Consider the following 55,098-nt stretch of genomic DNA (forward strand, 5'->3'; position numbering starts at 1 on the left):
ACATCATTGCTGAATGACACACCGCTTTCGCGAGCAAGCCCGCTCCCACAGGGTTCTGTGTACACCTGAAAAATGAAAAAGCCCGATGCCATCGCTGACATCGGGCTTTCGTACATCCGGCAAACGCTTACTCGCCGAGAATCTGACCCACAGTCGGATCCTTGAACAGACGCGTCAGCGCATCGCTCAACACATCGCTGACCAGCTTGGTGTTGGTCTCCTGGTTCGGCGCCATGCCGAAACGCTGGTCCAGGGAGGCGCCGTAACGGCCGCTGTAGCGGCGGTTGGCGTTCTGCACGTCGGAGCGGAAGGTCGCGCCGATGGTTGCCTCAGTCACGTACATGCCCTCTTTAGGCGACTGATACTTCAGCTCGGCCAAGGTCACGGTCAGTTGCGGAGCGTTCATCGCATTCGCGGTCGGGGTGAAGCCCAGCAGGCGGACGGCGGCTTCGGCCTGAGCCTGCAATTTCGGCAGAATCTGCTGGCCCTGCACGGTGATCGCGCTGGTTTCCGGGTACAGGCCGCCACGGGTGCCCAGGGTTGGCGACGGACGACCGTCGACCACACGCACCACCACCGGCTGACCATGACCTACCGGGGCAAGTTGCGCCGTCAGCTTCGGTTCCGGATTCAGTTGTTGCGGACTGTGGGCGCAGCCGACCAGCGTCAAGCTGGTCACAGTGATCAAACCGAACAACAGGCGTTGCAACATGCTCTTCTCTCCATAATCAGGCACAAACAGGTCGGCAGTATAGCGGTGGGCCGCCACGACGAACCAGTGCAACAATCAAGGATAACTCCTACATACCTTTCGGATTTATCACCTGTCACAGAGCTGTCACCGCCCATACACTCGCACGTCATGCCGCTCTGACAACCTTTGTCGCATATACCTCGAAAGGTTCCCCGCCATGCGTTTTCTTATCTCATTATTCGCCCCACGCCCACTTCATCGCTGCTTCGCCCTGCTCGATCGCAATGGTCATTGCCAGGCATTCAAGCAATGCAGCCTGCAGCCCATGGGTGACGGATGGGTGGAAATCGAGGAAATTCGCCTCAACTGGCTGCATCAGCCGCTACCCGCCAGCGCCCGAGTCGTCCAGCAACAGGCACGCCCACGGGTACGACAACTGTTGACCACCTGACCGGATGCCTAATAAAAGTCATTCAACACGCCCATTTCCCTGCGTTTCTTAGATACAATCTCCCCCCGATTATAAGGACGTCTCCTGATCGGGCCTCGCAACACCGTCAATGCTCCGGCATTGGCACTCCGCACCGCCCACAGAGAGCCGCCCACACAGATCGAGTGAAGCTGGCGCGCTTGCTGTTCCTCTGGCAAAACCTCCACTTTTCGCGAATCTGCAGAGCTGTCATTACGCTCGGTCACTGAGCTGTTTGCCCGATTTGCCCGTCATGCATTCCCTGGCGGCCAACCCTGCGGGCACGGTGCCAGGCTGGGACAGCCCTTTTTTGAGGTTCACGTCTTCAAAAGAGCGTGAAAAAAACGGGTTTTCACAACTTCACAAGAGTGTGGCGAGCAAATGAATAGTTTTGCGTCTGGATATGCACCATTAGCGTCTACATCAGCCCGACGACACAGGACCGAGTACCTCACTAATACCGGAGCCTGAAGCCTGTCCGCTACGGATTTGGTTGCACGAACGGATGTATCGACCATAAGTCGAATTGTCAGTCGCCCGTCGAAATGAGTTCATGTGAACTCTGATTAGACCCGGCAGGCAGCGTCCGTCGAAGTTGCAAAAAATTGCGAAGATTCGGACATGGCGATCCTGCCATGGGTACCTGGGGCAAACAGACACGCCCCGTCACTCCTGGCAGCCATGCCGTCAATTTGGTGCTGCAGATTTTGGAGACGCGTTAAATGGCGCATAACGAAGCAGTCGACGTAGTACTGGTAGGGGCCGGCATCATGAGTGCCACCCTCGCAGTACTGCTCAAAGAGCTCGACCCCGCGATCAAGCTGGAAGTCGTCGAGCTGATGGATTCCGGTGCCGCGGAGAGTTCCAACCCGTGGAACAACGCCGGTACCGGTCACGCCGGCCTGTGCGAGCTGAACTACACGCCGCAGTCTGCCGACGGCAAAGTCGACATCAAGAAAGCCGTGCACATCAACACCCAGTTCGAGGTGTCGAAGCAGTTCTGGTCGTACCTGACCAAAAAAGGCACCTTCGGTTCGTGCAAATCCTTCATCAGTCCGGTGCCGCACCTGAGCTTCGTTCAGGGTGACAAAGGCGTGTCGTTCCTCAAGGAACGCTTCAACGTGCTGAGCAAGCACCACGCCTTCAACGACATGGAATACACCGAAGACAAGGCCATCATGGCCGAATGGATGCCGCTGATGATGCCTGGACGCGACAAGGACGAAGTCCTCGCCGCCACTCGCGTGATCAATGGTACCGACGTCAACTTCGGCGCCCTGACCAACCAGTTGCTCAAGCACCTGACTGCCGCACCCGATGCCCAGGTCAAGTACTGCAAGCGCGTGACCGGCCTGAAACGCAACAAGGCCGGCGGCTGGACCGTCAGCATCAAGGACGTCAACAGCGGCAACAGCCGTGAAGTCGATGCCAAATTCGTATTCCTCGGTGCTGGCGGCGCGGCATTGCCGCTGCTGCAGGCTTCGGGCATCGAAGAGAGCAAAGGCTTCGGCGGCTTCCCGATCAGCGGCCAATGGCTGCGTTGCGACAACCCGGAAGTGGTCAAGCACCACCAGGCCAAGGTCTACAGCCAGGCTGCGGTGGGTTCGCCACCGATGTCCGTTCCGCACCTGGACACCCGCGTCGTCGACGGCAAGAAATCCCTGCTGTTCGGACCGTACGCCGGTTTCACCACCAAGTTCCTCAAGCACGGTTCCTTCATGGACCTGCCGATGTCGGTTCGCGCCGGCAACATCGGCCCGATGCTGGCGGTGGCGAAAAACAACATGGATCTGACCAAGTACCTGGTCAGCGAAGTGATGCAATCGATGGAACAGCGCCTGGATTCCCTGCGCCGTTTCTACCCGGAGGCGAAAGCCGAAGACTGGCGCCTGGAAGTGGCCGGCCAACGGGTGCAGATCATCAAGAAAGACCCGAAAAAAGGCGGCATCCTGCAATTCGGTACAGAACTGGTCGCGGCCAAGGACGGTTCCCTGGCGGCACTGCTCGGCGCTTCGCCAGGCGCCTCGGTGACCGTTTCGATCATGCTGGAACTGATCGAAAAATGCTTCCCGGGCAAAGCCTCCGGCGAATGGGCTGCCAAACTGGCGGAAATCTTCCCGGCTCGCGAAAAAGTCCTGGAAACCGACGCTGCGCTGTATCGCAAGATCAACACGCAGAACAACGTCGCCCTGGAACTGGTTGAAGCCAGCAGCGAGACCGAAAGCTACGCTTGATTCGGCGCCATGAAAAAACGCCCCGTCCTCATTGAGAACGGGGCGTTTTTTTGTGTCTGTTTTTTGTAGGAGCCGAGCTTGCTCGCGATGGCGATCTCAAGGACGCCTTCGCCGGCAAGCCGTGTTCCTACGGAAACGGGATCAGCCGCGAGCTTTCTGGATCAGCTCGATGTATTCAGGCGCATTGCGCTGATCCTGGATCAGGGCAACGAAGTCATTCCCTTGCTCGTCCTTGCCATCGAGATCAAAGCCGGCTTCGATGAAGAAGGTCAGGAAACGTTCGAAATCGTCGATGCGCAGGCCACGGTAGGCCTTGATCAGTTTGTGCAACGAAGGCGAAGTGGCGTCGACCGGTTCGAAATCGAGGAACAACTTGATCTGCTCATCGCCGATCTCGTCACCAATCACTTGTTTCTTATCTTTACGCATTGCCGACTCCAGCTCGCAGACATTTCACGGGGCGGGCAGTTTACCCCTGCGCGGGCCCGGCACTCAACGCGGACGAACGCTGCCAGTGTGCAGATCGGCCCAGATATGCCCGTTGGCGTAGCTGAGGAACTGGCAATAAACGGTGTCGTTGCGCAACAAATCCATGATCACCCGGTATTGAGCCAGCGGGTAATACAGCGTCAGGGTCTTGCTCTGCTCGTCGTAGACCGGCTTTTTCAGGCTTTTGCTCTCGCCATCGAAATTGACCAGCACCTGATTGATCGTCGCGCCCTTGTTCAGGGATTTGCCTTTGAGGCGGATCATCAATGGCGAAGTGACCGGGATCGGCTGCTGGTTGGACTGACGCTGATTGCCGACCACCACCGAATACTCGGTGACTTGCAGCAATTGTTGCTGCTCGGGCTCGGCGTCACGCAGAGTCAGGTCATCCGGAGGCAAAAATTGCCCATGCATCGGCGCCGGAGCGGCGGCCAGGGGCAGGCTGAAGGTGAGCAATAGAGCGGCGCAACAGCGAATCAAAGGGCTCATGACGGGCTCCGGGGGCGGGGCCGGGCACTTTAGCATGCGCTAGCACACACATCTCACCTGTAGGAGCGAGCTTGCTCGCGATGGTCGTCAACGATGACGCTGGCTGCCTGACACCCCGCGGTGTCTGAACCACCATCGCGAGCAAGCTCGCTCCTACAGTGAAGGAATAACCATCAGTCGAACTGCGCGCGCATCCAGGCGTGATACTCCGCGACACCCGGTTCGCCCTCGCGAGGCGCCCAATGAGCCAGTTCGCCCTCGCCCACCGGACGATAAGGGCCGGCCTTGCACTCGAACATCAGGCTATCGGCCTCCAGCACCACCAGACCATGGAACACGCCTGTCGGCAAATCCACGCCGACACAGTCGCCGCCCGCCTGCAAAACCTGCTTTTTAACCACCGCACCGGTCTCGTCGAAAATCAGCAGACCCAAGCGCCCCTTGAGGACCAGCAGGGTTTCGGCCTTGTTTTCACCCAAGTGACGATGAGGCGGGATATAGGTAGCAGGTTGCAAACCGACCGCCATGCGATGGCAGGCCTCTTCCATCTGGTGGAAGTTGTGGTGCTGACGCCCACGAGGATTGGCCCCGGCTTTCTCGGCCAATTCGGTGAACAGCGTTTGATCAAGAAAGCTCGGTGCGGTCATTGCTTACATTCCTTTAACGGCAAAAATCCCGTTGGCGTTGCGCCAGTAGCCTTTGTAGTCCATGCCGTAGCCGAAGATGTAGCGGTCGATGCAGGGCAATCCGACGAAATCGGCTTTCAGGTCCGGGCGAGCCTTGCGGTCGTGGTCCTTGTCGATCAGCACGGCGGTGTGCACTTTACGGGCACCGGCGTGGCGGCAGAAGTCGATGATCGCGCCCAGAGTGTGACCTTCATCAAGGATGTCATCGATAATCAGCACGTCACGGTCGATGAAGGACACTTCCGGCTTGGCTTTCCAGAACAATTCGCCGCCGCTGGTTTCGTTGCGATAGCGAGTGGCGTGCAGGTAGGACGCCTCCAGGGGAAAGTTCAGATGGGTCAGCAGTTTGCCGGAGAAGATCAGGCCGCCGTTCATCACGCAGAACACCACCGGGTTGCTGTCCGCCAGTTGGTCGTTGATTTGTGCACCGACACGGGCGATGGCCGCCTCGACTTCAGCTTCGGTGTACAGGCAGTCAGCCTCTCGCATGATTTGACGGATATGCTCGAGATCAGCGGACATGGCGCTCTCCAGGGGAATAAGGGGGTACGGATTTGGAAAAGCGGGCAAAGGTACGCATCCCGCACGGCCAGATCAAGCCTTTGTGGACTAACGTACTCTAATGTCTATAGGACAACACCCTCGGATAGATTAATCTAGGCCGGTTTTTTTGCCCGCCGCCGGAGCCTTTCCCCATGCCTATTCTCGAGATCCGCCATCCGCTGATCCGTCACAAACTTGGCCTTATGCGCCGCGCAGACATCAGCACCAAGAATTTCCGTGAGCTCGCTCAGGAAGTCGGAGCCCTGCTCACCTACGAAGCCACCAAAGACCTGCCGCTTGAAACCTACGATATCGAAGGTTGGTGCGGCACCGTGTCGGTTGAGAAAATCGCCGGCAAGAAAATTACCGTGGTGCCGATCCTGCGCGCCGGTATCGGCATGCTCGAAGGCGTGCTCAGCCTGATCCCGGGCGCCAAGGTCAGCGCCGTGGGCGTGGCCCGTAACGAGGAAACCCTCGAAGCCCACACCTATCTGGAAAAACTGGTCCCGGAAATCGACGAACGCCTGGCCATGATCATCGACCCGATGCTCGCCACCGGCGGTTCGATGGTTGCCACCATCGACCTTTTGAAGAAAGCCGGCTGCAAGGACATCCGCGCCATGGTGCTGGTCGCCGCACCCGAAGGCATCGCCGTGGTCGAGAAAGCGCACCCGGACGTAACCATCTACACCGCCTCCATCGACCAGAAGCTCAATGAACACGGTTACATCATCCCGGGCCTGGGCGATGCCGGCGACAAGATCTTCGGCACCAAGCAGAAGGACGCGTAACCATGCAGGATGAGTTCAACGATCCGCTCTGGCGCACGGTGCTGTCCGGCGCACAGATGCTGTTCGTGGCCTTCGGCGCCCTGGTACTGATGCCGCTGATCACCGGTCTTGACCCGAACGTGGCGCTGTTCACCGCAGGCCTGGGCACGATTCTGTTCCAGATCGTCACCGGACGTCAGGTGCCGGTTTTCCTGGCGTCGAGCTTTGCGTTCATCACCCCGATCATCCTCGCCAAGGGCCAGTTCGGCCTCGCCGCGACCATGGGCGGCGTTATGGCCGCCGGTTTCGTCTACACCTTCCTGGGCCTGGCCGTGAAGATCAAGGGCACCGGCTTCATCGATCGCCTGCTGCCGCCGGTGGTGATTGGCCCGGTGATCATCTCCATTGGTCTGGCCATGGCGCCGATTGCCGCCAACATGGCGATGGGCAAGGCGGGTGATGGCTCGGAGCTGATTCATTACCAGACGGCGATGATGATCTCGATGCCCGCGCTGCTGACCACCTTGATCGTGGCGGTGTTCGGCAAAGGCATTTTCCGCCTGGTGCCGATCATTTCCGGCGTGCTGGTGGGTTTCGCCATGTCGTTCTATTTCGGTGTGGTCGATACCGCGAAGATTGCCGCCGCACCGTGGTTCGCCATTCCTCAATTCACCGCTCCGGAATTCAACTGGCAGGCGATCCTGTTCATCGTCCCGGTGGCCCTGGCTCCGGCCATCGAACACATCGGCGGCGTGATTGCGGTAGGCAGCGTGACCGGTCGCGATTACCTGAAGAAACCGGGCCTGCATCGCACCCTGCTCGGTGACGGCATCGCCACCACCGCAGCCGGCCTGTTCGGCGGTCCGCCCAACACCACCTATGCCGAAGTGACTGGCGCGGTGATGCTGACCAAGAACTACAACCCGAAAATCATGACCTGGGCGGCGATCTTCGCCATCAGCCTGGCGTTCATCGGCAAATTCGGCGCGCTGCTGCAGAGCATTCCGGTGCCGGTAATGGGCGGGATTCTCTGCCTGTTGTTCGGTTCGATCGCGGCGGTGGGCATGAACACCCTGATTCGCCACAAGATCGATCTGGGCGAGGCGCGCAATCTGGTGATCGTTTCGGTGACCCTGGTGTTCGGGATCGGCGGCGTGCTCGTCGGTACCGGTACCGGTCCGGACGACTTCGGCCTCAAAGGCATCGCGCTGTGCGCGGTGGTGGCGATTGCGCTGAACCTGATTCTGCCGGGCAATGACAGCTGGAAGCACAAGAAGGCGGAAGAGCCGCTGCTCTAAAAACATTCGCGGGCAAGCCTTGCTCCTACAGGCAAACACAAATCCTGTAGCGGCAAGGCTTGCCCGCGAAGCTTTAAAGCTTTGTTGTGAATGACATAGCTATCGCGAGCAGGCTCGCTCCCACAGGTTGAACACCTTCTCTGTGGGGGGAGCCTGCTCGCGATCTTTCAAAGCGCCAAAGGCGCTCGCTCACACAACGCACTCAACGCATGCGCCCAGCGCGGATCATCGTTGAGGCACGGCACCAGCACCAACTCCTCCCCTCCCGCCTCGCGGAACTGCTCCAGGCCGCGATCGCCGATTTCTTCCAGGGTCTCGATGCAGTCGGCCACGAAGGCCGGGCACATCACCAGAATCTTCTTCACGCCGCTTTTGGCCAGCTCATCCAGGCGTGCCTCGGTATAGGGTTCGATCCACTTGGCGCGACCCAGTCGCGACTGGAACGACACCGACCACTTGCCGTCCGGCAGCCCCATGCGCTTGGCAAATTCCCGGGCGGTGCGCAGGCACTGGCCGCGATAACAGGTCGAGACCACCTCCGGCGGTGCCCCCGCGCAACAATCACCGTGGCCATCTAAGCGGTGACCCGGGTTGAGTTTCGTCAGATGGCGCTCCGGCAAGCCGTGGAAGCTCAGCAGCAGGTGATCGTAATCCTGCTCCAGATACGGTTTCGCCGTGGCGACCAGGGCATCGAGGTATTCCGGTTGATCGTAGAACGGCTGCAGCACCGAGAGCTGTACATCGAGCTTCTTCTCGCGCACAACACGCTTGGCTTCCTCGATCACCGTGGTCGTGGTGCTGTCGGCGAACTGTGGATAAAGCGGCGCCAACGTAATGCGTTTCTGCCCTTGGGCGACCAGGCGCAATAGCGTCGTTTCAATGGACGGCTCGCCATAGCGCATCGCCAACTCGACCGGGCCGTGATGCCATTGCGAAGTCATCGCCTGTTGCAGGCGCCGGCTGAGCACCACCAGCGGCGAGCCCTCCTCCCACCAGATCGAGGCATAGGCGTGGGCTGACTGCTCGGGTCGCTTGATCAGAATCAGCGACACCAGCAAACGCCGCACCGGCCATGGCAGGTCGATCACGTAAGGATCCATCAGAAACTGGTTGAGATAGCTGCGCACGTCCGCCACCGAAGTGGAGGCCGGTGAGCCCAGGTTGACCAGGAGCAACGCGTGATCGGTCATGAAACGTCCTATTTCAGAGGCGGCTGGAGAGATCGTCCAGGGCCGCACGCAAATCAGTGAACTGGAAAATGTAACCCGCCTCGAGCAGGCGAGCCGGCATGGCCCGCTGGCCGCCCAACAGCAGCAACGACAATTCGCCCAACCCGACCTTCAACGCAAGCGCCGGCATCGGCATGAACGCCGGACGGTGCAACACGCTGCCCAAGGTCTTGGCGAACTCGCGATTGCGCACCGGTTTCGGCGCGCAGGCATTATAGGGACCGTTGGCGTCATTGCGATGCAGAAGAAAATCGATCAGGGCGATTTGATCCTTGATGTGGATCCACGGCATCCATTGCCGACCGTTGCCGAGCGGCCCGCCCAACCCGAGTTTGAACGGCAGCAACAGCCGCGACAAAAAGCCGCCCTCGGCCGACAGCACCAGCCCCGTGCGGATGAGAATGACGCGAATCCCCATGGCTTCCGCGCGCTGGGCCGTTTCCTCCCAGGCGATGCACAACTGACTGGCGAAATCATCGATCACCGGCGGCGATTCTTCGGTCAGCTCACGCTCGCCGCCGTCGCCATACCAGCCCACGGCGGAACCGGAAATCAGCACCTGCGGTTTCTGCTCGCGACTTTCGAGCCACGCCAGCAGGGTTTCGGTCAGCGTGATCCGGCTACTCCACAACAACGCTTTGCGTTTGTGTGTCCACGGGCGATCGGCGATCGGAGCACCGGCAAGATTGACGATGGCATCGACGGGCTCCTGCCCCACCTCTTCCAGCCGCGCGATTCCACGCACTTGCGCACCACAGATTTTCGCCACTTTTGCAGGCGTGCGACTCCAGACAGTCAGCCGGTGCCCCTGGCTCGACCAGTGCCGACAGAGCTGACGTCCTATCAAACCAGTACCGCCGGTCAGCAATATGTGCATGACTTCTTCCTCGCGTGGCGTTTTACCCTGATCACTAGTCTATTTTTATAAGCAAGGGATCTTTGATATCGGGCAGTGTCTGTGTTTAACAATAGGCCAAGCTGTCAGAACGAGAACACACCAAGTTGTACCAAAAAACAAAATTGTACAGGTTTTAACCACGGCGTAGTCTGTACAGAAAGGTAAACGAGGCCCCTATGACTGTACCTATCGCAATCATCGGCACCGGCATTGCCGGGCTCTCAGCCGCCCAGGCCCTGACTGACGCAGGGCATGTCGTGCAATTGTTCGATAAAAGCCGCGGCAGTGGCGGACGCATGTCGAGCAAGCGCAGCGATGCGGGCGCTCTGGACATGGGGGCGCAATATTTCACCGCTCGCGACCGCCGCTTCGTCACCGAAGTCCAGCGCTGGCAAGCCAAAGGCTGGGTCGCCGAATGGACGCCGCAGCTGTACACCTACCACGGTGGCCGACTCGATCTGTCGCCGGATGAACAGACGCGCTGGGTCGGCACGCCGCGCATGAGCGCGATCACCCGCGCCCTCCTCGGCGACTTGGAGGTGCATTTCGCCTGTCGCATCACCGAGGTCTATCGCGGTGAAGAGCACTGGCATCTGCAGGACGCCGAAGGCTACACCCACGGGCCGTTCAGCCACGTCGTGGTCGCCACGCCCGCCCCGCAGGCAACCGCGCTGCTGGCCTCCGCGCCGAAGCTCGCCGGTGCCGCCGCCGGAGTGAAAATGGACCCGACCTGGGCCATCGCCCTGGCGTTCGAAACCCCGCTGGATACGCCCATGGAAGGCTGCTTCCTGCAGGACAGCCCACTCGACTGGCTGGCACGCAACCGCAGCAAACCCGGACGCGACAATACCCTGGACACCTGGGTGCTGCATGCCACCAGCGCCTGGAGCCGCCAGCACATCGACCTGCCCAAGGAAGCGGTGATCGAGCAATTGCACGGCGCTTTCGCCGAGTTGCTGCACAGCGCCATGCCCGCACCGAGCTTCAGCCTCGCCCACCGCTGGCTCTACGCCCGCCCGGCGAGCAATCACGAATGGGGCACGCTGGCCGACGCCGACCTGGGGCTGTATGCGTGTGGCGACTGGTGTCTGTCCGGACGCGTGGAAGGTGCCTGGCTCAGTGGCCAGGAAGCTGCTCGAAAGCTGCATGAGCATTTGCAGACGCACTGAATTTCGAATGTAGGAGCTGCCTTCGGCAGCCCCTACAAAGCCCGCTACGCCGCAACAAACCTGTACAAACAATTTGACTTGCACACCTTTGAATCTATGATGAACTTGAGTTGTACAGAAAAACTGATCTGTACAGGTTTTGATTCCGAGGTACTCCCATGCCCCTGCCCGCCGCCAAACCGAAAATCGCTATCAGCGCCTGCCTGATGGGCGCCGAGGTGCGCTACAACGGCGGACACAAGGCATCACGACTCTGCAGCCAGACCCTTACCGATTACTTCGATTTCGTGCCGGTCTGCCCGGAAGTCGCCATCGGCCTGGGTATTCCCCGTGAACCTATCCGGCTGGTGGGCGATGCCGATCAACCCGAGGCGGTTGGCACCGTCAACCCGGAACTCAACGTCACCCGATCATTGGCCGAATACGGCCAACACATGGCGTCGGAACTGGACGACATCTGTGGCTACATCTTCATGCAGAAGTCGCCGTCCTGTGGCCTGGAGCGGGTCAAGGTCTACCACGCCAACGGAGCTCCGCACGGCAGCGGCCAGGGTATCTACGCCCAGGCCTTTTGCGCGCAGCACCCTGACTTGCCGGTGGAAGAAGACGGTCGACTGAACGATCCGGTCTTGCGGGAGAACTTTCTCACCCGGGTTTTCGCCTATCACGCCTGGCAACAACTGCTGCAGGAAGGCCTCAGCCGTCGCGGCCTCACCGATTTTCATGCGCGCTACAAATACCAACTGATGGCGCACAACCCTGAGCAATACAAAGCCCTGGGCAAGCTGCTGGGCAGCATGGGCGACACCGACCCACAAATTTTGGGCCCGCGTTACTTCAGCGAATTGATGACCGCCCTGAAACGCTGCGCCACCCGTGGCACCCACACCAATGTCCTGCAACACATAAGCGGTTATCTCAGAGAGGCGATAAGCGCCGAGGACAAACAGGAAGTGCAGCACGTGATCGGCCAGTATCGCCACGGCATCGTGCCGCTAGTGGTGCCGCTGACCCTCCTCAAGCATCACTTTCGCCAACACCCGGATCCGTACATTGCGCAGCAGGTCTATCTGCAACCGCATCCGGAGAACCTCAGTTTGCGAAACGCCATTTAATGAAAGACCGTCCTGACAGCAGCGCCAGCGAAGATCTCGGCGCCGACTTCAAGAAAGCCCTCGACGAAGGCTGGCTGCCCATTCGAGAAGTGGCCCGCCAGACGGGCGTCAACGCCATCACCCTGCGCGCCTGGGAGCGGCGTTATGGCCTGATCGTGCCGCAGCGCACGCCCAAGGGGCATCGGTTGTTCTCGGCCGAACATGTACAGCGCATCCACAACATCCTCACCTGGCTCAACCGCGGCGTCGCCGTCAGCCAGGTCAAGCAGTTGCTCGATACTCCACAAGCGATCAGCGAACCGGTGGAAAACGATTGGCAACGACTGCGCCAGACCCTGCTGCAAGCGGTGACGCGATTGGCCGAGCGCAGCCTGGACGACACCATCAATCAGGCCATGGCGCTGTACCCGCCGAGGACCTTGTGCGAACAGTTGCTGATGCCCTTGCTGGCGGACCTGGAGCAGCGCTGGCAGGGCCAATTTGGTGCACAAATGGAGCGGGTCTTTTTTTATTCGTGGCTACGCAGCAAATTCGGCGCGCGCATCTACCATAACAACCGCCAGTTACACACTTCGCCCCTGCTGTTGATCAATCACTCCGACCTTCCGCTGGAGCCGCATCTGTGGCTCACCGCGTGGCTGATCAGCAGTGCCGATTGCCCGGTGGAAGTGTTCGACTGGCCGCTGCCCGCCGGTGAACTGGCGCTGGCGGTGGATCATCTGCAGCCCCGGGGCGTACTGCTGTATTCCAGCAAAGCCATGAACCTTTCGCAGCTGACGAAACTTTTGAACGGCGTCAGCTGCCCAAAAATGATCGCCGGACCAACGGTGTGCATTCACCACGCCGAGTTGTCCGAAAGAATTTCCGAAACTTGCGAGCTGTACCTGGCTGAAGACCCGTTATCGGCTCACCAGGCACTGATTCAGCGTGGGCTCATTTAATGCGGGCGTGTACATGCAATTGATCTGGCTGCGCTGCGACTTGCGCGTGAACGACAACACCGCCCTCTCGGCCGCAGCCGCGGCCGGGCCTTGCGTTGCGGTGTATCTGCTGAGTCCCGGGCAATGGAAGGAGCACGACGATGCAGCCTGCAAAGTGGACTTCTGGCTGCGTAACCTGCAACAGCTGAGTTCGGCGCTGGGCAAGCTGAACATTCCGCTGTTGATCCGCACGGCTTCGCACTGGGATCAGGCGCCGAAGGTACTGCTCGAACTGTGCCGGCAACTGAAGATCGAGGCCGTGCATTTCAATGATGAATACGGCGTCCACGAAAGCCGGCGCGATGCGGCGGTGAGCGAAAAGCTGCAAGGCGAAGGCATCGCCGTGCACAGTTATCTCGACCAGTTGCTGTTCCAGCCCGGCAGCGTGCTGACCAAAACCGGCACCTACTTCCAGGTGTTCAGCCAGTTCCGCAAGGTCTGCTACGAACGCCTGCATCAATCGCTGCCGCACCTGGTGAAAGCGCCCAAGGCGCAACAGCCGTTGAAGCTTGCCAGCGACGAGATTCCCGAACACATCAGGGGCTTTGCCCCGCCCAGCGATCAACTGCGCGATTTTTGGCCGGCCGGCGAGGCTGAAGCGAAGCGTCGCCTGGACAGCTTCACCGATGCTCAGATCGAACACTACCTGGACGAACGGGACTTCCCGGCGAAACCCGGCACCAGCCAACTGTCGGCTTATCTCGCCGCCGGGGTGATTTCCCCACGCCAGTGCCTGCATGCCGCGCTGCAATCCAATCAATGGGAATTCGACAGCGGTAAAGCCGGCGTATCGACCTGGATCAATGAATTGCTCTGGCGCGAGTTCTACAAACACATTCTGGTGGGCTACCCCAGGGTCTCCCGCCACCGTGCCTTCCGCCCGGAAACCGAAGCCCTGGTCTGGCGCGACGCGCCGGATGATCTTGCCGCCTGGCAGGAGGCCCGTACCGGCTTGCCGATCATTGATGCGGCCATGCGCCAATTGCTGGAAACCGGCTGGATGCACAATCGACTGCGCATGATCGTGGCCATGTTCCTGACCAAAAACCTGCTGATCGACTGGCGAGAAGGCGAGCGCTTTTTCATGCGTCACCTGATCGATGGCGACCTGGCCGCGAACAACGGCGGCTGGCAGTGGAGTTCATCGACCGGCACCGATTCGGCGCCCTACTTCCGCATTTTCAATCCGCTGAGCCAGTCGGAAAAATTCGATGCCCAAGGCCTGTTCATCAAACACTGGCTGCCGGAACTGGCCGCTCTCAACAAAAAAGAAGTGCATAACCCGGCCGTCAACGGCCTGTTCGGTGTCGCGGACTACCCGTCGCCGATCGTCGACCTGCACGCCTCCCGCGCAAGGGCCCTGGCCGCCTTCAAGAACCTGCCCCCACGGCAAAACGCTGGAGGCGATCATCAATAACCACGACTTTCCTGGCTTTCGGCGTCGCTTGAATGCCGGGCCACTGTTTTTTGATCTGTTATCGATTTGGGATCGGGGAACCCCTCGGTCAAGAAGGAGCACGGGATGAGTATTACGCCTCCACGACGATACTGGCTGACGGGAGCAGGCAACGGCCTGGGTGCCTCGCTGGCCGAGGAGATATTGAAAAGCGGTGCCCACCTGGCCGTCAGTTCACGCTCACTGGCGCCATTGAAAGTCCTCTCGCAACGCTATCCGGGGCAAGTGCTGGTGCTCACTGGCGATATGACCGACAGCCAGACGGTACGCGAGACAGGCGAGCAGATCGCCGAGGTCTGGGGTTCTCTCGACACGCTGATTCTCAATGCCGGCACCTGTGAATACGTGGATGCCAAACAGTTCGATGCCTCGATCGTCGAACACATCGTGCGCACTAACCTGCTTGCCAGCAGCTACTGCGTCGAAGCTGCGCTGCCGTTGCTGCGGGGTGGGACCGCACCGCACCTGATTGGCCTGGCAAGCCCGGTGACCTACTTGCCGCTGCCGCGCACTGAAGCCTATGGCAATGCCAGGGCGGGCTTGCGCTCCCTGTTCGAGTCCATGCGTCTGGATGTTGCAGCGTACGGCGTAGAGGTCACCGTGGTCAGTCCCGGCGCTCTCGACACCCCACCGCTTGCCAAAAAAGACCCGTCGACGCCCTTCCTATGGCCAGCTGCGAAAGCTGCACGCTATCTCTTCGAAAAACTCAAAAGCCGCCCGCTGGAAATTCACTTTCCGGGGCTGACAGTCGCCGACCTCTGGCCAATGGCGAAACTGCAGGGCAAATCCGAATTGACCATCGGCAAAAGCATGGCGCGAAGCAGTCCGCCGATCCTGGATTTGCCGTAATCACCCAAACATGACGGACGCAGTCGGGCGTCCGTCAGGGCTTTCACACAGCAGTGCCGGCCTGCCTTACACTGCGCGCCATGAAAACCATTCCCCACCTGCAAATCGCCGAATCGGCCGTGACGTGTTCGAGCTGTGCCGCCTGCTGCTGCCAGCTGGAAGTGATGCTGATCACCGACACCGGCGTGCCCGAGCGTTACATCGACACCGATGAATGGGGCGGGGAAGTCATGCTGCGTCTGGATGACGGCTGGTGCGCCGCGCTCGATCGCGACACGATGATGTGCACCATCTACGAAAAACGCCCGCTGATCTGCCGGGAGTTCGAGATGGGCGCGCCGGAATGTCTGGATGAGCGTGAGGGGATTGCGACGGCGTATCGCTGAATGCGTCTGCCCCCTGTAGGAGCGAGCATGCTCGCGATGGACTTCAAGACACCGCGGGGCGTCAGGCTCCCAGCGCTATCGTTGACGACCATCGCGAGCATGCTCGCTCCTACAGGTAAAGCGGCTTACAACGGCATTGTGTAATGCAACGCGTAGCTCTCTACCCCATCGTTCGGGCTGCTGATCCCGGCATTGGAATAGTGCGTCGCGCGAATGCCGACTTCATGTCCGCCGGCAAAACGCAGGCCGACACCGAATCGATCTTCGAACTGAAAGGCTCCCCCCAGTTTGTTGTCTTCGAGCTCGGTGTTGGCAAACAACGCAACGCCCACGCCGAGCTCAACATAAGGCTTGACGTTCTGGCCCGCAAATTCGTAAACGAACACAGGCGAGAAGGACAGGCTGTGGTTGCTGGAGGTCTCGTCGCCTTCCCAATAGGTATAGGCGCCGCTCCAGTAACCGGTGAGTCGACCGACGTCGGTCTGCCACCAGCTTTTGTCCCAATCGAATTGCATGCCCAGACGATAAGTCATGGTCGAATCGCTGGTCTGACCGACCCCGAACTCCACCCCCGCCGCCTGTGCCGTAAAACTTTGCCCCAACAACGCAGCCGCAATCGCGGCCAAACAGAACAGTCGCTTCATAGAAACATCCTTTTCCGAACGATTTCGTTTGGTTTTTTTTAGATTTGACGCTCACAGCTATAGAAGTCGACGGTTTATCAGAAGTTCACCCTAATTTCGAATTTCCCCAAACTACCTTTCAAAGCTTTGCACAACACCGCAGTTATGCCACAGGATCGGCAATATTTTTGTGAAATGCGCAGGGTCGGCGCTGCTCCAGAATTGCGCCTGGCGGGCAGGTCCTTCGGCGAGCAATTCGCGCTCGGCCAGCAGGCGCTGGAGTTGTCGCGCGACGGCGGCTCCGGTGTCGATCAGGCTGATGTCATCGGGGATCATCTGCTTGAGCAGCGGCTTGAGAAAGGGGTAATGGGTGCAGCCGAGAATGATGGTGTCGGCGCCAGCGGCGAGCAGCGGCCGAACATAGCTTTCCAGCAATTGGCGCAAGGCCGCGCTATGCAGATCGCCACTTTCGATAAGCTCCACGAGCCCAGGACAAGGCTGGGTGATCACTCGCACATCGCTGGCGAAGCGGTCGAGCAATGCGGCGAACTTGGCGCTCTGCAGAGTGCCTGTGGTCGCCAGCACACCGACTACGCCGCTGCGGGTCGCGGCTGCGGCCGGCTTGACCGCAGGCTCCATACCGACGATGGGCCATTCTGGGTAATCGTGTCGCAGATCCGCGACACCGGCAACGGTGGCGGTATTGCAGGCGAGCACCAGCGCCTTGGCGCCCTGTCCTTGAAAGAAATCGGCAATCACACTGCAACGTTGCTGGATGAATTCCGGCGACTTTTCGCCGTAAGGAATATTGCCGCAATCGGCGACGTACAACAGCGATTCGTTGGGCAGCAAGCGCTGGATCTCGGCCAGCACCGACAGCCCGCCGACACCGGAGTCGAAAACGCCGATCGGCGCTTCACGCATGCGTTGAGCCACAGACACTGCAGCCCGGGTCACGCTTGACCCGCAACTCGCGAAAACGCGAGCCCAGCGCATCGATCAACAACAGGCGCCCCACCAGCGGCTCGCCGAATCCGGCCAGCAACTTCAGCGCTTCGAGTGCTTGCAAGCTGCCCACCATCCCCACCAACGGACCGACCACGCCAGCTTCGCTGCAGGTCAGTTCGGCTTCGCTGCCGTGTCCGTACAGACAGTGGTAGCACGGGCTCTCGGGGCGGCGCGGGTCGAACACCGACAACTGTCCTTCAAGACGGATCGCGGCGCCGCTGACCAGCGGTTTGCCCGCCGCGACGCAAGCGGCATTGACCGCTTCGCGGGTGGAAAAGTTGTCGCTGCAATCGAGGACCAGATCGACCCCGGCTACCACCGCAGCGAGCGAATCGTCATCCAGCACGGCGCGGTGAGCGACCAGCCGGACTTCGGGATTGATCGCCGTCAGGCGTTTGATCGCCGAATCGACCTTGGTCGTGCCGACGCTGTCGGTGTCGTGAATGATCTGGCGCTGCAGGTTGGTCAGGTCGACCGTGTCGAAGTCCGCCAGATGCAGCTCACCGACACCCGCCGCGGCAAGGTACAGCGCCACCGGAGCGCCAAGACCGCCCAGACCGACGATCAGCACCCGACTTTCCTTGAGCTTCAACTGACCGTCGATGTCGATGTGGGCCAACAGGATCTGTCGGCTGTAGCGCAGCAATTCCTGATCATTCAGCACGGCAGGCGTCCCAGACTGATGCGTTGGTGGCCGCCCAGGTCGGTGCGGCTGTGGACTTCTTCGAAGCCGCGGGTCAGCAGCAAATCGCGCACAGCCTCGGCCTGATCATAACCGTGTTCAAGCATCAACCAGCCACCGGTTTCCAGATGATCCGGCGCCTGATCAATGATCAAACGCAGATCGTCGAGCCCGTCGGCACCGGCCACCAATGCACTGGCCGGCTCGAAGCGCACATCACCCTCGACCAGGTGCGGATCGGCGGCGGCAATATAAGGAGGATTGCTGATGATCAACTGAAAACGCTGGCCTTGCAGCGCACTGAACCAGTGACTGCTGAGCACTGTGGCGTTGTTCAAATGCAGGCGTTGGCGATTGCGTTCGGCCAGAGCGACCGCTTCGAGCACGCGGTCCACACCGGTGACTTTCCACGCCGGACGTTCGCTGGCCAACGCCAGTGCGATGGCGCCGCTGCCGGTTCCGAGATCCAGTACCTTGGCCGGTGTGGCAGGCAACAGTTCCAGCGCAGCCTCCACCAGCAATTCGGTGTCCGGACGCGGGATCAGGATGTGCGGCGCCACTTCCAGGTCGAGCTTCCAGAAACCCTGCTGACCGAGAATGTAAGCCACCGGCTCACCGCCACGACGGCGCTGCAGATAATTGGAGAACGTCAGCGCCGCTTCACTCGGAACGATGCGCTCCGGCCACGTGTGCAGAAAGCTGCGGGACTTGCCCAGCGCAGCCGCCAGCAACAATTCGGCATCCAGACGCGCAGTGGGCGAGTCAGGCAGATCGGCGGCGCGCAACAGACTGGCGATGATCGTCATTTACTCACCTATCGCTGCCAATTGATCGGCCTGATACTCGGCCAGCAGCGGCTCGATCACCGCATCGACACCCCCGGCGAGGATTTCGTCGAGCGAGTACAGCGTCAGGTTGACCCGGTGGTCGGTCACCCGGCCTTGGGCAAAGTTGTAGGTGCGGATGCGCTCGGAACGGTCACCGGAGCCCACCAGCAACTTGCGCTCGCTGGCAATCGCGTTGGCGGCGGCGCTGGTCTGCTGATCGTTGAGCTTGGCCGACAGCCAGGACATCGCCCGCGCACGGTTCTTGTGCTGCGAACGCTCCTCCTGGCACTCGACCACGATGCCGGACGGCAAGTGGGTGATGCGGATCGCCGAGTCAGTCTTGTTGACGTGCTGACCACCGGCACCGGAGGATCGATAGGTATCGATGCGCAGGTCCGCCGGGTTGATCTCGATGGCTTCCTGCTCGTCAGGCTCAGGCAACACGGCCACGGTGCAAGCCGAGGTGTGGATCCGACCTTGGGATTCGGTTGCCGGAACGCGCTGCACGCGGTGGGCGCCGGATTCGAATTTCAGTTTGCCGTAGACGTTCTCGCCTTCGACCCGGGCGATAACTTCCTTGTAGCCGCCGTGTTCACCCTCGTTTTCCGAGAGAATTTCCACGCGCCAGCCACGGCGCTCGGCGTAACGCGAATACATGCGGAACAGGTCGCCGGAGAAGATCGCCGCCTCGTCACCGCCGGTACCGGCGCGGATTTCAAGGAACACGTTGCGTCCGTCGTTCGGATCCTTGGGCAGCAACATGCGTTGCAGGCTGGCTTCCAGTTCGACCAATTGCTCCTTGGCTTCGCGGACTTCTTCCACGGCCATTTCGCGCATGTCCGGGTCGCTGTCCTTGAGCAGAGCCTGGGCGCTTTCGAGGTCGCCCTGCACCTTGAGCATCTGTTGATAGGCGCTGATGATCGGTTCGACTTCCGCGTATTCCTTGGAATAGGCGCGGAATTTGGTCTGATCGGAAATGACCTCGCCGTCGCCCAGCAAGGCGGTCAATTCCTCGAAACGGTCCTGGAGAATGTCCAGCTTTTTAAGCAGTGACGCTTTCATTGCGATTTCTTATCCGAAAAGCTTTCCGATGAGCCCTCATTGAGGGCAAAGAGTTCCTGGGCCATCGCCAGCGCATCGAGGCGCCCTTCGGCAGAGAGCTTTTTCAACTGCACGCTCGGGGCGTGCAACAGTTTATTGGTCAGGCCACGGGCCAGTTGCACCAGCACCTCTTCGGCACTGCCGCCGTTGGCCAGCAGGCGCTGGGCCTTTTGCAGTTCTTCGTCGCGCAGGCGTTCGCTCTGTTGACGATAGGCCTTGAGCACGTCCACCGCCGCCAACTCACGCAGGCGGACCATGAAATCCTCGGCGCCGACCGAGACCATCTCTTCCGCGGCCTGCGCGGCGCCCTGACGGCTCTTGAGGTTCTCGGCGACCACTTCGTGCAAATCGTCGACGCTGTAGAGGTAAACGTCGTCCAACTCGCCGACTTCAGGTTCGATATCCCGGGGAACGGCAATGTCCACCATGAAGATCGGCTTGTGCTTGCGCAGTTTCAGGGCACTTTCCACGGCGCCCTTGCCAAGGATCGGCAATTGGCTGGCGGTCGAACTGATGACGATATCGCTGCGCACCAGCTCTGCCGGAATGTCGGACAGCAGCACCGCATGGGCGCCGAACTGTTCGGCCAGGATGCTGGCGCGTTCCAGCGTGCGGTTGGCCACGACGATGCGTTTTACGCCCAAGTCATGCAGATGGCGGGCGACCAGGGTGATGGTCTCGCCAGCGCCGATCAACAGGGCCTGACTACGTTGCAGGTCGCTGAAAATCTGTTTGGCCAGGCTGACCGCGGCAAACGCCACGGAAACCGGGTTTTCGCCAATGGCGGTGTCGGTACGTACCTGCTTGGCCGCGTTGAACGTGGCCTGGAACAGCCGCCCGAGCAACGGACCGACGGTGCCGGCTTCGCGGGCCACGGCGTAGGCCGACTTCATCTGGCCAAGGATCTGCGGTTCGCCCAACACCAGCGAGTCGAGCCCGGAGGCGACGCGCATCATGTGACGAACTGCCGCATCATCTTCGTGTATATAAGCGCTTTCGCGCAGCTCTTCGAAGCTCAAATGGTGGTATTCGGCCAGCCAGCGCAGCACGATTTCGGCCGACAGGTGATCCTGTTCTATATAGAGTTCACTGCGATTGCAGGTGGAGAGGATCGCAGCTTCGCGGCTGTCGGTGAGTCGGCAGAGCTGCTGCAGGGCCTCAACCAGCTGCTCAGGGGTAAAGGCCACGCGCTCGCGGACGTCTACTGAAGCAGTCTTGTGGTTAATACCGAGTGCGAGGAAGGCCATTCAAAGTCGCTGATGGTGACGTGAAGCCGGCAATTGTCCTACTTCGTCAGATTCAGGACAACTACCCGATATCTATCGCCCCGGTAGAGATCGCCGGCGATTGCGAGACGTTCTCGTTTAAGCGGACGCCATCGCGGTGAAATCGGTAAATTGGCGGGCCGGTTATGTTTGACCGAAAGCTTGTGTCATGATGGCCCGACCGCAGGTTAGTCGCCCTCTTCCTATATGAATAGATCCTCCGCGTTGCTCCTCGTTTTTGTCTTCCTCACCGGCTGCCAGGCCATGGCCCCGGTATCGCCCGATGGCGCCTCGCCAGTCGAAGACAGCACTCCGGCACCTGAAAAACCCAAGGTTTACAGCTCCTTCAGCCAGGACACGGTCTTCAGTCTGCTGAGCGCTGAACTTGCAGGTCAGCGTAATCGCTTCGACATTGCCCTGGACAATTACGTGACCCAGGCGATCAACACCCAGGATCCGGGCGTGTCCGAACGGGCATTTCGCATCGCCGAGTACCTGGGCGCCGACCAGCCGGCCCTGGACACTGCATTGATCTGGGCCAAAAACGCCCCGGACGATCTCGAGGCGCAACGGGCCGCCGCCGTGCAACTGGCGCGCGCCGGGCGTTATGACGACTCGATGGTCTATATGGAGAAAGTCCTGCAGGGCAAGGGCGACACCCATTTCGACTTTTTGGCTCTGTCCGCGGCGGATACCGACCAGGACACCCGCAACGGTCTGATGAAGAGTTTCGACCGTCTGCTGCAACGTCACCCGAACAATGGCCAGCTGATCTTCGGCAAGGCCTTGCTGCTGCAGCAGGATGGCGACTCCCGCGCAGCGCTGACCCTGCTGGAAGACAATCCGCCGGAGGACGGCGAAATCGCCCCGATTCTGCTGCGCGCTCGCCTGCTGCAATCCCTCGGCCGCAGCGATGAAGCCCTGCCGCTCTTGCAAAAAAGCATCAAGAAGTACCCGGACGACAAGCGGCTGCGCCTGACCTACGCGCGCATGCTGGTCGAACAGGACCGCATGGATGACGCCAAGGCCGAGTTCTCCAGCCTCGTCCAGCAATACCCGGAAGACGACGAACTGCGTTATTCACTGGCGCTGGTCTGCCTGGAAGCCAAGGCGTGGGATGAAGCCAAGGGCTACCTGGAAGACCTGATCGCCCGGGAAAGCCACGTCGATTCAGCGCACCTGAATCTGGGCCGGATCGCCGAAGAGCGCAACGATCCACAGGGCGCTCTGATCGAATACGGCCAGGTCGGACCTGGCAACGACTATCTGCCGGCGCAATTGCGTCAGGCCGATATCCTGATGAACAACGGCAAGACCGCCGAAGCCCAGAGCAAACTGGCCGCCCAGCGCGACGAACAACCGGACTACGCGATCCAGTTGTATCTGATCGAATCCGAAACCCTGGCCGCCAACAAACAAGGCGACAAGGCCTGGCAGGTTCTGCAAAAGGCGCTGCAGCAATATCCGGATGATCCGAACCTGCTGTACACCCGGGCAATGCAGGCGGAAAAACGCAATGACCTGGCGCAAATGGAGAAAGACCTGCGCCTGATCATCAAGCGCGACCCGGACAACGCGATGGCACTGAACGCCCTCGGCTACACCCTGTCCGATCGTACGACCCGTTATGCCGAAGCCAAGGCTCTGATCGAACAGGCACACCAGATCAATCCGGAAGACCCGGCGGTACTCGACAGCCTCGGCTGGGTGAATTTCCGCCTGGGCAACCTGGACGAAGCCGAACGCCTGCTGCGTCAGGCCCTGGAACGCTTCCCGGATCAGGAAGTCGCCGCACACCTGGGCGAAGTCCTGTGGGCCAGCGGCAAACAGCGCGAAGCCCGGCAAATCTGGGACAAGTTCCTCAAGGCACAACCCGACAGCCCTATCCTGCGCAGCACCATCAAGCGCCTGACCGGTTCAGAGACTCTCTAAAATCATGTTTTTGCGTCACATCATCGTTTTCAGCTTCATCGCCCTGCTCGCCGGTTGTGCGGGTTTCGGTGCCCGCGAATCGGTCGAGGGGCACGGCAACCCCGCGCAGTGGCGCGAACACAAAGAGCAGTTGACCAACCTCGACGGCTGGCAGATCGACGGCAAGATCGGCATCCGCGCACCGAAAGACTCGGGCAGCGGCACGCTGTTCTGGTTGCAGCGCCAGGATTACTACGACATTCGCCTCTCCGGCCCACTGGGTCGCGGTGCCGCTCGCCTGACCGGTCGGCCGGGCAAGGTGTCACTGGAAGTCGCCAACCAGGGTCGCTATGAGGCTCCGAGCCCGGATGCGCTGCTCGAAGAACAACTGGGCTGGAAGCTGCCGGTGTCCAATCTGGCCTGGTGGGTGCGCGGGCTGCCGGCACCTGCCAGCAAGAGTCGCCTGACGCTGGACGGCGACAGTCGCCTGGCCAATCTGGAACAGGATGGCTGGCAGGTCGAGTACACCGCCTACACCGAGCAAAATGGCTACTGGTTGCCCGAGCGGATCAAGCTGCACGGCACAGACCTTGATGTCACGCTGGTGATCAAGGCCTGGCAACCGCGCAAGCTGGGGCAATGAGATGCCGACCGCTCGCCTGACTCTGCCTTCCCCGGCCAAACTCAATCTGATGCTGCACATTCTCGGTCGCCGTGAAGACGGTTATCACGAATTGCAGACGCTGTTTCAGTTCCTCGATTACGGCGACGAAATCACCTTTGCCCTGCGCGAAGACGGTGTGATCCAGTTGCACACCGAATTCGAAGGCGTTCCTCACGACAGCAATCTGATCGTGAAGGCGGCAAAAAAGCTTCAGGAACAATCGGGCTGCACCCTGGGCATTGATATCTGGATCGACAAGATCCTGCCCATGGGCGGCGGGATCGGTGGCGGCAGTTCGAATGCCGCGACCACCCTGCTGGGTCTCAACCATCTCTGGCAACTGGGCTGGGATGCAGACCGGCTGGCTGCGCTGGGCCTGTCGCTAGGGGCCGACGTTCCGGTTTTCGTTCGCGGCCATGCGGCCTTTGCCGAAGGCGTGGGCGAGAAACTTACCCCCGTCGAACCGGAAGAACCCTGGTACGTCGTGCTGGTGCCGCAAGTCTCTGTAAGCACAGCGGAAATTTTTTCCGATCCGTTGTTGACACGTAACACGCCGCCCATTAAAGTGCGCCCCGTTCCTGAGGGAAACAGTCGTAATGACTGCTTGCCGGTGGTAGCGAGACGTTATCCAGAGGTTGGTAATGCCTTGAATTTGCTAGGTAAATTTACCGAAGCAAAACTCACCGGGACTGGAAGTTGTGTGTTTGGGGGCTTCCCAAGCAAAGCTGAAGCTGATAAAGTCTCGGCCCTTCTTACAGAGACCCTTACAGGTTTTGTAGCAAAAGGAAGCAACGTTTCGATGTTGCATCGCAAGCTGCAAACTCTGCTCTAAAGGAACCGAGTACCGGGTACTCGTTGCAACAGATACAGGGGCGTCGCCAAGCGGTAAGGCAGCAGGTTTTGATCCTGCCATGCGTTGGTTCGAATCCAGCCGCCCCTGCCATTTTCCTATACTCATCCAGGTATACCCTCAGCCTTCAGGTACTGCGCGTGTCCAAGATGATGGTCTTTACGGGGAACGCTAACCCCGATCTGGCTCGGCGTGTCGTACGTCAGCTGCATATCCCTCTCGGTGACATCTCTGTCGGTAAGTTCTCCGACGGCGAAATTACTGCCGAGATCAATGAAAACGTTCGCGGTAAAGACGTCTTCATTATTCAGCCGACTTGCGCTCCGACCAACGATAACCTGATGGAACTGGTAGTGATGGCTGATGCCTTCCGCCGCTCCTCGGCTACTCGTATCACTGCTGTTATTCCTTACTTTGGTTATGCCCGTCAGGATCGCCGTCCGCGTTCCGCACGTGTGGCTATCAGCGCGAAAGTCGTTGCTGACATGCTCACCGTAGTCGGCATCGACCGTGTTCTCACGGTTGATCTGCATGCTGACCAGATTCAGGGCTTCTTCGATATTCCGGTAGATAACATCTACGGCTCCCCGGTTCTGGTGGATGACATCGAAGATCAGCGCTTCGAAAACCTGATGATCGTGTCCCCGGACATTGGTGGCGTCGTGCGTGCACGTGCCGTTGCCAAATCCCTGGGCGTGGATCTCGGGATCATCGACAAACGCCGTGAGAAAGCCAATCACTCTGAAGTGATGCATATCATCGGTGATGTCGAAGGGCGTACCTGCATCCTGGTCGATGACATGGTCGATACCGCCGGCACCCTGTGCCACGCGGCCAAGGCCTTGAAAGAGCATGGCGCTGCCAAGGTTTTCGCCTACTGCACGCACCCTGTGCTGTCGGGTCGGGCAATCGAGAACATTGAAAATTCCGTGCTGGACGAGCTGGTGGTGACCAACACCATTCCGCTGTCCGCTGCAGCACAAGCCTGTGCGCGTATCCGTCAACTGGATATCGCACCGGTAGTTGCCGAGGCGGTCCGCCGCATCAGCAATGAAGAATCGATCAGCGCGATGTTCCGCTAAGGGCTCTGCCCTTCCAGAACATCCCGTTGACGAAAAGCGCCCCGCCCCGGCATCACTGTCGGGGCGGGGCTTTTTTGCCCATACCGTGTCTGGCGCTGGTCGCAAACGCCAACCGGTGATGGCTATTTTGGAGATACAAAATGACTGACTTTACTCTGAACGCTCAAGCGCGTACTGACCTGGGGAAAGGTGCGAGCCGCCGCCTGCGTCACGCTCTGAACATCCCAGCCGTTGTATACGGTGGTGACAAGCCTGCTGAATCCCTGACCATCGTGGCCAAGGAAATCGCCAAACTGTTCGAAAACGAAGCTGCCTACAGCCACGTTATCGAGCTGAACGTCGACGGCACCAAGCAGAACGTCATCGTTAAAGCGATGCAGCGTCACCCAGCCAAGCAATTCATCATGCACGCTGACTTCGTTCGCGTTGTTGCTGGCCAGAAACTGACTGCAAAAGTACCGGTTCACTTCATCAACGAAGAAGCTCCGGTCAAGAAAGGCGGCGAAATTTCTCACGTTCTGAACGAGATCGAAGTTTCCTGCGAAGCCAAGGACCTGCCTGAATTCATCGAAGTTGACCTGGCTAACGCCGAAGTCGGCGCGATCATTCACCTGTCCGACCTCAAGGCTCCTAAAGGCGTTGAGTTTGTTGCTCTGGCACACGGCGATGACAAGGCAGTTGCCAACGTCCACGCGCCACGTGTTGCTCCAGAAGCTGCAGAAGGCGCTGCAGAGTAATTTCACTCTGTACGCCGGAGTGACGGAAACATCGCGGACTGGAACGTAGCGAGAAAGCGGGCGGGAACGCGGAGTTTACATTCATGGTAAATGAGCATTTTTCGTCCACTTTCGCCGCTCGAAACCTTCGCGGCGATGTTATCCACCACTTCAAGGAAGGGCCCCTATCGTGACTGCCATCAAACTGATCGTTGGCCTGGGAAATCCAGGCGCCGAATACGAACAGACCCGGCATAACGCAGGGGCCCTTTTTGTTGAGCGCCTCGCGAACGCACAAGGTGTGAATCTTGTGGCCGATCGCAAATATTTCGGCCTGACCGGGCGCTATTCGCACCAGGGTCAGGATGTTCGTCTGCTGATTCCCACCACCTATATGAACCGCAGCGGCCAGGCCGTGGCGGCACTCGCCGGTTTCTTCCGCATCAAGCCTGAAGAAATCCTGGTGGCGCATGACGAACTCGATCTGCCTCCGGGCGTCGCCAAGCTCAAGGTTGGTGGCGGCCATGGCGGTCACAACGGATTGCGCGACATCATTGCGCAATTGGGTAATCAGAACACTTTCCATCGCCTGCGGCTTGGCATCGGCCACCCGGGCGTCGCCAGCATGGTTTCAAATTTCGTCCTGGGTCGTGCGCCACGCGCCGAACAGGAAAAACTCGATGCCAGCATCGACTTTGCCCTCGGCGTGCTGCCGGATATCCTCGCCGGTGAATGGAACCGTGCGATGAAAAACCTGCACAGCCAGAAGGCCTGACTCTACTCCGAGGGGAAACACCATGGGATTCAATTGCGGCATCGTCGGCCTGCCTAACGTCGGCAAGTCCACCCTGTTCAACGCCCTGACCAAATCCGGTATCGCGGCCGAGAACTTCCCCTTCTGCACCATCGAGCCCAACAGCGGTATCGTGCCGATGCCGGATTCGCGCCTGGATGCCTTGGCAGCCATCGTCAATCCAAAGCGCATCCTGCCGACCACCATGGAATTCGTCGACATCGCAGGCCTGGTGGCCGGCGCGTCGAAAGGTGAAGGCCTGGGCAACAAGTTCCTGGCGAACATCCGCGAAACCGATGCCATCGCCCATGTGGTCCGCTGCTTCGAAGACGAGAACGTGATTCACGTCTCCAACAGCGTCGACCCGAAACGCGACATCGAAATCATCGACCTGGAACTGATTTTCGCCGACCTCGACAGCTGCGAGAAGCAACTGCAGAAAGTCGCGCGCAATGCCAAGGGCGGTGACAAGGACGCTGTAGTTCAGAAGGGTCTGCTGGAGCAATTGATCGCTCACTTCACCGAAGGCAAGCCTGCGCGCAGCCTGATGAAGAACATGAGCGCCGATGAAAAAGGCGTGATCAAGGGCTTCCACCTGCTGACCACCAAGCCGGTCATGTACATCGCCAACGTCGCTGAGGACGGCTTCGAGAACAACCCGCACCTGGACGTGGTCATGGCCATTGCCGAAGAAGAAGGCGCCGTGGTCGTTCCGGTCTGCAACAAGATCGAAGCGGAAATCGCCGAACTGGATGATGGCGAAGAGAAAGACATGTTCCTCGAAGCCCTGGGCCTCGAAGAGCCTGGCCTGAACCGTGTGATCCGCGCCGGCTACGAAATGCTGCACCTGCAGACCTACTTCACCGCCGGTGTCGAAGAAGTCCGCGCCTGGACCGTCCGCGTCGGTGCCACCGCACCACAAGCCGCCGGCGTGATCCACACCGACTTCGAAAAAGGCTTCATCCGCGCCGAAGTGATCGCCTACAACGATTTCATCCAGTTCAAGGGTGAGCCTGGCGCCAAGGAAGCCGGTAAATGGCGCCTGGAAGGCAAGGATTACATCGTTAAAGACGGCGACGTGATGCACTTCCGTTTCAACGTGTAAAAGCTCTCGCCCAAGAAAAAGCCGCGCTCATGCGCGGCTTTTTTGTGCCTGATCATTCCAGACCGATCACGGTCTCCTGTGGGAGCGGGCTTGCTCGCGAAGAGGTCGGCACATTCAGTATTGATGGTGACTGACACACCGCTTTCGCGAGCAAGCCCGCTCCCACAGGGGATTTGTGTCGTGCCCGGATTTTCTGTTTCAAATCTGCCAGATCTGCCGACAACATCGACTTCATCGGCGCAACGCTGATAGCCCATCGCCATGGTCTGAATCTTGCCTTGTTTATCCGCTTAAACGCGGCCCCTTACAAAGGGGACCGAGAATGGGAAGTTTCGCCACAGAGTCGGCCTACAGAGCTGACGAGGGTGAAGTTTCGAGGCCTTTAAACGGGCACCGGTCGAGGACGTACGCACCTCGACGCACGCCAATGGTGCGTGGTGTCCAGGGGAGTCGTGGGGCATGCAGGCTTTTTTATCACCGGGGATCGGACTGCTGGGACGTTTCGGCTTCGCACGCAAATTCCAGCTGTTGTTTCTGTTGTTCATCCTGCCGCTGGCCGGCAGCTTGTGGATGATCGGCCAGGACTATCGCGAAAAATTGAACCTGATCTCCGGCGAACGTGCCGGGGTTCGGCAACTGTTGGCCCTCGATGCACTGGATAACCTGCTGGCGGCACAACGTGATCGCGCAGCCCGTTGGCGCGCCACTGAAACCAACCGTCAGCCGACGCCTGCCACCCTCGCCGCCGTGGCCGCGTTCGATGCAGCTCAACCCGCCGTCGCCCAAGCCACTTCGGACTTGAGCAACACCCTGCAAAAGGAAGGCGCCGAGGCCGAAACCCTGGCTCGCTATCAGGCGCTGCAAAAAGCCCTCGATGGCCTGGACTCCAAAAGCCTGGGCAGTGTCGGCTGGTGGCCTGACGGCTACGATCGCTTCACCAACGCCTTGAGCGCCCTGCAAGCCCTGCGCGAACAGATCGCCATGGACAATCGCCTGACACTGGCGCCATGGCTGGAAACCTATTTGCTGACGCAGATCTCCACTCAGCACGCTCCGGATTTGATCGAGCGGGTCGGTCGCCTGGCGGCGGTTGGCCAGGCTTCAGTGGTATCCGGGCAATTCACCCTGCAAAGCCGCCTGCAACTTCGCGACTTGCGCAGTCGTATCGGTGACGCCCGGGAACAGTTGGTGAAAACCGCGAGCCTGCTGGAAGCGCGGCTGCCCAGCGCCCTGCAAACCTGGGCCGGGCAGTACCAGGACAGCCTCAGGCGCCTGGACGGCGGCCTGAAAGTCCTCGATGACGGCGTTTTCGGCGGCAGCATCAACCTCAAGCCGGAAGACTTCGAGCGCAGCATGGACGCCCTGCTCGCCGATCTCGCGACCTTGCGCCAGCAATCTCTGATGTCACTGGATCATCGCCTGGATTACTACCACGGTTCAGCGATTCGCCAGTTCATCCTGGTGGCGAGCGTGTTCGGCATCCTGCTGCTTGCAGCCTTGTACCTGTTCATCTGTCTGCAGGCGTCGATCCGCCGCAGCGCCAGCGGCATCACCCTGCTCGCCGAAGGCCTGCGCGATGGCAATCTGAGTCTGCAGGCGCCGGTACAGGGTCGCGACGAACTGGCCGCCATCAGTACGGCCCTGAATGTCGCCGTCGTGCAATTGCGCAGCAGCCTGCTGGGTGTCGATCACGAAACCTCGCAATTGAGCAACGCGGTCCAAACCCTCAATCACCATTCCAGCGATGCCCTGGGCGAAGTCGAAGCCCAGCAGTTGCAGATCAGCCAGATCGCCGCAGCCGCCACGCAACTGGCCGCCACCTCCCAAGGGGTCGCCGAGAGCTGCGAGCGGGCTTCCGGCAGCGCCCAGCACACCCGACGCATCGCCGCCGACAGCAGCCGTGACAGCCAACGCACCACGGCGAGCATCCAGCAACTCAATCAGCGCCTGAACGACACCGCAGCGGCCCTGGGCCGCGTCAGTGAGCAAGGGCAGCAGATTCAGCTGGTGGTCGACACCATTCGCGGCGTCGCCGAGCAGACCAACCTGCTGGCACTGAACGCCGCCATCGAGGCCGCTCGCGCAGGCGAGCAGGGTCGCGGTTTTGCGGTGGTGGCCGACGAGGTGCGCAGCCTGTCGCAACGCACCCAGTCCTCGACCGCGCAGATCGCCGGGACCGTCGACAGCTTGCGCAGCACAGTCAACGAAGCAGTCAGCCTGATGGAAGCCGCCTGCGGTCAGGCACAATCCGATGCGCAAGCCGTCACCGGGCTTGGCGAGCGTTTAGGAGAAATTGCCAGCGCCGTTCAGGGCGTCACCGACACCCTGGCGCAGATCGCCTCGGCGGTCGATGAACAGGCGAGCACGGCCGACGAGGTCAGCGGCAACATCCAGCAAGTCGACCAGGCGGCGGTTCGCCTGCTCGAAGGCGCGCGGGCGGTGAACCTTGCAGCCGACACCTTGAGCCAGGGCAGCAAGGCCCTGAGCGCGAATACCGGCAGGTTCCAGCTCAATTGACGCCCTCCCCCGGGCCGTTTTTCCGGCTCGGGAGGATAAGCGGTTGAAAATGTAGAAAAATATTTTGGAATTACGCTTGACGCATCTGCATTACCGGTGAATAATGCGCGCCACTTGGCTACATAGCTCAGTTGGTTAGAGCATAGCATTCATAATGCTGGGGTCCGGGGTTCAAGTCCCTGTGTAGCCACCAAGTACTAAAAACGGCTTACCGCGAGGTAGGCCGTTTTTTTATGCCCCAAGAAAAGTGCCCTGTCGTATGGAACGGTAAAACCGTTCCGTACTGTTCATTTCAGGTACGAATCGTCGGCAGCGCCGACAACGCCCTCTCCCATATCTGCCACGTCCGCAGCCAGACCATCGCCTGCCAGTCGCTGTCAGCGGGAAAGAATTGCTCCAGCAGATTGAGCTTGATGTCGCGCCCCGTCGCATCGCTTGGATTGCCATGCAGATGCAGCCAGTGATCGTCGCGCAGATGTTTGTGCACGTCCGGCCCGGGATAAGTCCCGCACTCGATGACGAACGGCATCATCCGCACCTGCGGCAATGCATTGATCAGCGCCTGCGAGGTATAGCCGGTCGCGGTCGCCGCCACGCCGGTTTCGCTCACCGTGCCGGCACCGGTGTGCAAGGTGTAGAGCCACGGACCATAAATTGCCTGGGCATCGGCCAGCGCCGGATAAGCGGATTCGGTGATGGTCAGCAGCATCGGATGCCCGTATTCCCCGGCGCCGGTGTGCAGGTCGAAACACATCGCGACCTCGGCATGGCTCAGGTGCGCTTGCAGGATCCGTTGCAGCGTGCGGTTCGACCAGCTCGGCGCCAGCCCGCCGTAGAACAGGCCATCGGCGTGCCCGTGCTGCCCGCCTTCGACAATCGACATGACCGCCGACCAACCGTGCTGGTGGATCTGCTCATTGAGCAGCGCATCGGCCTGATCACGCTCCGGACCTTGCAGCTGCGGGCACCCATAGATGCCGTGCAGCGCGTCATAGGCCCGGTTGTCCGGCAATGGCCCGTCGAAGTTCAGGTGATTGCGGTTCAGGTCGATGTTGTCTTCGTTGACCCGACGCAGCCACGCCATGCCCCACGGGTTGATCGCATGGATCATCACCACCGCAACATCGTCCGGCAACGTGCGTTTGCCGAGGTCCTGCAGCCATTTGATCTGACAACCCGAGCCATAGAAGCCTTCGACGCCGTGGGTGCCGCTGAGCGCGACCAGCAGGCGTTTGGCACCGGGATCACCGAGCACCGCCACATCCGTACTCAGATCCTCGCCAAACGGCCCCTGGAGCGGGTGCGGGTACTCGGTCAGCGTCGCTCCGGCTGCGCTGGCCGCCGCGAGGAATTGTTCGCGCTGGGAACGGTAGCTCGGCTGGGTCGGGAATTCGCTCTGCATGTCGGCCTCTTGTAGATTTTCTGGCGGGCTATCGGCAATGACCCTACAGAAATTCCACCCATTGATGAAGGATAAAAGCACTGTTGTTGTAGGACGCGGTTTGCGCCACGTCACAACGGTGGATAAAGTCCCTGAACCTTTCCCAAGGACAGAGGCCCCCGCGCATGTTTTCAGCCTTCCACTTTCGTCTGCCAGTGCTGTCGCTGCTGGTCGCTGCGTTAACGCTGGCCGCATGCAACGCACCGCCCTCCTCACCCTCGGTTTCGACCCTGCCCCAGGCCCCGGAAAACGCTTCCGGTTTTCGCACCGACCTGCAAACCCGCCACGCCTCCAGGCACATGGCCGCTGCCGCCAACCCGCTGGCCGCCGAAGCCGGGCGAGAGATGCTGCGTCGCGGCGGTTCGGCGATCGATGCGGCGATTGCGATGCAGGCGGTATTGACCCTGGTCGAACCGCAATCTTCAGGCATTGGCGGTGGCGCGTTGATCGTGCTCTGGGATGGCAAATCCGTGCGCACCTACGATGGCCGGGAAACGGCACCGGCTGGCGCAACGGAGAAGCTTTTCCTACAGGCCGACGGGCAACCGATGTCATTTCCCCAGGCACAGATCGGCGGTCGCTCAGTGGGAACGCCGGGCGTATTGCGCGCCCTTGAGCTGGCCCATCAAAAACACGGTCGCCTGCCATGGGCGCAGCTGTTCGAACCAGCTATCGAACTTGCCGATCAAGGTTTCGCCATCTCGCCGCGCCTTCATCTGCTGATCGCCTCGGACTCGAAGCTGCGCACCTCGCCCGACATGGCGGCGTACTTCCTGAATGCCGACGGCACCCCGAAAGCCGTCGGTACGCGCCTGAAGAACCCGGCACTGGCCAATGTCTTCCGGCGCATCGCCAGCGAAGGCGCGGACGCCCTCTACAAAGGCCCCATCGCCGAGGAAATCGTCGCCAAGGTCCAGGGCCACGCCAACCCGGGCAGCCTGTCGCTGAATGACCTCAAGGGCTACAGCGCCAAGGAGCGCGCGCCGCTGTGCACCGACTACAAGCGCTGGCAAGTGTGCGGCATGCCGCCGCCGTCATCCGGCGGGATCGCCGTCGCGCAGATCCTCGGCACTCTGCAAGCCCTCGAGGCTCAGGACAAGCGCTTTGCCCTGGCGCCACTGAAACCGGTCAAGTCCAGCGCTCCTGCGGGCATCGAGCCCACTCCAGAGGCGGTGCACCTGATCTCCGAAGCCGAGCGCCTGGCCTACGCCGACCGCGCCCAGTACGTGGCCGATACCGACTTCGTGCCGGTACCCGTCAAAGGCCTGGTGGACCCCGCCTATCTGGCCAGCCGCGCCGAACTGATCAGCGATCGCAGCATGGGCACGGCCAAACCCGGAACGCCGCCGGGGATCAAGGTGGCGTTCGCGACGGATCGTTCGCCGCTGCGAATCTCCACCTCGCAAGTGGTGGCGGTGGATGATCAGGGTGGCGCGGTCTCCATGACCACCACCATCGAATCCGCCTTCGGCTCGCACCTGATGGTTCAAGGCTTCCTGCTCAATAACGAGATGACCGACTTTTCCTTCATCCCCGAAGAGCACGGGAAGAAAGTCGCCAACCGCGTCGAACCGGGCAAACGCCCACGCTCCTCCATGGCCCCGACGCTGATCTTCGACCGCCAGAGCGGCGAATTCGTCGCCAGCGTCGGCTCCCCAGGCGGCTCGCAAATCATCGAATACGTCGCCAAGACCACCATAGGCCTGCTCGACTGGAACCTCGACGCACAATCCGCCATCAACCTGCCCAACTTCGGCAGCCGCAACGGCCCGACAGAACTCGAGGAAGGCCAATTCAGCCCGGCACTGATCCAGGCCCTGAAGGACAAAGGCCACAACGTCAGCGAAATCGACATGACCAGCGGCACCCAGGCGATCGTTCGGGTCAAGGACGCACAGGGCAAGGCCTCGCTGGCAGGAGGCGCCGATCCCCGGCGTGAGGGGGAAGCGTTGGGGGATTGAGTCTTACGTGAGTGTGGGAAAGGGCTTACTGGGAGGTAGGCCCTTTTTTATGAATGCGGGTGCCCGTTCGCTTTCAGATTCGGCAGGCTCCTACCCGCAAATCGAGGCTGTTTCAGTAAAGTTGGTTCCAGTGCTCCCCCCAACAATCTGCGCACTATGACGACGCCGACACCGTCGAGATGGAGTAACCATGAACATTCATCCCATTCGTACCGAAGAGGACTACCGTGAGGCCCTCAAGAATGTGTCTGCTCTATTCGACAACGAACCCGAGCCCGAGACCGCTGAAGGTGACTACTTCGAGGTAATGATCACGCTGATCGAAGCTTATGAAGCGAAACACTTTCCAGTGGATCTGCCCAATCCGATCGACGCGATTAAATTCCGCATGGAGCAATCCGGTCTGTCCGCTGCCGATCTTGCGCCAGCCATTGGCCGTACCAATCGAGTCTATGAAGTGCTCAACGGCAAACGTGCACTGACCCTGCCGATGATCTGGAAACTCCATGAGCTTTTTGGCATTCCGGCCCAGAGCCTGATCAAGCCGATGAAAGAGGCTTGATCAGGCGACTCGCTCAGCGACTGATTTTCAAAGCCCGGCGAGCCTCATGCTTCTCCAGCGCCAGCTCGATCAGCCGCGTGACCAGTTCGCTATAGGTCATGCCCGCGGCCTGCCAAAGTTTCGGGTACATGCTGATGCGGGTGAATCCTGGCAGGGAGTTGATTTCGTTGATCAGCACCTCGCCGCTCTCGGTGAGGAACACATCGACCCGCGCCAGCCCGGAGCAGCCCAGCACCTCGAATGCCTCGACTGCCATCGCGCGGATGCGCTCGCTGGCTTCCTTGCTGATGTTGGCCGGGACCACCACTTCGGCAGCCTTGTCGTCGATGTATTTGCTGTCGTAGGAGTAGAAGCCGCTGTGCACCACGATCTCGCCGCAACCGCTGGCGATGGCGCTGTCGTTGCCCAGTACCGCGCATTCGATTTCACGGCCACTGACGGCGGACTCGACCAGCACCTTTTCATCGAACCCCAGCGCCAGCTCGATTGCCGCGTTGTATTCGGCTTCGTCGACCGCCTTGCTCACGCCCACGGATGAGCCCTGGTTTGCCGGTTTGACGAACAGGGGCAGGCCCAATTTGGCGACCACTTCGGCAAAAGTCATGTGCCCTGCGGTTCGGCGAGTCAGGGTCACGAACGGTGTGACCGCCAAACCAGCATCGCGCAGCAGGCGCTTGCTGATGTCCTTGTCCATGCACACCGCCGAACCCAGCACGTCCGAGCCGACAAAGGGCAGGTCCGCCATGCGCAGCAGGCCTTGCAGGCAACCGTCTTCGCCGAGGGTGCCGTGGACGATCGGGAAGATCACATCGACGTGCCCCAGCAGCTCCTGGCTGGAGGTTTCCACCAATTGCTGATTGGTCTTGCCGGGCACGACCGCCAACTCACGGTTGGATTGATTCAAGGCAATCAGCGCCGGATTTTCCTGATTCAGCAGGAAGTTCGAAGGATCATTGAGATGCCAGTGACCTTGCTTGTCGATGCCGATCAAGACCGGCTCGAAACGCGAACGGTCCAGGGCATCGACGATGTTCTTCGCCGATTGCAGCGACACTTCATGTTCGGCCGAGCGGCCGCCAAAGATGATTCCTACACGCAACTTGCTCATTGCCTGGCCTCGATGTAAGTGTGTTTAGGGCAGCAACGCTTTGCCGTCCACCGGCGCGCCAATGGTCAAAAAGTGTCCGCCGGCGACGTGATGCAAGGTACGCAGCGCGTCATGGCCCTCGAAGTGCCAGCGCCCGTCACTGAACACGCGCTCGTCGGCCTGGGCGGCGATCACTTCGGCGACGAACAGATCATATTGCTGATGGTTGCCGGGTTCGGGCAGCAGCTTGCATTCGAGCCATGCGACACAGCCCTCGAGCATCGGCGCGTCGATCTTATCGGCGTCGAAGGTGGGCAAGTCGTAGATCTGGAATTTATCGCGCCCGTGTTCTCGAGTCAGCTCAAGGCCGGAGGTCGAGCCGACGGTTTGCGCGATATCGGCTTGCGCGGCGCAGGGAACGTTGAGGACGAAGGTGCCGGAGGCTTCCAGCAGTTGCCGGGTCCAGGTGGACTTGTCCAGCACCACGGCGATTTTCGGCGGTTCGAAATCCAGCGGCATGGCCCAGGCCGCGGCCATGATGTTGCGTTCGCCGCCATGGGCCGCGCTGACCAGGACGGTCGGCCCGTGGTTGAGCAAACGATAGGCCTTGGACAAGGGAACCGGCCGGCGGTGGGAAACGCTCATGGATGTCTGCTCCTGGAGAAATGAGCCGATTGTAGCGACATCCCAAATGAAAAGATCGCAGCCTGCGGAGCATCCTGGAGCTGCCGCAGGCTGCGATCCTTTACGAATCAGCTCGCCAGTTGATTGGCAAACTGCCCCACCGCATTGACCACTTTCTGCGCGCCATCCTGAATCTCGACGATCACTGTGCCCGCTTCCGCCGCCAGTGCCAGGCCCTGTTCCGCCTGGAGCTTGCCATCGGTCATCAGGGCCACGGCATTGCGCGCCATCTCCTGGTTCTGCCGCACCACCAGCACGATCTCATCGGTGGCCTGGCTGGTGCGTGAGGCCAGTTGCCGGACCTCGTCCGCCACGACCGCAAAACCTCGTCCTTGCTCACCGGCTCGGGCCGCTTCGATGGCGGCGTTCAGCGCCAGCAGGTTGGTCTGTTCGGCAATACCGCTGATGGTTTTGACGATGGTGCCGATGACCAGCGATTGTTCGTTCAAGGCTTCGATGCCATCACCTGCGGTCTGCATGTGCTTGGCCAGGTCTCGCATCACGTCCACCGCCTGCGTTACCACCGCGTTGCCACGCTGGGCGCTCTGGTCCGTTTGCTGCGAGGTGCTGTAGGCAATGTTCGCCGCTTCCGCTACGGCTTGTTCCTGATTGACCTGATCGGTGATCACGGTGGCGAATTTCACCACTTTGTAGAGCTTGTTGTTGGCATCGACCACCGGGTTGTAGGACGCCTCCAGCCAGACTGTACGACCATGGCTGTCTACACGCTGGAAACGGTCGGCCACATACTCACCTGCGTTCAGGCGGCGCCAGAAGTTTTGGTAATCGGCACTGTTGGCGTCTTCCGGGCGGCAGAAGGTGCGGTGATGTTTGCCCTTGATCTGCGCCAGACTGTAACCCATGCCGGACAGGAAGCGATCATTGGCCGCCAGCACGGTGCCATTGAGGTCGAACTCGATCACCGCCGTCGAACGCACCAGCGCGCCGATCAGGTTTTCATGTTCGCGAGAGGCTTCGATGGTGCGGGTCAGGTCGCTGGAGAAGATCGAGAAATGCCGGATCCGGCCATCCGCCGAGCGCACAGGCTGCACGATCGAGCGTAACCACGCTTCCTCTCCACTTCCGCGCAACAGGCGAACGGCACCGGCGAAGTGCTCGCCGCGGGTCAGTGCAGCTTTGAAACGGTGATGGAAGTCATCGGTTTTCACATGATCCGGGACCAGGTCTTCAATGTGCCGACCTATCAAGTCACCGCTGCGATAATTCATCTCACCGAGGAAGTTCTGGTTGACCGACTGCACCCGCCCATCAGGGTCGAGGGTCAGTACCAGCATCTCGCTTTCCAGGCTTTCCTTCACTTGCTGAAGGCTGGAGAGTTCTTCGCGTAGAGCCAGCAGCTCCTGCTTCAAGCGTTTATTGAACATGGGAAAGCACCGATGGGCAGGGTTGGAAAGCGGTATGCAGCCTAACCATCGGCCTAGCGGTTCTTTTCTGAAGTGCGTTTAGGGTTTGTCCTACAAAAATAATCAGGGGCCTGTGAAAGACCCCTGTGCAATTACACCGCGCCAGCGACAGAACAACTGCCGACCTTCGGCATCCGCGCACCGAAATACGCCGCACTGCCCATGCCCACCGCGCCCATCACCGCGCAGAAAATCACGCAAATCCATGGACTCCATGGCATCAGACCGATCAGCAACAACGGTGTGATACTCGCCCATGCGGCATAGGCAATGTTGTAGGTAAAGGAAATGCCGGAAACGCGGATGCGCGCCGGGAACAGGCTGACCATCACCGAGGGCACCGCGCCAACCACTCCGCAACAGAGACCTGCTATCGAGTAGGCCAGACCGATCCAGTTACCGCCATTGATCAGACAGGCGTAGAGCACGCCAATACCCAGCGGCAGCAACAGGCTGTAAATCATGACCGTGCGCCAGGCCCCGACACGGTCGACCAGCAAACCCGCCAGCACGCAGCCGATGTTCAGAAAGACGATACCCAGTGCGCTCAGGGCGAAGGTGTGGCTGGCGGTCATGCCGAAGGTTTTCTGCATCATGGTCGGGGTGATGACCACGAACACCACCACCGCCGAGGTCAGCACACAGGTGAGGATCATCGCCGGCAGCATGGCCAGCCGATGCTCGCGCAGCACCGCCCGCAACGGCAGTTCGACGTGTTCTTCGCGGCGAGCCTGCATGGCCGTGAACACCGGAGTTTCACTGAGCCAGCGGCGTAGCCAAACACCGATCACCCCGAACACGCCACCGAGCAGGAACGGATACCGCCAGGCGTAATCGAGGATCTCGGTCGGGGTGAAAAGCTGAGCGAGGAAGGTCGCCGTGAGGGCGCCCAGCAGGTAGCCGAAAGTCAGCCCTGCCTGCAAAAAGCCCAAGGCGTAGCCGCGATGGCCAATCGGCGCATGTTCAGCCACGAACACCCAGGCACTGGGGACCTCGCCGCCAACCGCGGCCCCTTGAAGAACACGCAGCAACAACAGCAACAGCGGTGCGAAATAGCCGATTTGCGCGTAGGTCGGCATGACCCCGATCAGCAGGCAGGGCAGCGCCATCATCAGGATGCTCAGGCTGAACACCCGTTTGCGCCCCAGCCGGTCGGCGAAGTGCGCCATCAGGATTCCGCCCAGGGGGCGCGCGAGGTAGCCAGTGACGAAGATGCCGAAGCTCTGCAGCAGCCGCAGCCATTCGGGCATTTCCGGCGGGAAAAACAACTGGCTCAAGGTCAGCGCGAAAAACACGAAGATGATGAAGTCGTAGATTTCCAGCGCCCCGCCAAGGGCCGCGAGGCCCAGGGTCTTGTAGTCCGAGCGGCGAAAGGGCGCCGGGCGCGAATCGGTAATGGCATTCATGTAAAAGAACTCTGGCACAGGCAAAAACCAAGGCGCCCATGGTCTACGCAAACGCCGCAAGGAACAACCCGCTAGACCAAAGTCGCATAGCCGTAAAACAGCGTCACAAAATATTTCGCCTTGATTTACTGTAACCGCCTGTCCAGACGGGCGATCGGAGCCCTGAAGACCACAACAAAACATAAAAATTCGAGGTGTTCCCGTGGCCGCTGATATCGAAGATAGCCGCTCAGCCCGCTTTGCCCTGCGCTGCTCAAGTTTTGCCGAACGCTGGTTCCCCGATTCCTGGGTCTTTGCCGCCCTTGCAGTGATCATCGTTGCCGTGGCCACGATGTTCATGGGCGCCAAGCCCACCGATGCCGCGATGGCGTTCGGTGATGGCTTCTGGAGCCTGATCCCCTTCACCATGCAGATGGCGTTCGTGGTGATCGGCGGTTATGTGGTGGCCAGCTCTCCGCCTGCGGTGAAGCTGATTGACCGCCTGGCCAAGATCCCGAAAAACGGCCGTTCCGCCGTGGCCTGGGTCGCCCTGATTTCCATGGTCGCTTCGCTTCTGAACTGGGGCCTGTCGCTGGTATTCGGCGGCCTGCTGGTACGCGCCCTGGCCCGCAGAACCGATCTGAAAATGGATTACCGCGCCGCCGGTGCTGCCGCCTACCTCGGTCTTGGCGCCGTGTGGGCCCTGGGTCTGTCGTCGTCCGCGGCGCAGTTGCAGGCCAACCCGGCGAGCCTGCCGCCGTCGATTCTGTCGATCACCGGGGTCATTCCATTCACCCAGACAATCTTCCTCTGGCAGTCCGGCGTGATGCTGCTGGCGCTGATCGTAATCTCGGTGATCATCGCCTACGCCACCGCCCCGGGGAAAAACTCGGCGCGCGACGCCGAGGCCTGCGGCGTCGACCCGAGCTTCAACCTGCCACCGCTGCAACCGCGCACCCGTCCCGGCGAATGGCTGGAACACAGCCCGCTGCTGATCATCCTGCTGGTGCTGCTGGCCGCTGGCTGGCTGTTCCATGAGTTCTCGACCAAACCTGCGATCACCGCGATTTCCGGCCTGAACACCTACAACTTCCTGTTCATCATGCTCGGCGCCCTGCTGCACTGGCGTCCGCGCAGCTTCCTCGACGCCGTGGCCCGCGCAGTGCCGACCACCACCGGCGTGCTGATCCAGTTCCCGCTGTACGGCTCGATCGCCGCGCTGATGACCACGGTAAAAGGCGCCGACGCCCAGACCCTGGCCCACCACATCTCGACCTTCTTCGTCAGCATCGCCTCCCATGACACCTATGCGTTGCTGATGGGCGTGTACTCGGCGATTCTCGGCTTCTTCATTCCATCCGGCGGCGGCAAGTGGATCATCGAAGCGCCGTACGTGATGCAAGTGGCCACCGACCTGAACTACCACCTGGGCTGGGCCGTGCAGATCTACAACGCCGCCGAAGCCCTGCCGAATCTGATCAACCCGTTCTACATGCTGCCGCTGCTGGGCGTGCTGGGCTTGAAGGCCCGGGACCTGATCGGGTTTTCGTTCGTACAGTTGCTGGTACACACACCGCTGGTGCTGGTGTTGTTGTGGGCACTGGGGACGACGCTGGCGTATATGCCGCCAGTGATGCCTTAAGGCGGAGGGAATTGCACCTGCTGCAAGGCAGGTGCAATCACGAATCGGAAGGCAGGACTTTCAATAATTCAGGTAATGCCACCTGAACTGTCTCCCACACTATTCCGAGATTGATGTCGAAATAGCCATGAGCAATGCGATTACGCATACCCCGCATGCTGCGCCACGGTACTCGGGAGTGTGAGCTGGTGAAGTCGGGGTAGCCGTCCATGATTTTGGTCGCTGCCTCGCCAATGATAACGAGACTCATGATGACCGCTTGCTGGGTGCGTTTGTCATCGAAAAAGTCTTCCCAGCCCATGTCCTCGACAAAAATCAAAGCATCGCTGGCTGCCTGGCGCATATGCTCAAGATAGTCGCCAAGACGATGGTCCGTCATACCGGACGCGCCTGATCGAGTACCTGCTGACGAAACTTCAATGGCAAATCCCCTGGCGTCAGCAGATCAACGCTGACCCCCAGCAAATCCTCCAGCTCGAGCTGGAGCCCTCCAAGATCGAACAAGGTAGCGCCCGGCAGCGTATCCACCAGCAGGTCAAGATCGCTCCCTTCCTGATCCGTCCCGAACAACACCGAACCGAACACTCGGGGATTGGAAGTCCGAAAGCGGCTGACAACCTCGCGAACGGCTGCTCGTTGCAGATCAAGCGCGATTGAGGGCCTCATGTTTCACCTTTTATCGACGGCGGTATTGCGCCAGTCTAGCAGCGGTCCGGTGCGCCAGACACTGCACGAGCGACAACCCGAGTGCTACATATAATGTATCCGCCCTGTTCAAGGGATCACGCTGAAAGGATCTGAGCATGCAAAAACTCGCAGGACTTACCCTCGCGGCTCTCACCCTGAGTGCCGCTGCTCACGCCGATGTCGGCATGAAGCTGGGCAGCACCGAACGCGTTACCCGCCTGTTTGCTTATCCCAACAATTGCAATGTCATCTGCTTTCGCAACTGGACGCTCGAGCAGACCGTCGAGCATTACCTGACCCAAAGCCTGCAACGCGATGGCTACAGCGATGCGAAGGTGCTGGTCAAAAACGATAACAACCAGCTACATGCCGAAATCACCGGCGTCCCCAAAAGCTATGAAAAGCCACTGGCAGCGCTGCTTGATGCCGGTGATCTGGCGTACAACGGCGCGAGCAAGCTCAATGCCGACGGCAAGTGGGCCTACAGCTGGTATTTCTTCCTGCCACTGGGCATGGCCCTGGAAAACCGCAGGAGTGTCGAGCTGCTGCACTTCCCGCCGGACTATTCACTGACCCAGGCCCAGGATTACCTGAAATCCGCCACCACCGATCGCTGGGCGTCCCTGCTGACGGTGAACGGCATCCCCGCCGAGCAGACGCCCGCCTTCCAGACGATCATCGATATCGCGCCGATTGCAGCGCCTTCCAATGCCGGCAAGGACCTCGAAGGTGTCTACGACTACTTCAAGGATTATCAGACCGTCATGGTCAGGAACATGAGCGTGACGGCCAGCGGGGAGCCTTTGCCGATGGTCGCCTTCGGTACGCCGGTGCGTAACTGGATCAAGCAACAGTATGGGCCGACGGTGAACGTGCTGAGCCTGGTAAACATCAGCCCGAGCGACGGGACAAAGGTGCCTGTGCTGGGCGCCAACCACCCGAGCTATATCTGGTACGCGTCTGATCCGGATAACTACACAGGCAACGATGCCAAGGCCAAGGCCGATACGGCGGGCCTGAAAGTCATGGGCCAGGATCTGAGTGTCGCCTGCTGGCAGGCCGCCATGGGCCGCCAGCCGGACAGCAATCCTGACATCGAACTCAAGAGCTGCACGCAAACCTGGCAAGTGGCCCAGAAGGAAAAGACCTGCGCGCTGTTCTACACCTCGATTCGCAACCTGACGCCAGCCCAAGCTGCAGGCAAATGCGCGACGGCAACCATTGCACCGCAGCTCAAACAGCTCAAGGCGCCAGCCCCCGCCACCACGGTCCCCGCGCCGGGGCTGTAAAACGATGAACGGCAGTCCAACTGTCATTTGTGACAGTAGACCGCCGGTTCCATCTGCGAGAGGCTTGGGGCTGAACTCATGCGCTGCAGCGCTGACAGGATCGTCAGCTGATCGAGGTCGCAGCCCCCGCCGACAAGGATCGTTAGATGAAAGCCAGTGCCCTGCGCAAATCCCTCGCGCCGCCCCCCGCGGGCGTCTATCCGTTTACCGAACTGCCCACCGACCTCGGCTTCCCCTCCCTCACCGACTTCGAGATTCTCACCAATAGCGCCGGCAAGCCGATTGCCGCAATGGCGTTGCGCGAATTTCCGCGAATCAGCCGGATTTGCCGCGTTTCCGGCCATCTGCTGCCCTATCGCAGCCGGCACACGCGGCAGATGGCGCCCGGGGTGCATGTCTACGACCCACGGTTCTGCGGATTGCTGAGGCACTCGTGCGATCCCAATGTCTATCTCGACATGAGCGAGCTGTGGTTATGGGCGCTGAAGGACATCAGGAAGGGCGATTGGCTGGCGATGGACTATGCCGCCACCGAGGACAAGTTGCTGCGACAGTTTGCCTGTCTGTGTGGCTCGTACAACTGCCGGGGCTGGATTACCGGCTATGACGAGGCGCCAAACGCCGACGGCCAGCTGTTTTTGCAAAACTGGCGTCGGCAGGGTTTGTCCTGACGCGTATTACAGCGGTTCGAAAGGACGCAGGCGGTATTGCGGCGGCAATTGCTCAGGGCCGCTGATGGTGGTGTTCAGGCTCTTCCAGCGACCGTCCTTGATGCCGTAGATGCAGCCGTGGATCGACAGCTTCTGACCACGGTGCCAAGCGTTCTGCACGATGCTGGTGTGGCCGACGTTGGCCACTTGCTGGATCACGTTGAGTTCGCACATGCGGTCGACCCGCTCTTCTTCAGTCGGCAGCTTGGCGAGTTCTTCGCGCTTTTCGTAGTACAGGTCGCGGATGGTGCGCAACCAGCCATCGATCAGGCCGAACTGACGATCCTGCATCGAGGCGCGCACACCGCCACAGCCATAGTGGCCGGTGACGAGGATGTGTTTGACCTTGAGCACGTCGACCGCGTACTGAATCACCGACAGGCAGTTCAGGTCGGTGTGCAGGACCACGTTGGCCACGTTGCGGTGCACGAACAGATCGCCCGGCAGCATGCCCACGATCTCGTTGGCCGGTACCCGCGCATCGGAACAGCCGATCCACAGGTATTCAGGCGTCTGCTGGCGAGCCAGTTTGGCGAAGAAGTCCGGATCTTCCTTGGTGATCGCGTCAGCCCAACGCTCGTTGTTATCAATCAGGTCTTGTAAGTCATGCATGCTGGGAAGCCTCAAGAATGATTTGCTGCTTTGACAGTCAACCGCCCGTCGGGGTCACCAAAGGATTGCAGGTGTTTTCGTTGGAATTCTCGTGTGCCGGGTGAGTCCACCCTAGTAAGGCCCACAGAATGAGGATTTGCCATGAATGATTCACGACGTCCTTACGACGCGGCGCAGCCGCAACCCATCGATGATAACGAAGACCGCATGGGATCGGTGCACGAACTGGACTTCGACGACGAACAGCCCAGCGCGAAAATCGGCGATGAGCTGCCCGAGCGTGAGCGCGAGCAATTGATGCCTGGCTCAAGGGTGCGTGAAGCGGGCATGACCGGCGCTTCGACCGATGATCATCAGCCGACCGACGACGATTTGAGCCCGGAAACCCTGATTCGCGAAGACGGCGCCCGGGATGCTCGGGAAATCGGTCGGGGCAATGAGTCCGGTTGGGATTTGAGCATCGTCGATGAAGACCAGATTGGCGGTGGCGGCGGGCTGGATGAGGCGGAGCTGGCGCGGCGCGATCCGCTCGACGGCAAGCGCTGATCAACGTCTGATAAATCGCAATCGCGAGCAGGCTCGCTCCCACATTGAATTGCGAACTCCTGTGGGAGCGAGCCTGCTCGCGAGATTTTCTCAGTCGACCAAAGTGCAGGCCATGACCACCGCATCTTCGCGCCCACCCACCGCCGGGTAGTAGTCCCGACGCCGGCCGATCTCATTGAATCCATAACGCTCATACAGCTTGAAAGCCGCCGTATTGCTGTCACGCACCTCCAGGAAACACTCCCGGGCTTCAGCCTTATAGGCAATCGACATCAGATGCTCCAGCAACGTCAAACCCAGGCCGCGGCCCTGGTTTTCTGGTTTGACAGTGATGTTCAGCAGATGCGCTTCATCAAGAATGACCTGCACCACACCGTGCCCGACCTGCTGCTGCCCTTCGAACATCAGCCAGATCTGGTACTTGCCCAGGCCATCGAGAAAAATGCCGCGGGTCCAGGGATGGCTGTAGGCCGCGTATTCAACCTTCAGTACAGCGTCCAGATCCGCCTCGGTCATGGGGCGGAACGATACAGATTCACTCATTCGATTCTTTCCAGCGCGCCATCAGCCGACGCATGGCTTGCCAGACATCCGCCTTGCGCCGTGGCTCTTCCATTAATAACTCCAGGCCCGGCAAGGCCCAGACCGAACCCAGGCCTTCGACCTGAAGTTCGCGGTTGTAGGATTCGGCATCCGCCTCGCCGGCAAAACGCACCGCGGGCAGGCCGATCAGCCAGAGGCAGACGCACGGCGCATCTTCGAGTCGTGCCGAGAGAAAACCCTGGACGAAGTCGCGAGCCGCTTCCGGCCCCTGATCCATCGAACCACGCACCAGCAGCGGCCAGCGCACGGGCTCGCCGACAATCTGCGGGCTGTCCGGCAGGCCGGCGGCACGCAGCATGTCCTTGAGCAGCAAGTAGGCAGGATCGCGGGATTGGAACGCTTCGCCTGTGGGTAACTCCACCAGCAGCAGGCAGCGCCCTGCGCGCAGCAATTGCAGGGCGAATCGCGGAGGCGGTATGACGGGGGCCTTGGCGACAGGTGCCTCTTCGGGCTCCTCCACCGGCTTGGCCGCCGCGCGCGGGCTTGCGGTCGAAGGCCGTGGCACTTCGATTTTCACCCGTTCAGCCGGTTTGGTCACTGGAGCGGCAGCCACTTCAGCCACGGCAGCCGGCGCCACAGGCTCGACCACAACCGGCTCGAGCGGCTCCAGCAATTCGGGCCGCGACGGTGCAGCGAAGGGCAATTCGGTGCGCGGCAGCCAATTGACCACCTGCATGGCGCTCAGATAGGCGCGGCGACGGGACTCGATAAGCAAAGGTCGGCCACTTGTGGATAACTAAAGTGCACCGATTCTACAGCCCTTCGCTCAAGATCGCCCGCAGTTGATCGATAGACTTCACCAACGGAAAAGATGTTGTCCGTCCCGAGAGTGAATCGCATCGGCTGCGATGCAGTACAATCGCGGCTTTTATTCGCCAACCAGCCGGCCATTCCGATGATCGAACCCAAGCGCGTCTTGCGCGCCCTCGCTGAACACTGGGCCCTGCTTGAGCCACTGTGCGAGCACTTCGACCAAGGCACCCTGAGCCTCAACGAACTGCGTTCACAGTTGGCCGCCCAGCAACTCGACAGCACGCCGCAGGACATCACCAATCTGCTCGACGTGTGGATTCGCCTCGACATTCTGGTTCCCGTGGCGAAAAGCCCGAACCGATTCGAGCTCAACGCGCAGATTCACGACTTCCTTGCCTACCTGCGCCGGGAACACCGGCTGGGCCTGTGCCTGGAGATCGAAGCCTACTTGCGCCATCTTGAGCGCCTGGCCGGTTATATCCAGGACGCCTTCGACATTCGCGATGGCAACGACCTTGCCCGTCAATTGCGCCTGCTGGACATGCGCGTTCGCGATGTATTGAAGAAGCTGGCCAACGACGAGCAGGCCCTGGTGGCCGTAGCCGAGCGGGCCAAGACCAGCGACCGGCAGATCCCGCTGCGTCAGCGTTATGCCGAAGTACTGGCGACCTGGGACGAATACGTCGAGCCGATGATCCAGTTGGTGAACGCCGACGGCGCCTTCGAACAGGGCGTGCGCAAAGTCGAAAACGTCCTGTTGAAGATGCTCACCGAACAGCAGCGCCTCGGCCATCTGGTCGACGACGACATGCTGCTGCGCACCCACGCGCGCATCCTCGAAATGCAGACCAGCGCGCAACTGACCCTGCGTCATGCCCGCGAGCTGCTGCTGCCGCTGCGCGAAGAAGCGCGCCGGCACAACGCCGTGACCCGTGGTGCGGCGTTGGCGCTGTCGATGATCCGCCGCAAGGGCATCGATGCTGTACCGCAAGCGGCCATGCCGATGTTCACCCGGCCGCAAAGCACCTTTCTCGGCAGCGCCAGTCAGGTCGAAGCCTACGTCTACGCCCTGGCCCGTTTCGAACCGAAACCGGCGCGCTTCCCCAAGGCCCACAAGATCCACAAGGGCGGCGATGCCCCGCGCGCACCACGCACGGTCCGCGAGATGCTCGACCGTTGCGCAGACGCCCTGCCGATGCCGGACCTGATGACCTGGCTGCTGGAGCAGGAGCCGGACGGCGCCACCGACGAATTGCTGTACTGGTTCTCGCGTCTGTCCCGGGAAAAACGCTTCAAGCGCGAACGCCTGGAACGCCGCGAATACTTTACACACGAGCACCAGGTCAGCCTGCGCTCCTTCGCCCTGCTCTCGGCCGGCACAGATACCGCCGAGAATTCTGCGAGCCCCCTCTCTGCAGGTACGCCCCATGCATCTTGATCTATCCGAACTGTCCCATCTGGCGCCGATCTTTCGCGAGCTGTTCAAGGGCTACCACGTCAGCCGCCGCGATCCGGAGCTGTACGCCCAGCTGTCGAACTTTCAGGACCAATACCGCACGCTGTTCAAGGCCCTGGGTTTCGAGTTGGTGTGCGATACCCGCGGTTTCTACTATTTCGTGCCGGAACTCGCCGCTGCAGCGGTGAACAAGACCGCCCAGCGCCTGGCGCTGTTCACCTTCATTCTGGTCGAGCACCTGGCTGACCAAGGTCGCGACCCGATCTCCGTACTCGACGGCGGCAGCCTCGGTCGCGATGAATTGCCATCGTTGCTGGAAAAATACCGCGACCTGTTTATCCAGGCCGAAGTGCAGACCCAGGATGAACTGGAAGAAAAAATCATGCGCCGCATGACCCAGCTCGGGTTTGCCAGTGAAGAGAACGGTGTCTACCGCTTCCTGCCGCCGATGCACCGTTTCCTCGATGTCTGCCTCTCGGTTCAACAAGATCGCGACCTGGCGGCCAGCCTGCACAGCGTATTGCCGCTGCCGACGCCGGTGCTGGTCGACGAAGACAGCGACGAAAAGCTGCTGCAGACCGACGACCCGCTGGATCTGGCGGAGTTTGATGAAGATGAAAGCGAAGAAGACGCCCTGGCCCGCGCCATCGCCGAAGAACAGGAGCTCGACGCATGAGCAAGGAACGCTACGGCATCCGCCGCTTTGCCCTATTGAACACTGCCGGCTACAGTCTCGGCCTGTTTCCGCTGGAAGAACCGCTGTCGGTCTACGGCGCAAACAACCTCGGCAAATCCGCTTCGATCAACGCCCTGCAATTCCCGATTCTGGCGCGCATGTCGGACATGAGCTTCGGCAAGTACAGCCTGGAGCAGTCCCGGCGCTTCTACTTCGCCTCCGACACCAGCTACATTCTGGTGGAAGTCTCTCTGCCCCACGGCCCGCACGTGATCGGCGTGGTCGGTCGCGGCCCGGGCGGTGGCTTCGGTCACCAGTTCTTCGCCTATGCCGGCAAACTGGACCTGGCCCACTACCAGAAAAACGACACCTGCCTGCGCCAGAAAGAACTGTTCACCAACCTCGAGCGCGAAGGCCTGAAAGCCTACGAACTCAAGCCGGATGAACTGCGTCGCCTGCTGGTCGGCGGTCACACCTCGATCCCGCTGGACCTGACGCTGATCCCGCTGCGCTCCACCAGCGAGCAGAGCCTGAAGACTTTCCGCGCCCTGTTCATCAACCTGCTGCACATGCGCGAAATCACCGCGGCCAAGCTCAAGCAACTGTTCCTCGATGCCTTCGAGCACAGCCTGCGTTCCGGCAGCGTGGACTACATCGCCGCGTGCGAAGAAGCCTTCCGCGATGTAAGACGCATGGAGCAGGACTACAACTCGCTGGTCGCCGCAGGACCTTTGGTCGAAGCACTGGCCAACGGCGTGAAACAACGCGACGTGCTGCGCGGCAAGCTGCATCGCCTGTCGCCGCTGCTCGACTCGCTGCTCGGCACCTGGTCGGACTACGCCAGCGCGCGCAAGGAAGAGCTGACCATCCAGGCCGAACACTACCGTCGCGAGCAGGACGACCTGCAAAACGACCAGCGTGGCGGCACTCAGGAGCTGATGCGTCTGGAGCGGGAAATCACCGGCATCCAGCGCTGGCTCGGCGAGTTGTCCGTGCTCAAGCACCGCTTTGCCCTGGTCGACGACGTCAAGGTGCTGGAGCAGCAACTGCTTGCGGCCAAGGACGCCCACGATGAGCTGGCCGGTGCTTTGGCCCAGTCCCGTCAGTTCAGCGCCGAAGATCTGGAAGAGCGTCTGCGCGACCTGGAAAAACGCCTGAAGTCGGTCAAGCAGCAACTCGATCACGCCGACAACAACAGCTATGCCCGTCTGCGCGAAGAGTTCTCCCAGCAGGATGTCGAGCGCCTGATGCGCCTGTTCAACAGCGCACTGTTCAGCCTGCCGCTGGGCGAACACGGGATTGCGCTGGACGAGAACGGCGACTGGGTCAAATCCGTGGAGCTGATCCTCGACGGTTTCAAGGGCGAGCGCTTTGAAGTCCCGGGCCTGTCCATCGATCTGTCGCACATCGAACCGCCGGCGCTGCAAGCCCTGGCCGACCGTGCGGCGTTGCGCGACCAGAAAGAGCGCCTGGAAAAAGAGCTCAAGCAACTCAAGACCCAGCAAGCCGTGGCCGCCGACCGTGCCGCGAGCAAAACCCAGACCGAAGCGCTGTACCAACAGGTATTGGATGCGCAGAAAGCTCTGGAAGATTTCCGTCGTACACAGACCCTGAGCGCCGAGGAAGGCGAGAAACTCGAGCAACTGGCGCAGATGGAAGCCGCCCAGGAACAGCTCAAGCGCTCCAGCGATGCCTTCACCGAACGCGTCCAGCAACTGTCGGCCAAACTGCAACTGGTCGGCCGGCAGATCGCCGACATGGAGGCCAAGCAACGCACTCTCGACGATGCGCTGCGCCGTCGCCAACTGCTGCCGGCAGACCTGCCGTTCGGCACGCCGTTCATGGATCCGGTCGACGATTCCATGGACAACCTGCTGCCGCTGCTCAACGACTATCAGGACAGCTGGCAGGGCCTGTTGCGCGCCGATGGCCAGATCGAAGCGCTGTACGCTCAAGTGCGCCTCAAGGGCGTGGCCAAGTTCGACAGCGAAGACGATATGGAGCGTCGCCTGCAACTGCTGATCAACGCTTACGCGCACCGCACCGACGAAGCCCTGACCCTGGGCAAGGCCCGTCGTGCCGCCGTGACCGACATCGCGCGGACCCTGCGCAACATCCGCAGCGACTACGATAGCCTCGAACACCAACTGGCGCTGTTCAACCGCGAGATCAACAAGCGTCAGGTCTCCAACCTGCAGAGCTTCCGCATCGTCCTGGCGCCGAACAAGGAAGCGCTCAAGCACATCGACCAGATCATCCACAGCGCCGGCCAGTACGAAGAAGGCGAGACGCTGTCGGTGTTCGACCTGAGCCAGAGCGCGGAGCAGGACAACAAGAACGAAGAGGCCAAGGAATACCTGGCACGGCTGGTGGCGGCCAACCACAACCAGCTCGGTCTGAAGGACTTGTTCGAACTGGCGTTCGAGATCACCAAGGTCAACGGTCAGCCGGTTATCCACACCGACATCGACGGCGCCGCCTCCAACGGCACCACCATGACCATCAAGGCGCTGACCAACATGTACCTGTTGCTGCACCTGATGGACCGCGACCTGGCCGGCCGCGTGCGCCTGCCGTACTACCTCGACGAAGCCGCGGACATCGACGAACGCAACCAGGCTGCGCTGCTGGAAACCAGTCTGCAGCTGGGCTTCGTGCCGATTTTGGCGAGTGTGAAGCCGCAGGTCTGCGCCAGTGTCGCCATCGACCTTGAAGGCGGCAGCGGCCCGGCGGGTATCTACATCGACGAGGCGGACTGGAAGTACATTCGTCGTCGTGATCAGGTGAAGGCGACGGTCAACGTCGAAGCCGATGAGCCGGAGTTGGATGAAGTTTGATCGGTTTTAGCTGATGCAAACAGAAAGGCCGCGATCCTCATGGATCGCGGCCTTTTTGTTTCGAGTGACACAAAAACCCTGTGGGAGCGAACCTGCTCGCGATGGAGCCCTTGCAGACACCATCACCTCCCGCTATTTACCCAGAGGAATCTTCGGCGCCCAAGTCAGCCATTCCTCTTCAAACTTGTCGAACAACGCAAATGTCTGCTCCGGCCGCGCTGCGACGCCCATGCGGTCACCATCCGGAGTGGCAAACGCAACGCCACCCTGAATCATGGTTTCCAGCGATTCGGTACGCACCGTCGCGCCCTTGAACAGCCCGACATCAAAGTCGAAACCGCTGGTGTTCCAGAAGCGGGTACCACTGCGCACCAACGGCGCGTACTTCGGCTCGATCAGAATGTGGATCAAGACGCGGTCCGCAGTCTGGCCCAGTTCGTAACCTGTTACCTTGCCCACGGTAATTTCGCGATAGGTGACCGGCACTCCGGGTTTCAACGAGCCACGCCGGGCAGCGCTCAATACCAGGCTTAATCCTGCTTCCTGCTTGGCGGTTTCCGGAGCGGCGGGCAGCGCGACGAAATTCTTCTGCGGGCCAAGGTTTTTCGCGGCCGGCTGCACTTCGATGTACTGCCCGGTGACCAGGGTTTCAAGGTTTGAGGTTTTGATCAGGCCCAGTTCCGGTTTGACCACCCAGAACTCACTGCCAACCCGCGCAATGCGCTCAGGCACCTCGGTGATACGTGCGGTCAGCAGCACCGATTGCAGATCATCGCTGAGATCGACGTTCTCGATCTTGCCGACATCCAGCCCTTTGAAGCGAACCGGGGTCCCGGCGCGCAAGCCATCGGCGCGATCGACTTTGATCGTGATGAGCGCGCCTTTCTGATTGGCCTCTTCACGGTTGGCGAACAGACGGAAGCGCGGGATCCGCTTTTTCAGCGGCACCTTGGCCTCAGGCGTTTCAAAGGCGATACCGCCGGCCATCAGGCTTTGCAACGACTCGCTTTTGACTTGAATTCCGCCAGTAAGACCACCGGTGAGCGTCACACCGCTGGCATTCCAGAACCGTGTCGAGCCGTTGACCAGATCCTCGTATTCCTTTTCGATGTGAACACCGATCACCAACTGATTTTTCTTGCGCGAGAATTGATAGCTCTGAACCGAGCCCACCTTGACCTGCTTGTAAAGGACCGGGCTGCCGACTTCCAGGGAACCCAGGTTTTCGGTGAACAACACCAGGTGCAGGCCCGGCGAACGAAGATCCAGCGGCGGCGCCTTGGGCCGCGCGACGAATTCGCGTTGCGGGGCGCTACCTTTATCACCGGGTCGTACGGCGATGTAGTTGCCTTTGACCAACGCTTCGAGGCCGGTGATACCCGCCAGGGAAATCGACGGTTTGACCACCCAGAATTGAGTACCGTCCACCAGGTAATCTTCGGCGAGCGGATCAAGGGTCAGCTCTGCGCTGGCACCGGAAAGATCCGGATCGACCTTGAGTGCCTTGAGCGTGCCCACCTGGATGCCCTTGTACATCACCGGTGTGCGCCCGGCCTGCAGGCCTTCGAAATCGCTGAGTTTGACCTTGACCTTGATCCCGGCCGCAGCGGCGTCAAAGTCTTCGTAAAGACGGAACGGCAGACTTGGATCGGTGGGCGGGCTGTCCTTGCGATTTTCCGGCGTGGCGAAGGCAATGCCTCCGGCGACGATACTGGCCAGGGACTCACTACGGACTTTCACCCCCGACAGATTGGCATCGATGCTGATGCCGCTGGCGTTCCAGAAGCGTGTATGTTTGCGCACCAACTTGGCGTAAGTCGGCTCGATGAACACCTTGAGTTCGACGGTACTCTGGTCCTCGGACAGCAGGTAGCTTTTGACCTGGCCAACCTTGATCTGCTTGTAGAACACTGGGCTGCCGCGGTTCAGCGAGCCCAGGCGATCGGCTTTGATTGTGAGGTGCAGACCGGGTTGAGCATCGGAAAGAGGTGGCTCTTCAGCCAGTGCCTTGAACTTGCGGGTGGGCTCGCCTTCGCCCGGGCTGATCGCTACGTAGTTGCCAGAAACCAGGGTTTCCAGCCCCGTGATACCGGCCAGACTCACGCTCGGCTTGACCAGCCAGAAACGCGTGCTGGTGCGCAGGTACTGTTCCACGTCCTTGTTCATCTCGACGGTTGCGATCACACCTTTGGTGCTGCCTTCATCATCGAGCTTGAGGGTCTTTACCTTACCGACCGACATGCCTTTGTAGACCACTTCGGTCTTGTTGGCCTGAATGCCTTCACCGCTTTCGAAGCGCACCTGGATCTCGATGCCGGTCTCGTTATAGGCACGCCAGCCGAGCCAACCGCCGATGATCAAGGCGATCAGGGGCAATACCCAAATGGCGGACCAGTTCGAGGCCGGTCGGGTTTTAGCTACGGGCAAATCAGTCATGGTCGGCGTCCGACTCCGTGTTATCCCAAATCAGTCGGGGATCGAAAGTTACTGCAGCAAGCATTGTCAAAATCACCACACTGGCGAAGGCGATGGCCCCCAGGTCGGCTTCGACACTGGCAAACCGTCCAAAATTCACGACCGCCACCAGAATGGCGATCACAAAGATATCGAGCATCGACCAGCGACCGATGAACTCGATGAAGCGGTACATCCAGATACGCTGCCGGGCCGAGAGCGGCTGGTGGCGCTGAACCGAATACAACAACAGCGCGATGCCCACCAGTTTGAAGGTGGGCACCAGGATACTGGCGATGAATACTACGGCAGCGATAGGAATCATGCCGTGCTGAACCAGCTGGATCACACCGGACATGATGGTACTGGGATCACCTTTGCCCAGTGAGCGCACGGTCATGATCGGCAGCACATTGGCCGGGATGTAGAGAATTGCCGCAGTAATCAGCAATGCCCAGGTGCGCGTCAGACTATTCGGGCGTCGAGCGTGGACCTGCGCACCGCAGCGAGTGCAGAGTTGCTCATCAGTATCAGCTTCCTGCCTGTTCAATTCGTGACATTCGGTACAGATCAGAATGCCTGCATCAATCGCCCGCATGGGCATCCTCTCCTGATAAAGCCTGCCAGATCTGGTGAGGCGACATCACGACCTCCAGCCAGACCTGAACCAGTAACAAACCGATGAAACATGCCAATCCGAGGCCTATGGTCATGGCTGCCATATCTGCCAGTTTCACGATCGCCACCAGCACGCCCATCAGGTAGACCTCAAGCATCCCCCAGTCTCGCAAATGGTGGTAGATGCGATAGAGCAGCAAGCCGTAACTGCGACCGATGTTGAAACGGATGCTCAGCAGAACAGCCAGCTGGCAGAGCAACTTGAGCAACGGGATTGCCATGCTGCACAGGAACACAACCACGGAAACGCCGCGCATTTCCGAGTTGAAGAGGCCGACAACGCCGCTCCATACCGTGTCTTGTGACGACTGTCCGAGTAGATTGAGCTGCATGATGGGTAAAAAGTTCGCGGGGATGTACAGCAGAAGCGCTGCAATCACCAGGGCGAGACTGCGCTGCACGACGTTATATCGATGGGCGTAGAGCTCATAGCCGCAACGCGGGCACATGGCTTTTTCGCCATGAGCGAGCTTGGGCTTGCGCATCAGCAAGTCGCACTCATGACACGCCACCAAATCGTCCAGCGGTAATTCTGACAGCCCGGAGGCGTCACCCGGATCTGGCATAAAGGCTCTGGCTCCGAAAAAGTTGGATCTATTCTAGTGTCCTGAACCAAAAATAACCGCCCAAATTTGCACGGGAGTGCATCGTGCTTTCACGCGCGCAAAAACAAAACCCCAACTGCTTTCGCAATTGGGGTTTCGGAATTTAAT

General features: G+C 60.3%; 53 protein-coding genes, 2 tRNA genes and 1 pseudogene. 29 read left to right on the forward strand and 27 right to left on the reverse strand.

Going from position 1 to position 55,098, the window contains the following annotated elements; genetic code table 11:
• Nucleotides 1-127 precede the first annotated feature (127 nt).
• Nucleotides 128-712 (reverse strand): YajG family lipoprotein, encoded by a 585-nt coding sequence (locus ACW9JE_RS05490; protein ID WP_150772138.1) that lies wholly within the window; start codon nt 710-712, stop codon nt 128-130.
• 199 nt (nt 713-911) lie between these two features.
• Between ACW9JE_RS05490 and ACW9JE_RS05495 the strand changes: the two genes are divergently transcribed.
• Together ACW9JE_RS05495 and mqo are read left to right on the forward strand one after the other, a co-directional pair.
• Nucleotides 912-1,145 carry a hypothetical protein gene (locus ACW9JE_RS05495; protein ID WP_457432168.1) on the forward strand — a complete coding sequence of 78 codons (234 nt, stop codon included), beginning with the start codon at nt 912-914 and terminating at the stop codon, nt 1,143-1,145.
• 740 nt (nt 1,146-1,885) lie between these two features.
• Entirely contained in the window at nt 1,886-3,397 is a 1,512-nt protein-coding gene (gene mqo / locus ACW9JE_RS05500; RefSeq protein WP_224535103.1) for a malate dehydrogenase (quinone), read from the forward strand.
• A 141-nt stretch (nt 3,398-3,538) separates the two neighbouring features.
• Here the strand turns inward: mqo and ACW9JE_RS05505 are convergent, their stop codons facing one another.
• The 4 genes from ACW9JE_RS05505 to ACW9JE_RS05520 form a co-directional block, all read right to left on the reverse strand.
• Entirely contained in the window at nt 3,539-3,826 is a 288-nt protein-coding gene (locus tag ACW9JE_RS05505) for a PA4642 family protein (RefSeq protein ID WP_457432169.1), read from the reverse strand.
• Nucleotides 3,827-3,889: 63 nt separating this feature from the next.
• Nucleotides 3,890-4,375, reverse strand: a complete 486-nt coding sequence (locus tag ACW9JE_RS05510) for a hypothetical protein (protein ID WP_224535105.1) — start codon at nt 4,373-4,375, stop codon at nt 3,890-3,892.
• A gap of 173 nt (nt 4,376-4,548) precedes the next feature.
• Nucleotides 4,549-5,022, reverse strand: coding sequence for a WbuC family cupin fold metalloprotein (locus tag ACW9JE_RS05515; protein WP_224535107.1), 474 nt, complete (start codon nt 5,020-5,022; stop codon nt 4,549-4,551).
• A gap of 3 nt (nt 5,023-5,025) precedes the next feature.
• Nucleotides 5,026-5,583: a hypoxanthine-guanine phosphoribosyltransferase gene (locus ACW9JE_RS05520; protein WP_224535110.1), complete on the reverse strand. Its 558-nt coding sequence runs from the start codon at nt 5,581-5,583 to the stop codon at nt 5,026-5,028.
• Nucleotides 5,584-5,756: 173 nt separating this feature from the next.
• Here ACW9JE_RS05520 and upp point away from each other — a divergent pair, with 173 nt between their 5' ends.
• Nucleotides 5,757-6,395 carry a uracil phosphoribosyltransferase gene (gene upp / locus ACW9JE_RS05525; RefSeq protein WP_096509110.1) on the forward strand — a complete coding sequence of 213 codons (639 nt, stop codon included), beginning with the start codon at nt 5,757-5,759 and terminating at the stop codon, nt 6,393-6,395.
• 2 nt (nt 6,396-6,397) lie between these two features.
• Complete coding sequence (locus ACW9JE_RS05530; RefSeq protein WP_224535113.1) at nt 6,398-7,672, forward strand: uracil-xanthine permease family protein; 1,275 nt, start codon at nt 6,398-6,400, stop codon at nt 7,670-7,672.
• A gap of 167 nt (nt 7,673-7,839) precedes the next feature.
• Here ACW9JE_RS05530 and hemH read toward each other — a convergent pair whose 3' ends face one another.
• Together hemH and ACW9JE_RS05540 are read right to left on the reverse strand one after the other, a co-directional pair.
• Entirely contained in the window at nt 7,840-8,862 is a 1,023-nt protein-coding gene (gene hemH / locus ACW9JE_RS05535) for a ferrochelatase (protein WP_457432170.1), read from the reverse strand.
• A 13-nt stretch (nt 8,863-8,875) separates the two neighbouring features.
• Nucleotides 8,876-9,778, reverse strand: a complete 903-nt coding sequence (locus ACW9JE_RS05540; RefSeq protein WP_224535117.1) for a TIGR01777 family oxidoreductase — start codon at nt 9,776-9,778, stop codon at nt 8,876-8,878.
• Nucleotides 9,779-9,975: 197 nt separating this feature from the next.
• On the opposite strand from ACW9JE_RS05540, the gene ACW9JE_RS05545 reads away from it, so the two are divergent.
• The 6 genes from ACW9JE_RS05545 (at nt 9,976) to ACW9JE_RS05570 (ending at nt 15,754) form a co-directional block, all read left to right on the forward strand.
• Nucleotides 9,976-10,968, forward strand: coding sequence for an NAD(P)/FAD-dependent oxidoreductase (locus tag ACW9JE_RS05545; protein WP_457432171.1), 993 nt, complete (start codon nt 9,976-9,978; stop codon nt 10,966-10,968).
• Nucleotides 10,969-11,126: 158 nt separating this feature from the next.
• Nucleotides 11,127-12,083, forward strand: a complete 957-nt coding sequence (locus tag ACW9JE_RS05550) for a YbgA family protein (protein WP_224535121.1) — start codon at nt 11,127-11,129, stop codon at nt 12,081-12,083.
• Complete coding sequence (locus ACW9JE_RS05555; RefSeq protein WP_224535123.1) at nt 12,083-13,024, forward strand: MerR family transcriptional regulator; 942 nt, start codon at nt 12,083-12,085, stop codon at nt 13,022-13,024. The genes ACW9JE_RS05550 and ACW9JE_RS05555 overlap by 1 nt, the downstream gene beginning before the upstream one ends.
• 13 nt (nt 13,025-13,037) lie before the next feature.
• Nucleotides 13,038-14,480 (forward strand): deoxyribodipyrimidine photo-lyase, encoded by a 1,443-nt coding sequence (phrB, locus tag ACW9JE_RS05560; RefSeq protein WP_224535125.1) that lies wholly within the window; start codon nt 13,038-13,040, stop codon nt 14,478-14,480.
• 105 nt (nt 14,481-14,585) lie between these two features.
• Complete coding sequence (locus ACW9JE_RS05565; protein WP_457432172.1) at nt 14,586-15,368, forward strand: SDR family NAD(P)-dependent oxidoreductase; 783 nt, start codon at nt 14,586-14,588, stop codon at nt 15,366-15,368.
• Between the two features lie 80 nt (nt 15,369-15,448).
• Nucleotides 15,449-15,754, forward strand: a complete 306-nt coding sequence (locus ACW9JE_RS05570) for a YkgJ family cysteine cluster protein (protein ID WP_175377738.1) — start codon at nt 15,449-15,451, stop codon at nt 15,752-15,754.
• Between the two features lie 125 nt (nt 15,755-15,879).
• Here ACW9JE_RS05570 and ACW9JE_RS05575 read toward each other — a convergent pair whose 3' ends face one another.
• From ACW9JE_RS05575 to hemA, 6 genes are all read right to left on the reverse strand, one after another.
• Nucleotides 15,880-16,398, reverse strand: a complete 519-nt coding sequence (locus ACW9JE_RS05575) for an acyloxyacyl hydrolase (protein WP_224535130.1) — start codon at nt 16,396-16,398, stop codon at nt 15,880-15,882.
• Nucleotides 16,399-16,509: 111 nt separating this feature from the next.
• Nucleotides 16,510-17,301 carry a glutamate racemase gene (gene murI, locus ACW9JE_RS05580; RefSeq protein WP_457432173.1) on the reverse strand — a complete coding sequence of 264 codons (792 nt, stop codon included), beginning with the start codon at nt 17,299-17,301 and terminating at the stop codon, nt 16,510-16,512.
• Nucleotides 17,294-18,049 (reverse strand): molybdopterin-synthase adenylyltransferase MoeB, encoded by a 756-nt coding sequence (locus ACW9JE_RS05585; protein WP_457432174.1) that lies wholly within the window; start codon nt 18,047-18,049, stop codon nt 17,294-17,296. Before ACW9JE_RS05585 ends, murI begins: the two co-directional genes overlap by 8 nt.
• A complete protein-coding gene (gene prmC / locus ACW9JE_RS05590) occupies nt 18,043-18,873 on the reverse strand; it encodes a peptide chain release factor N(5)-glutamine methyltransferase (protein WP_457432175.1) in 831 nt (276 codons plus the stop codon). Before prmC ends, ACW9JE_RS05585 begins: the two co-directional genes overlap by 7 nt.
• Complete coding sequence (prfA, locus tag ACW9JE_RS05595; protein ID WP_457432176.1) at nt 18,874-19,956, reverse strand: peptide chain release factor 1; 1,083 nt, start codon at nt 19,954-19,956, stop codon at nt 18,874-18,876. It lies immediately after the preceding gene.
• Nucleotides 19,953-21,242 (reverse strand): glutamyl-tRNA reductase, encoded by a 1,290-nt coding sequence (hemA, locus tag ACW9JE_RS05600; protein WP_224535141.1) that lies wholly within the window; start codon nt 21,240-21,242, stop codon nt 19,953-19,955. Before hemA ends, prfA begins: the two co-directional genes overlap by 4 nt.
• 225 nt (nt 21,243-21,467) lie before the next feature.
• On the opposite strand from hemA, the gene ACW9JE_RS05605 reads away from it, so the two are divergent.
• The 10 genes from ACW9JE_RS05605 (at nt 21,468) to ACW9JE_RS05650 (ending at nt 31,091) form a co-directional block, all read left to right on the forward strand.
• Nucleotides 21,468-23,192 (forward strand): tetratricopeptide repeat protein, encoded by a 1,725-nt coding sequence (locus ACW9JE_RS05605; protein ID WP_457432177.1) that lies wholly within the window; start codon nt 21,468-21,470, stop codon nt 23,190-23,192.
• 4 nt (nt 23,193-23,196) lie between these two features.
• Nucleotides 23,197-23,814: a lipoprotein insertase outer membrane protein LolB gene (gene lolB, locus ACW9JE_RS05610; protein WP_457432178.1), complete on the forward strand. Its 618-nt coding sequence runs from the start codon at nt 23,197-23,199 to the stop codon at nt 23,812-23,814.
• 1 nt (nt 23,815) lies between these two features.
• The gene (gene ispE / locus ACW9JE_RS05615) at nt 23,816-24,667 is read left to right on the forward strand and encodes a 4-(cytidine 5'-diphospho)-2-C-methyl-D-erythritol kinase (RefSeq protein WP_457432179.1); all 852 of its coding nucleotides are present in this window, start codon (nt 23,816-23,818) and stop codon (nt 24,665-24,667) included.
• Nucleotides 24,668-24,703: 36 nt separating this feature from the next.
• Nucleotides 24,704-24,778: transfer RNA gene (locus ACW9JE_RS05620), tRNA-Gln, on the forward strand.
• A 47-nt stretch (nt 24,779-24,825) separates the two neighbouring features.
• A complete protein-coding gene (locus tag ACW9JE_RS05625; protein ID WP_003171603.1) occupies nt 24,826-25,767 on the forward strand; it encodes a ribose-phosphate pyrophosphokinase in 942 nt (313 codons plus the stop codon).
• A 140-nt stretch (nt 25,768-25,907) separates the two neighbouring features.
• Nucleotides 25,908-26,504: a 50S ribosomal protein L25/general stress protein Ctc gene (locus ACW9JE_RS05630; RefSeq protein ID WP_224535149.1), complete on the forward strand. Its 597-nt coding sequence runs from the start codon at nt 25,908-25,910 to the stop codon at nt 26,502-26,504.
• A 169-nt stretch (nt 26,505-26,673) separates the two neighbouring features.
• Nucleotides 26,674-27,258: an aminoacyl-tRNA hydrolase gene (gene pth, locus ACW9JE_RS05635; protein ID WP_224535151.1), complete on the forward strand. Its 585-nt coding sequence runs from the start codon at nt 26,674-26,676 to the stop codon at nt 27,256-27,258.
• A gap of 22 nt (nt 27,259-27,280) precedes the next feature.
• Nucleotides 27,281-28,381, forward strand: a complete 1,101-nt coding sequence (gene ychF, locus ACW9JE_RS05640) for a redox-regulated ATPase YchF (RefSeq protein ID WP_224535153.1) — start codon at nt 27,281-27,283, stop codon at nt 28,379-28,381.
• Between the two features lie 459 nt (nt 28,382-28,840).
• The gene (locus tag ACW9JE_RS05645) at nt 28,841-30,898 is read left to right on the forward strand and encodes a methyl-accepting chemotaxis protein (RefSeq protein WP_457432180.1); all 2,058 of its coding nucleotides are present in this window, start codon (nt 28,841-28,843) and stop codon (nt 30,896-30,898) included.
• 116 nt (nt 30,899-31,014) lie between these two features.
• A tRNA-Met gene (locus ACW9JE_RS05650) sits at nt 31,015-31,091 on the forward strand.
• 99 nt (nt 31,092-31,190) lie between these two features.
• On the opposite strand, the gene ACW9JE_RS05655 is transcribed toward ACW9JE_RS05650, so the two are convergent.
• Complete coding sequence (locus tag ACW9JE_RS05655; protein ID WP_457432181.1) at nt 31,191-32,300, reverse strand: DUF2817 domain-containing protein; 1,110 nt, start codon at nt 32,298-32,300, stop codon at nt 31,191-31,193.
• 164 nt (nt 32,301-32,464) lie between these two features.
• Between ACW9JE_RS05655 and ggt the strand changes: the two genes are divergently transcribed.
• Together ggt and ACW9JE_RS05665 are read left to right on the forward strand one after the other, a co-directional pair.
• On the forward strand, nt 32,465-34,300 hold the full coding sequence (gene ggt / locus ACW9JE_RS05660; protein WP_457432182.1) for a gamma-glutamyltransferase: 1,836 nt from the start codon (nt 32,465-32,467) through the stop codon (nt 34,298-34,300).
• A gap of 190 nt (nt 34,301-34,490) precedes the next feature.
• Nucleotides 34,491-34,862, forward strand: coding sequence for a helix-turn-helix domain-containing protein (locus ACW9JE_RS05665; protein WP_224535162.1), 372 nt, complete (start codon nt 34,491-34,493; stop codon nt 34,860-34,862).
• Between the two features lie 13 nt (nt 34,863-34,875).
• Here ACW9JE_RS05665 and ddlA read toward each other — a convergent pair whose 3' ends face one another.
• The 5 genes and pseudogenes from ddlA to ACW9JE_RS05690 form a co-directional block, all read right to left on the reverse strand.
• Nucleotides 34,876-35,970 (reverse strand): D-alanine--D-alanine ligase, encoded by a 1,095-nt coding sequence (gene ddlA, locus ACW9JE_RS05670; protein WP_457432183.1) that lies wholly within the window; start codon nt 35,968-35,970, stop codon nt 34,876-34,878.
• Nucleotides 35,971-35,994: 24 nt separating this feature from the next.
• Entirely contained in the window at nt 35,995-36,594 is a 600-nt protein-coding gene (locus ACW9JE_RS05675; protein ID WP_457432184.1) for a flavin reductase family protein, read from the reverse strand.
• Nucleotides 36,595-36,701: 107 nt separating this feature from the next.
• Nucleotides 36,702-37,310: a methyl-accepting chemotaxis protein gene (locus ACW9JE_RS05680; protein WP_457432195.1), complete on the reverse strand. Its 609-nt coding sequence runs from the start codon at nt 37,308-37,310 to the stop codon at nt 36,702-36,704.
• A pseudogene (locus ACW9JE_RS05685) lies at nt 37,290-38,018 on the reverse strand (PAS domain-containing protein); the annotation flags it as partial. The pseudogene ACW9JE_RS05685 and the gene ACW9JE_RS05680, both read right to left, overlap by 21 nt.
• A 131-nt stretch (nt 38,019-38,149) precedes the next feature.
• Nucleotides 38,150-39,463, reverse strand: a complete 1,314-nt coding sequence (locus ACW9JE_RS05690) for an MFS transporter (RefSeq protein WP_457432185.1) — start codon at nt 39,461-39,463, stop codon at nt 38,150-38,152.
• A gap of 202 nt (nt 39,464-39,665) precedes the next feature.
• Between ACW9JE_RS05690 and ACW9JE_RS05695 the strand changes: the two genes are divergently transcribed.
• Nucleotides 39,666-41,084 (forward strand): short-chain fatty acid transporter, encoded by a 1,419-nt coding sequence (locus ACW9JE_RS05695; RefSeq protein WP_224535170.1) that lies wholly within the window; start codon nt 39,666-39,668, stop codon nt 41,082-41,084.
• Between the two features lie 37 nt (nt 41,085-41,121).
• On the opposite strand, the gene ACW9JE_RS05700 is transcribed toward ACW9JE_RS05695, so the two are convergent.
• Nucleotides 41,122-41,463 carry a HepT-like ribonuclease domain-containing protein gene (locus tag ACW9JE_RS05700; protein ID WP_224535172.1) on the reverse strand — a complete coding sequence of 114 codons (342 nt, stop codon included), beginning with the start codon at nt 41,461-41,463 and terminating at the stop codon, nt 41,122-41,124.
• On the reverse strand, nt 41,460-41,750 hold the full coding sequence (locus tag ACW9JE_RS05705; protein ID WP_224535173.1) for a nucleotidyltransferase family protein: 291 nt from the start codon (nt 41,748-41,750) through the stop codon (nt 41,460-41,462). Before ACW9JE_RS05705 ends, ACW9JE_RS05700 begins: the two co-directional genes overlap by 4 nt.
• A 137-nt stretch (nt 41,751-41,887) precedes the next feature.
• Between ACW9JE_RS05705 and ACW9JE_RS05710 the strand changes: the two genes are divergently transcribed.
• Nucleotides 41,888-43,060 carry a hypothetical protein gene (locus tag ACW9JE_RS05710; protein ID WP_457432186.1) on the forward strand — a complete coding sequence of 391 codons (1,173 nt, stop codon included), beginning with the start codon at nt 41,888-41,890 and terminating at the stop codon, nt 43,058-43,060.
• A 146-nt stretch (nt 43,061-43,206) separates the two neighbouring features.
• Nucleotides 43,207-43,731, forward strand: a complete 525-nt coding sequence (locus ACW9JE_RS05715; RefSeq protein WP_457432187.1) for a lysine methyltransferase — start codon at nt 43,207-43,209, stop codon at nt 43,729-43,731.
• 6 nt (nt 43,732-43,737) lie between these two features.
• On the opposite strand, the gene can is transcribed toward ACW9JE_RS05715, so the two are convergent.
• Nucleotides 43,738-44,382, reverse strand: a complete 645-nt coding sequence (can, locus tag ACW9JE_RS05720; protein WP_175377716.1) for a carbonate dehydratase — start codon at nt 44,380-44,382, stop codon at nt 43,738-43,740.
• Between the two features lie 141 nt (nt 44,383-44,523).
• On the opposite strand from can, the gene ACW9JE_RS05725 reads away from it, so the two are divergent.
• Nucleotides 44,524-44,928, forward strand: coding sequence for a serine kinase/phosphatase (locus ACW9JE_RS05725; protein WP_457432188.1), 405 nt, complete (start codon nt 44,524-44,526; stop codon nt 44,926-44,928).
• Between the two features lie 90 nt (nt 44,929-45,018).
• Here the strand turns inward: ACW9JE_RS05725 and rimI are convergent, their stop codons facing one another.
• On the reverse strand, nt 45,019-45,471 hold the full coding sequence (gene rimI / locus ACW9JE_RS05730) for a ribosomal protein S18-alanine N-acetyltransferase (protein WP_457432189.1): 453 nt from the start codon (nt 45,469-45,471) through the stop codon (nt 45,019-45,021).
• A complete protein-coding gene (locus tag ACW9JE_RS05735; protein ID WP_457432196.1) occupies nt 45,464-46,207 on the reverse strand; it encodes an energy transducer TonB in 744 nt (247 codons plus the stop codon). Before ACW9JE_RS05735 ends, rimI begins: the two co-directional genes overlap by 8 nt.
• 219 nt (nt 46,208-46,426) lie before the next feature.
• Between ACW9JE_RS05735 and mksB the strand changes: the two genes are divergently transcribed.
• The 3 genes from mksB to mksF are packed head-to-tail and all read left to right on the forward strand — an operon-like array spanning nt 46,427 to nt 51,253.
• The gene (mksB, locus tag ACW9JE_RS05740) at nt 46,427-47,722 is read left to right on the forward strand and encodes an Mks condensin complex protein MksB (protein ID WP_457432190.1); all 1,296 of its coding nucleotides are present in this window, start codon (nt 46,427-46,429) and stop codon (nt 47,720-47,722) included.
• Entirely contained in the window at nt 47,712-48,416 is a 705-nt protein-coding gene (mksE, locus tag ACW9JE_RS05745) for an Mks condensin complex protein MksE (RefSeq protein WP_457432191.1), read from the forward strand. The genes mksB and mksE overlap by 11 nt, the downstream gene beginning before the upstream one ends.
• Nucleotides 48,413-51,253, forward strand: a complete 2,841-nt coding sequence (mksF, locus tag ACW9JE_RS05750) for an Mks condensin complex protein MksF (protein WP_457432192.1) — start codon at nt 48,413-48,415, stop codon at nt 51,251-51,253. The genes mksE and mksF overlap by 4 nt, the downstream gene beginning before the upstream one ends.
• Nucleotides 51,254-51,385: 132 nt before the next feature.
• Here the strand turns inward: mksF and ACW9JE_RS05755 are convergent, their stop codons facing one another.
• The 3 genes from ACW9JE_RS05755 to ACW9JE_RS05765 are packed head-to-tail and all read right to left on the reverse strand — an operon-like array spanning nt 51,386 to nt 54,951.
• A complete protein-coding gene (locus ACW9JE_RS05755) occupies nt 51,386-53,689 on the reverse strand; it encodes an MlaD family protein (RefSeq protein WP_457432193.1) in 2,304 nt (767 codons plus the stop codon).
• Nucleotides 53,682-54,305 (reverse strand): paraquat-inducible protein A, encoded by a 624-nt coding sequence (locus tag ACW9JE_RS05760; RefSeq protein WP_224535192.1) that lies wholly within the window; start codon nt 54,303-54,305, stop codon nt 53,682-53,684. Before ACW9JE_RS05760 ends, ACW9JE_RS05755 begins: the two co-directional genes overlap by 8 nt.
• The gene (locus ACW9JE_RS05765) at nt 54,292-54,951 is read right to left on the reverse strand and encodes a paraquat-inducible protein A (protein ID WP_457432194.1); all 660 of its coding nucleotides are present in this window, start codon (nt 54,949-54,951) and stop codon (nt 54,292-54,294) included. The genes ACW9JE_RS05760 and ACW9JE_RS05765 overlap by 14 nt, the downstream gene beginning before the upstream one ends.
• Between the last annotated feature and the right edge of the window lie 147 nt (nt 54,952-55,098).

It is taken from the genome of Pseudomonas sp. SDO55104_S430, assembly GCF_054070595.1.

Excerpts from the sequence above, each read along its gene's own strand:
- ACW9JE_RS05490 (WP_150772138.1), bottom strand. The coding sequence starts at position 712 with ATGTTGCAACGCCTGTTGTTCGGTTTGATCACTGTGACCAGCTTGACG.
- ACW9JE_RS05495 (WP_457432168.1), top strand. The coding sequence starts at position 912 with ATGCGTTTTCTTATCTCATTATTCGCCCCACGCCCACTTCATCGCTGC.
- mqo (WP_224535103.1), top strand. The coding sequence starts at position 1,886 with ATGGCGCATAACGAAGCAGTCGACGTAGTACTGGTAGGGGCCGGCATC.
- ACW9JE_RS05505 (WP_457432169.1), bottom strand. The coding sequence starts at position 3,826 with ATGCGTAAAGATAAGAAACAAGTGATTGGTGACGAGATCGGCGATGAG.
- ACW9JE_RS05510 (WP_224535105.1), bottom strand. The coding sequence starts at position 4,375 with ATGAGCCCTTTGATTCGCTGTTGCGCCGCTCTATTGCTCACCTTCAGC.
- ACW9JE_RS05515 (WP_224535107.1), bottom strand. The coding sequence starts at position 5,022 with ATGACCGCACCGAGCTTTCTTGATCAAACGCTGTTCACCGAATTGGCC.
- ACW9JE_RS05520 (WP_224535110.1), bottom strand. The coding sequence starts at position 5,583 with ATGTCCGCTGATCTCGAGCATATCCGTCAAATCATGCGAGAGGCTGAC.
- upp (WP_096509110.1), top strand. The coding sequence starts at position 5,757 with ATGCCTATTCTCGAGATCCGCCATCCGCTGATCCGTCACAAACTTGGC.
- ACW9JE_RS05530 (WP_224535113.1), top strand. The coding sequence starts at position 6,398 with ATGCAGGATGAGTTCAACGATCCGCTCTGGCGCACGGTGCTGTCCGGC.
- hemH (WP_457432170.1), bottom strand. The coding sequence starts at position 8,862 with ATGACCGATCACGCGTTGCTCCTGGTCAACCTGGGCTCACCGGCCTCC.
- ACW9JE_RS05540 (WP_224535117.1), bottom strand. The coding sequence starts at position 9,778 with ATGCACATATTGCTGACCGGCGGTACTGGTTTGATAGGACGTCAGCTC.
- ACW9JE_RS05545 (WP_457432171.1), top strand. The coding sequence starts at position 9,976 with ATGACTGTACCTATCGCAATCATCGGCACCGGCATTGCCGGGCTCTCA.
- ACW9JE_RS05550 (WP_224535121.1), top strand. The coding sequence starts at position 11,127 with ATGCCCCTGCCCGCCGCCAAACCGAAAATCGCTATCAGCGCCTGCCTG.
- ACW9JE_RS05555 (WP_224535123.1), top strand. The coding sequence starts at position 12,083 with ATGAAAGACCGTCCTGACAGCAGCGCCAGCGAAGATCTCGGCGCCGAC.
- phrB (WP_224535125.1), top strand. The coding sequence starts at position 13,038 with ATGCAATTGATCTGGCTGCGCTGCGACTTGCGCGTGAACGACAACACC.
- ACW9JE_RS05565 (WP_457432172.1), top strand. The coding sequence starts at position 14,586 with ATGAGTATTACGCCTCCACGACGATACTGGCTGACGGGAGCAGGCAAC.
- ACW9JE_RS05570 (WP_175377738.1), top strand. The coding sequence starts at position 15,449 with ATGAAAACCATTCCCCACCTGCAAATCGCCGAATCGGCCGTGACGTGT.
- ACW9JE_RS05575 (WP_224535130.1), bottom strand. The coding sequence starts at position 16,398 with ATGAAGCGACTGTTCTGTTTGGCCGCGATTGCGGCTGCGTTGTTGGGG.
- murI (WP_457432173.1), bottom strand. The coding sequence starts at position 17,301 with ATGCGTGAAGCGCCGATCGGCGTTTTCGACTCCGGTGTCGGCGGGCTG.
- prmC (WP_457432175.1), bottom strand. The coding sequence starts at position 18,873 with ATGACGATCATCGCCAGTCTGTTGCGCGCCGCCGATCTGCCTGACTCG.
- prfA (WP_457432176.1), bottom strand. The coding sequence starts at position 19,956 with ATGAAAGCGTCACTGCTTAAAAAGCTGGACATTCTCCAGGACCGTTTC.
- hemA (WP_224535141.1), bottom strand. The coding sequence starts at position 21,242 with ATGGCCTTCCTCGCACTCGGTATTAACCACAAGACTGCTTCAGTAGAC.
- ACW9JE_RS05605 (WP_457432177.1), top strand. The coding sequence starts at position 21,468 with ATGAATAGATCCTCCGCGTTGCTCCTCGTTTTTGTCTTCCTCACCGGC.
- lolB (WP_457432178.1), top strand. The coding sequence starts at position 23,197 with ATGTTTTTGCGTCACATCATCGTTTTCAGCTTCATCGCCCTGCTCGCC.
- ispE (WP_457432179.1), top strand. The coding sequence starts at position 23,816 with ATGCCGACCGCTCGCCTGACTCTGCCTTCCCCGGCCAAACTCAATCTG.
- ACW9JE_RS05630 (WP_224535149.1), top strand. The coding sequence starts at position 25,908 with ATGACTGACTTTACTCTGAACGCTCAAGCGCGTACTGACCTGGGGAAA.
- ychF (WP_224535153.1), top strand. The coding sequence starts at position 27,281 with ATGGGATTCAATTGCGGCATCGTCGGCCTGCCTAACGTCGGCAAGTCC.
- ACW9JE_RS05645 (WP_457432180.1), top strand. The coding sequence starts at position 28,841 with ATGCAGGCTTTTTTATCACCGGGGATCGGACTGCTGGGACGTTTCGGC.
- ACW9JE_RS05655 (WP_457432181.1), bottom strand. The coding sequence starts at position 32,300 with ATGCAGAGCGAATTCCCGACCCAGCCGAGCTACCGTTCCCAGCGCGAA.
- ggt (WP_457432182.1), top strand. The coding sequence starts at position 32,465 with ATGTTTTCAGCCTTCCACTTTCGTCTGCCAGTGCTGTCGCTGCTGGTC.
- ACW9JE_RS05665 (WP_224535162.1), top strand. The coding sequence starts at position 34,491 with ATGAACATTCATCCCATTCGTACCGAAGAGGACTACCGTGAGGCCCTC.
- ddlA (WP_457432183.1), bottom strand. The coding sequence starts at position 35,970 with ATGAGCAAGTTGCGTGTAGGAATCATCTTTGGCGGCCGCTCGGCCGAA.
- ACW9JE_RS05675 (WP_457432184.1), bottom strand. The coding sequence starts at position 36,594 with ATGAGCGTTTCCCACCGCCGGCCGGTTCCCTTGTCCAAGGCCTATCGT.
- ACW9JE_RS05690 (WP_457432185.1), bottom strand. The coding sequence starts at position 39,463 with ATGAATGCCATTACCGATTCGCGCCCGGCGCCCTTTCGCCGCTCGGAC.
- ACW9JE_RS05700 (WP_224535172.1), bottom strand. The coding sequence starts at position 41,463 with ATGACGGACCATCGTCTTGGCGACTATCTTGAGCATATGCGCCAGGCA.
- ACW9JE_RS05705 (WP_224535173.1), bottom strand. The coding sequence starts at position 41,750 with ATGAGGCCCTCAATCGCGCTTGATCTGCAACGAGCAGCCGTTCGCGAG.
- ACW9JE_RS05710 (WP_457432186.1), top strand. The coding sequence starts at position 41,888 with ATGCAAAAACTCGCAGGACTTACCCTCGCGGCTCTCACCCTGAGTGCC.
- ACW9JE_RS05715 (WP_457432187.1), top strand. The coding sequence starts at position 43,207 with ATGAAAGCCAGTGCCCTGCGCAAATCCCTCGCGCCGCCCCCCGCGGGC.
- can (WP_175377716.1), bottom strand. The coding sequence starts at position 44,382 with ATGCATGACTTACAAGACCTGATTGATAACAACGAGCGTTGGGCTGAC.
- ACW9JE_RS05725 (WP_457432188.1), top strand. The coding sequence starts at position 44,524 with ATGAATGATTCACGACGTCCTTACGACGCGGCGCAGCCGCAACCCATC.
- rimI (WP_457432189.1), bottom strand. The coding sequence starts at position 45,471 with ATGAGTGAATCTGTATCGTTCCGCCCCATGACCGAGGCGGATCTGGAC.
- ACW9JE_RS05735 (WP_457432196.1), bottom strand. The coding sequence starts at position 46,207 with ATGCAGGTGGTCAATTGGCTGCCGCGCACCGAATTGCCCTTCGCTGCA.
- mksB (WP_457432190.1), top strand. The coding sequence starts at position 46,427 with ATGATCGAACCCAAGCGCGTCTTGCGCGCCCTCGCTGAACACTGGGCC.
- mksE (WP_457432191.1), top strand. The coding sequence starts at position 47,712 with ATGCATCTTGATCTATCCGAACTGTCCCATCTGGCGCCGATCTTTCGC.
- mksF (WP_457432192.1), top strand. The coding sequence starts at position 48,413 with ATGAGCAAGGAACGCTACGGCATCCGCCGCTTTGCCCTATTGAACACT.
- ACW9JE_RS05755 (WP_457432193.1), bottom strand. The coding sequence starts at position 53,689 with ATGACTGATTTGCCCGTAGCTAAAACCCGACCGGCCTCGAACTGGTCC.
- ACW9JE_RS05760 (WP_224535192.1), bottom strand. The coding sequence starts at position 54,305 with ATGCGGGCGATTGATGCAGGCATTCTGATCTGTACCGAATGTCACGAA.
- ACW9JE_RS05765 (WP_457432194.1), bottom strand. The coding sequence starts at position 54,951 with ATGCCAGATCCGGGTGACGCCTCCGGGCTGTCAGAATTACCGCTGGAC.